This window comes from Nocardia sp. NPDC058518, from assembly GCF_042719655.1.
In the GTDB taxonomy this organism is placed as follows: domain Bacteria; phylum Actinomycetota; class Actinomycetes; order Mycobacteriales; family Mycobacteriaceae; genus Nocardia.
On record NZ_JBHXNJ010000002.1, the window covers coordinates 369725 to 427395 of the forward strand.

Below are 57671 nucleotides of genomic sequence, written 5' to 3' on the forward strand. Positions count from 1 at the left end.
CACGCTGGTCGCCCGGCACGCGGCGGTCCTCGGCTGGGCCAGGATCGGGCCGGTCTACACCCCACCGCCGTTCCGGGGCAACGGGTTCGCGAGCGCGCTGACCGCCACGGTCGCGGGCCGGATTCGCGCGGAGGGCGCCGATGCCTGCCTGTTCACCGACCTGGCCAATCCGACCTCGAACAAGATCTACCAACGCATCGGCTTCGAGCCGGTGCGCGACTTCGTGCACTACGCACTGACTGCTTAGACCAGCGGGGCGGTGTGCCACCAATCCAGCATCTGCGCCTCGTCGGCGATGAAGCCGCGGCTGTACATGAGCATGCTGTCGCGGCCCGGGTCGCCGTCGAAGCGGGTGACCATGCGCGGTGATCGCGGCTGGCTGTCGTGCAGGACGAAGTTCGTGTAGGTGCGGTCGGTGTGCGTCGTAGGGCGCACATCATTGGCGGGCAGGCCCGAGATCGCTTGCGCGGCCAGGCCCGCCGACGGGTAGAGGAAGAATTCGTAGGTGGCCTTGTTGCCGCCGCCGAAGCAATGCCACATGACCGACCAGTCGCCCATATCGGCGTCGTCGGAATCGCGGCTGGCGCTCGCGCGATCGTAGGCGAAGCAGCCCGCGTTGCCCAGACCTGAACCGGCATGGACGAGGTTGCTCGCCGAGGTGTGCGGCAGCATGCGGGGGAACTCGTCGCTGAGTTGTGCCGCGTTGGCGCCGACGATCTGCCGGTCGGTGGTCGGACGCGTCGTCGACGTCAGGCGCTGGGGTGCGGAGGTCGTCGCGTCCGCGGAAGACGGTGCGACCTCGGAGGTTTCGAGACCAGGCCGCCCCGAGGCGCCTGCGTCGCCGTCACCGCCGAACGCCTTCACGAGAATCCAGCCGAGGAACACCACGGCGGCGATGATCACCAGCCAGCCGATCGGCGAGCCCTCCCAGCGTGAGTTCCGCTTCTTGCCGAGATACTCCTCGGCGACCGAGGAGCGCCCGCTCGTCTGCCTGGAACGCCCGGCGTCGCGGGGACGCTGCGCGAGGGCATTCGGCGCGCTCGCATGGTGCGGAGACGACCCGCTCGGCCACGAAGGACTCGGCTGTGCGGGCCACGGTCGACCGCGCACTCCGGCAGGCCACTGCTGACCAGAGCTCGGCGCGGCGTTCGCTCCCCACTGCGGGCCGTACCCGGGTTGGCCGCCTGCCGCCCACGACTGATCGGGACCGGTTGTGCCCGGCCATGGCGTCTGTCCGCCCGGTGTGTTCGGGTCGGTGTGTCCGGCAACCGGGTAACCGGCGCCCGGGGTGAAGGGCGAGTTCGGCGGGTAGGTTCTGGTCGGCGCCGAGCCGTGAATCTGCTGCGGGACAGGGTGACCGGCCAATGCCCGCAAGGCTGCGGCGGCGAATTCGGCGCAGGTGGCGAAGCGTTCTTCGGGGCGCTTGGCCATGCCTCGGGCGATGACCGCGTCCAGTGCGGGGGTGATGCCCGATCGGAGGGTGCTCGCTCGGGGCGGGGGTTGCTGGAGGTGGCCCTGGATCACCGCGACGGGGTTGGTGGCATCGAAGGGGGTGGTTCCGGTGAGGAGCCGGAAAAGCGTGCAGGCCAGGGAGTACTGGTCGGCACGGCCGTCGAGGGTGATGCCGGAGAGCTGTTCGGGGGAGGCGAAAGCCAGTGTGGCCGTGAAGGTGCCGGTTTGGGTGAGCTTGGCGGCGTTGTCGTCGTGCAGACGGGCGATGCCGAAATCGGTGAGGTAGACGCGTTCGGTGCCGTCGACCGGTTCGATCAGGATGTTGGCGGGTTTCACGTCGCGATGCAGCACACCTCGGCTGTGCGCGAAGTCCAGTGCCGCCGCGGTTTCGGCGACGATGCGGACCGCGCGTGCCGGGTCGACCGGCGATGGCAGCGACGACGCGTCGGCACCGTCGATGTAGCGCATCGAGATCCACAGCTGATCGTTCTCGACACCCCGGTCGTACACGGTGACGATATTCGGGTGCTCCAGCTGCGCCACGAGATCGGCCTCGCGTTCGAACCTGGCCCTGATCTCGTTGTCGAAGAACAACTCCCGGTTGAGCAGCTTCATCGCGGTGCGGCGTGGCAGCCGCGGATGGCGCGCCAGGTACACCGAGCCCATGCCGCCGCGGCCCAGCAGTCGTTCGATCGTATATCCGGCGAAAACGCCGCCCTCGTCCTGTATCGACATCAGTTCAGCGGTGCCGAGCGCCACCAGCGCAGCACCTCGTCGGCCGTGCCGTAGCCGTCGGTGTACATCAGGAACTGGGCGCGGTCGGGGTCGCCGGTGAACTGCGTGATGATCTTGTTCCCGTTGTCGGTGTATTTGTAGTTGGTGTACTGCTTGCCGCCGTTGCTGTCGGTGGACTTGGTGTTGGTCGGCAGGCCGTCGAGCACCGACTTGGCGTCGGCGGCGGAGTCGAAGGCGTAGATCCGGTAGAACGGGTCGTCACTGTCGCCGCCGCCGAAGCAACTCCACAGATGGACCCAGGCGCCGAAATCGGGTTCGCCTTCCGCGGGCGATGGCGGATCGCTGTTGTCGGTCTCCCAGCAGGTGGCGCCGTTGTACCCGGTGGAATCGTCGACGGTGGCGGGCACGATCCGGCCGAATTCGGCGCTGATGGCCTCGGCGTTCGGGGTGATGTGCTTGGCCGCTGTCGTTGTCGTCGTGCGCTCGCCGCCGCCCGCGTCATCGCCGCTGGCCGCGATGCCGATGCCGATCAGCAGCACGATCACCAGGAGCACCGCGATGACGATGCCGATGATCAGCCCGGTGTTCGACTTCGACGGCGGTCGCTGTCCCTGCGGATACCGGTTGAAACCACTGGCCTGTGGCTGCGGCGCGGACTGGTACTGCGGGCGTGACTGGGGGGTGTAGGGATTCTGCGAAGCGCCGGTCGGCGACTGGTTCATCGGCCGCTGGGTACCCATCGGACCACCGGTCATCGGCCCCTGCGCGGTGCCCATCTGGCCGCCGGTCGTCGGCCCGTGGGTGCCCATCTGGCCACCGGTCATGGGGCCCTGGGCGGTGCCCATCTGGCCGCCGGTCATCGGGCCGTGCACGGTGCCCATCTGGCCGCCGGTCATCGGACCCTGCGTGGCAACGGGATACGGCAGACCGGTCTGCGGAATCGCGCCGCCCGTCGTGGGTCGCCCGGCGATCGGCAGCGACCCACCGGTGCCAGGTCGCGAACCGACAATCGGCAGCGCGGGCGCGCTCGGACTGTTCAGCGCCTCGATCGCGGCCTCGGCGAACTCCGAACAGGAATCGAACCGGTCATCGGGCCGCTTGGCCATCGCCTTGGCGAGCACGCCGTCCAGCGCGTAGGAGAGTCCGGGCCGCACACTGCTCAACGACGGCGGCGGTTGCTGGAGATGGCCCTGGATGACCGCGGCCGGGTTGGTCGCCGCGAACGGTCCCGAACCGGTGAACAGCCAGAACAGCGCGCAGGCAAGGGAATACTGGTCCGAACGGTGGTCCAGCGCGGCGCCGGTGAGCTGTTCGGGTGAGGCGTAGGCGAGCGTCGCGGTGAAGGTGCCGGTCTGGGTGAGATGGCCGGTGTCGTCGCGCAATCGGGCGATGCCGAAGTCGGTGAGGTAGACCCGTTCGCCACGGCCCGCGCCCGAGCGGGCGAGCAGGATATTGGCCGGTTTCACGTCGCGGTGCAGCACGCCCATGCCGTGCGCGTAGTCCAGCGCGTCGGCGGTCTCCTTCACGATCTGCAGCGCGCGGGCGGGCGGCAGCGTCTGCGGATCCACCGATGCCGCGTCGACGCCGTCGATGAACTGCATGGAGATCCACAGCTGTTCGTCGTCGTGTCCGCGGTCGTAGACGGTGACGATGTTCGGATGATCAAGGCGCGAAACGAGATCGGCCTCCCGCTCGAAGCGCGCGCGCACCTCGGCGTCGAAGAACATCTCGCGATTGAGCAACTTCAGCGCCGTCATCCGCGGCAGGCGAGGATGCTTGGCTAGATAGACCGAACCCATGCCACCACGACCGAGCTGCCGTTCGATGACGTAGCCGGCGAAGACATCTCCGTTGGCCAGCATGTCTGCTCCACTTCCCGCCGCGCGCCGGGACCCACCAGCGCACGCGCGTACAGCATAAAAGCCGCGGCCGAGGTTGCCCGCCACGGGAAAATCAACGAAACCTTATCAGTCGGCGACGACGCCGAAGGCGGCCACGATCACGGCGGACGCCGCTGCTGGGGCGGCACGATATAGCCGGGATGGTTACGGCCACCAGGCAAATCGATGGTGCCGGGGCGAGCGGTTCCGCGCCGCGGTGGCACCGGGCCACCCGTGGACGGCCGCGGCGCATGCGGGTGCGGCTGCGCGGGAGTGGTCGGCGGGGTGTGCGCGTGTGGGTACGGCTGCGCGGGGGTGGTCGGCGGTGGCGCGTTGCGGTAGGGCTGTGCCGGGGTTTGCGGCCGGGGATATCCCGGTGCCTGCGGGTACGGGTCGCGGGCGCGCAGAACCACGCCCGCCGCGGTGTACTGCTGCTGGTGATGCCACGGCCCCGGCACCGCGAACAGCGCGGCCTTGGCCGCCTGGGCGAACTCGGCACAGCTGGCGAAACGCGACTCGACTCGCTTGGCAGTGGCCCTGGCCAGCACCGCGTCGAGAGTCGCGGGCAGATCGGGGCGCAGACTGCGCAGCGGGGGAACGGGCTTGCTCAGGTGCGCCTGGATCACCGCGCCAGGACTCGGTCCGGGGAACGGCACCGAGCCCGTGAGCATCCAGAACAGCGTGCAGGCCAGCGAATACTGATCGGCGCGATGATCCAGCGGAGCGCCTGCCAGGTGCTCGGGCGCGGCATAGGCCAGGGTGGCGGTGATCGTGCCCGCCGAGGACAGCGTGGTCTCGCTGTCACGCACCGCCGCGATGCCGAAGTCGGTGAGCACCACGCGTTCCGGGCGCCCGATCGGTGGCTTGGCGAGCAGGATGTTCGCCGGTTTCACGTCGCGGTGCAGAACGCCGCTCGCGTGCGCGAAGTCCAGTGCGGTGGCGGTCTCGGCGACGATCTGTACCGCCCGGCCCGGGGTCAGCACGTTCACATCGGCGGTCGCCACATCGGTGCCCGCCACGAACTGCATGGAGATCCACAGCTGATCGTCATCGGTGCCGCGGTCGTAGACATTGACGATATTGGGGTGCTCGAGCTGGGCGACCAGATCGGCTTCGCGTTCGAAGCGGCGGCGGATCTCCTCGTCGACCGACAGCTCGCGGCTGAGCAGTTTCAGCGCGGTCAGCCGGGGCAGCCGCGGGTGCCTGGCCAGGTAGACCACGCCCATGCCACCCTGGCCGAGCACACGCCGGATCGTGTACCCGGCGAACACGTCGCCTTTGCGCAACACGCGAAGTCACCCCCTCCAGGGCAGAGCACCCGCCCGAAATTCTACCGATGTATCTCCCGAAGCCACCGCGGTGCAACATCGGCCGAAGTTGTCGGTGCCTGATATTAGGGTGGGATCATGCGCATTGGAGCACACGTTCGCGACGAGAGCGATCCGATCGGCTTCGGCGAGAAGCTCGGTGCCGAGGTTGTCCAGATGTTCGTGGTCGATCCGCAGAGCTGGGACAAACCCCAGCCGCATCCCAAGGCCGCCGAGATTCTGGCCAGTCCGATCGATGTTGTCGTGCACTCGTCCTATCAGATCAATGTGGCGAGCCTGAACAACCGGCTGCGGATGCCCTCGCGTAACGCGGTGGCACAGCAGGCGAAGGCGGCGGCCGATCTCGGTGCGTTCGGGCTGGTCGTGCACGGGGGGCACGTGCGCTCCGATGCCGAGCTCGACACCGGAATCGACAACTGGCGCAAGCTGTTCGAACGTCAGCAGGACAAGGGCGGGTTCGCGGTGCCGATCCTGATCGAGAACACCGCGGGCGGCAATCACGCGATGGCACGGCACTTCGATTCGATCGCGCGACTGTGGGACGCGGTCGGGGACTACGGTGCCGGTTTCTGTCTCGACACCTGTCACGCGTGGGCGGGCGGTGAGGAACTTGTCGGGGTGGTCGAGCGGATCAAGGCCATCACCGGTCGCATCGACCTGGTGCACCTGAACTCCTCGCGCGACGAATTCGATTCCGGCGCCGACCGGCACGCCAATTTCGCCGACGGCACCATCGACCCGCAATTGCTCGCCGAGGTCTGCCGCACCGCGGGCGCCCCGGTGATCCTGGAAACCCCGGTCGACGGCGTGGCCGACGACCTGGCCTACCTGCGGGAGAGCCTTGGCTGAGCGCCTTCCGATCATCCCGAGATAAAACCTGTCTGCGGGGGCGTTTTCGCGGTGTGCTTGCTACACAGCAAACCGATCGAGAACGAATTGAAGGTGATCCCCATGACGGTCGACACTGCTACCGACACCACCCTGACGGTGACCAAGCTCGGCGCCCACATCGGCGCGCAGATCGATGGTGTCCGTCTCGGTGGTGATCTGGACGCGGCGACCGTAGCGAGGATCCGTCGTGCGCTCAACGAGCACAAGGTGATCTTCTTCCGCGGCCAGAACCACCTCACCGAGGACGGCCAGTACGAGTTCGCGCAGCTGCTCGGCACACCGACCACCCCGCATCCGACGGTGAAGTCGGCCGGTGTGAAGAGCTTGGCCATTGATTCCGAGCGCAGCCGCGCCAACTCCTGGCACACCGATGTGACGTTCGTCGACCGGGTGCCGAAGGCATCGATCCTGCGGGCCGAGCACCTGCCCACCTATGGCGGCTCGACCACGTGGGCGTCCACGGTCGCGGCCTACAACTCGCTGCCCGCACCGCTCAAGGTGCTGGCCGAGAACCTGCGCGCGGTGCACACCAACCTCTACGACTACGCGGCAGGCGTGGACAAGGTCCGTCCGAGCCAGGTCGAGTACTCGACGGAATTCCAGTCCGATGTGTACGAGACCGAACACCCCGTCGTGCGGGTGCACCCCGAAACCGGCGAGCGTTCGCTGCTGCTCGGCCACTTCGTGAAGCAGTTCGTCGGGATCCCGGCCAGGGAGTCGGACCAGCTGTTCCGGTTGCTGCAGGATCGGGTCACCAAGCTGGAGAACACCACGCGCTGGAACTGGCTCGACGGCGACGTCGCGATCTGGGACAACCGTGCCACCCAGCACTACGCGATCGACGACTACAACGACCAGCCGCGTCGCCTCACCCGGATCACCCTCGCCGGTGACATCCCGGTAGGTGTCGACGGGCAGACCAGCACCGTCCTGAAGGGCAACGCCGAGGACTATTCGATCATCGAGGAAGTGGAACTCCTCGCCAGCTGAACTATCGGTTCGCCGCCGGGCCCGCATGTGCCCGGCGTCACCTGGGGTCGCACTGCGATACTGCAGCCATGAGTATTCGGCCGTTGGACGGTGTTCGCGTCCTGGAACTCGGTAACTATGTTGCCGCTCCTACTGCCGGACGTATTCTGGGCGATTTCGGCGCCGAGGTGATCAAGGTGGAGCGCCCGGGAACGGGCGACGAATTGCGCAACTGGCGGTTGTACGGTGGCGATACCTCGATGCTGTATCGCACCGTCAATCGCAACAAGAAGTCGATCGTGCTGGATCTGCGCACCGAGGCGGGGCGCGCGATCGTGCTCGATCTGGTGAAGCAGTGCGATGTGCTCCTCGAGAACTTCCGGCCGGGGATGCTCGAGAAGTGGGGGCTCGGGCCGGAGGCGCTCGAAGCAGCGAACCCGAAGCTGGTGATCACGCGTATCTCGGCATACGGGCAGACCGGGCCGATGGCCGCTCGGCCTGGATTCGCCGCGGTTGCGGAGGCGGTCGGTGGCCTGCGTGAGCTGGTGGGCGATCCCGATCGGCCGCCGGTGCGTACCGGGGTATCGATCGGTGATTCGATCGCGGGCATCTACGCGGCCTTCGGGACCGTGATGGCGCTGTTCCAGCGCGAACGGGTGGCGGCTCCGGTGCCGCAGGTGGAGCGGATCATCGACGTCGCGCTCAACGAGTCGATCCTGTCGGTGATGGAATCGCTGATCCCCGACCACCTCGCCTACGGCATCAATCGCGAGCGCGTCGGCGGCCGGATGGAGGGCATCGCACCGTCGAACGCCTACCCGACCAGCGACGGTTTCTCCATCATCATCGGTGGCAACGGCGACGCCATCTTCCAGCGGTATATGCAGGTCATCGGCCGCCCCGACCTGGCCGTCGACCCCGAACTCGCCGACAACAACGGCCGCTGGCGCAACCGCGAACGCCTCGACGCCTCGATCGCGGAATGGACGATCGGGCGCACCCGCGCGGAAGCGCTGAAGGTGCTCGACGACGCCGCCATCCCGTGCGGCCCGATCTACACCGCCGCCGACATCGTGGCCGACGAGCAGTACCGCGCACGCAATATGATCCAGACGTTCCCCGTCGACGTGGGCGAGGCGGAACCCAAACAGGTGGGTTTCGGTGGCATCGTCCCGGTGATCGGGGGCGCATCGCTGCCGATCCGCAATGTCGGCCCCGACCTCGGCGAGCACACCAGGGAAGTGCTCGGCGGGCTGCTCGGGATGAGTGAAGATCAGATCGACGCGCTGGAGGCACTGTGACGAGGCGAGTACACGGCAGGCGCCGCCCGCCGGTGCGCAACAAGTGGGAGCCGCGCGGTCCGGGTCATGTGCGTCCGACGGTCCACCCCACCCCGGCCAGCGTGGGCGACAAACCGTGCGGTGGCGTGATGTGCGTGCCGACGCAAGAACCCGAGCAGCGGCGATGACCGCACCGCTGTTGCGGGACGTGACGCTGCGCGACGGTCTGCAGCTCACCGGCAAGGTACTGCCCGTCGAGCGGAAGGTCGACGTGGTGCGCAGGCTGCTCGCCGCCGGTGTGCCCGCGCTCGAGATCGGTTCGATGGCGCGGCCCGATCTGGTTGCGCCGATGGCCAATTCGCTCGAGTTGATCGCGGCTCTCACCCCCGATGAGCTGGCGAAATGCTGGGTATGGGTGGCTACGCCGCGCCACGTCGAGAAGGCCGCCGCAGCCGGTGCGCGCAATTTCCAGTACTGCTTCTCGGTGTCCGACGCGCACAACAAGGCCAATATCGGCCGCGATACCGAGACCTCGGTGGCCGCGATGCCCGACGCGATCCGCCTGGCCCACGAGGCAGGTGGCGAGATCCAGCTGTGCCTGGCCACCACCTTCACCTGTCCGTTCGACGGTCCCGTCGATCCGGAGCGCGTCCTCGCCATCGCGAACGACCCGCGCGCCGACGGTGCCGCCGACATCGTCCTGGCCGACACTCTCGGCCAGGCCCACCCCGGTCAGGTGAGCGCGTTGGTCGCCGCCGTCCGCGACACCACACCGCCGCGCCGCATCGTCTTCCACGGTCACGACACCTGGGGCATGGGTGTGGCCAACACCCTCGCCGCCGTCGCCGCGGGCGCCACCATGGTCGACGGCGCGCTCGGCGGCCTCGGCGGCTGTCCTTTCGCCCCCGGTGCCAGCGGAAACACCGCCTCCGAGGATATCCTCTTCGCCACCCGACCCGACTGGTTCACCCCGGCCGCGCTGGCCGATCTGGTCGGCCTCACCGAAGGGCTCCTCGACGAGCTGGGCGAACCCAACCGCTCCCGCGCGCTGGAAGGCGCGCGCTCGGAGGCCGAGGCGTTCGAGTGGGTCGTCCACTAGGTTTGCCGGGTTCACTGAGAGGTCAGTAAGACCTGCGGTATCGGGGGGATCCCGGATGGCGCGGTTCACTCCTGCCAGCCAGACTGGACAGCATGACTTCGCACGCCATGGGGACCGAGGCCGTCGACGCGGCGGCCGCCACCGATATCGCGGCCGCCGCGCTCGATCTGGTCAAGCTGTACGGATCGGGAGATACACAGGTCAAGGCCCTGGACGGAGTGTCGGCTGACTTCGCCAAGGGTGAGTTCACCGCGATCATGGGTCCATCCGGCTCGGGCAAGTCGACGCTGATGCACTGCCTGGCCGGGCTCGACAGCGCCAGCGCGGGCGAGGTGCGCATCGGTGACACCCCGCTCACCGGCCTGTCCGACAAGCAGATGACGGCCCTGCGGCGCGACCGGATCGGGTTCGTCTTCCAGGCGTTCAACCTGGTCCCGACGCTCACCGCGCTGGAGAACATCACCCTCCCGCTCGATATCGCTGGTCGCAAGCCCGACCAGGAATGGCTCGACACCGTGGTCAAGCGTCTCGGCATCGGCGACCGCCTCGAGCACCGGCCGTCCGAGCTGTCCGGTGGCCAGCAGCAGCGCGTGGCGTGTGCGCGTGCGCTGGTGGGCAAGCCGGAGATCATCTTCGGTGACGAACCGACAGGCAACCTGGACTCGCATTCCTCGGGTGAGGTGCTCTCGATCCTGCGCGCCTCGGTCGACGAGTTCAACCAGACCGTCGTGATCGTCACCCACGACCCGCGTGCGGCCGCCTACGCCGACCGCGTCGTGTTCCTCGCCGACGGCCGCATCGTCGACGAGCTGCGTGACCCGACTCAGGATTCGATCCTCGACCGGATGAAGGCGCTGGAAACCCGATGAGCTCACCTATGCGCAAGGTCGCCTTGCGTAACCTCGCCGCGCACAAGGTGCGGTTGGCATTGACCCTGCTGTCGGTGGTCCTCGGTACCGCCTTCATCTCCGGATCTTTCGTTTTCACCGACACGTTGCAGCGCACCTTCGACGGCATCTTCGAAGGCCAGGCCCAGGGTGTGGACGTGCGCGTCGGCCCCGCGGATCGTCAATCGCTGGGGCTGCCCACGAATATCGTCGACGCCCTGGCCAAGCACGAGGGTGTCGCGCGGGTCGCTCCCGCCGTGAACGGCCCGGTCGTGCTGCTCGAGCCCGACGGAAAGAAGGCCGTCCAGACCGGTGGCGCACCGAGTTTCGGGCTGTCCTACCTGCCGCCGGACAAGTCCGTCGAGGAGCCGAACAAGTTCGTGGCCGGTGCCGCGCCCACCCAGCCGAACGAGATCGCCCTCAATACTGGTGGCGCCGAGAAGGCCGGGCTGAAGGTCGGCGACAAGACGAAGGTGCTGATTCCCTCCAAGGGCGATCCCTTCGAGGTGACACTGTCGGGCATCTACGAGATGCCCGGTGCCGAGGGCGGCGGTGTGGTCGCGGTGATGTTCACCGAGCCGCAGGGCCGCAAGCTGTTCACCGACGGCTCGCACGTGGCCTACGCCGATATCGCGGCGGCGCCCGGAGTTTCGGCCGATGACCTGCGCGACCAGCTCGCCGCCGGGCTGCCCAACTACAAGGTGCAGAACTCCGACCAGGTCCGCGAGGACATGAAGAAGGAGGTCTCCGAGGCCCTCACCTTCATCAACTACTTCCTGCTCGCCTTCGGCGCGATCGCGCTGATCGTCGGCACGTTCATCATCTACAACACCTTCTCGATGATCGTGGCCCAGCGGCTGCGCGAACTCGCGTTGCTGCGCGCGATCGGGGCGAGCCGTCAGCAGGTCGGCCGGTCGGTGGTCGGCGAGGCCCTCGTGATCGGGTTGATCGGTAGCGCGCTCGGGTTGGCCGCCGGTATCGGGTTGGCCTACGGGTTGTCGGTGCTGCTCAACGCTTTCGATATCGGACTGCCCACCGGTTCGCTGACGGTGTTGCCGCGGACCGCGATCGTGGCGCTGCTCGTCGGCCTGATCGTCACCGTGGCCAGTGCCTACGCCCCCGCTCGACGGGCCGCGAAGGTGCCGCCCGTGGAAGCGATGCGTTCCGAATTCGCCAGTGCCGGTGACTCTTTGCACGTACGCACGGCGATCGGCGCGGTCATGGCCGTTGCCGGTGGTGTGCTCGTCTACGTCGGTGCGCAGGGCACCGGCAAGGGCTCGGCGGTGACCGTCGGTGTCGGTGCGCTCGGGTTGATTCTGGCGGTGCTGCTGGCGTCGCCCGCACTGTCGCGCCCGATGGTGCTCGTGCTCGGGGTGCTCACCAGGCCGTTCGGCCCGATCGGGCAGATGGCGCGCAACAACGCCACGCGCAACCCGCGTCGCACCGCGGCGACCGCGTTCGCGCTCACGCTGGGCCTGATGCTGGTCTCGGCGATCGGCATTCTCGGCGCTTCGGCGAAAACCAGTGTCGGCGTGCTCATCGACAAGGGTGTGAAGGCCGAATACGTGCTCGCCGGTCCGCAGATGATCGGCGCGCCGATCGGCGCGGTCGACGCCGTGCGCACCGAGGTGCCCGGGGTCAGCGACGTCACCGGGATCCGGATCGTCGCGTTCAAGGTCGGCGACGACCAGATCGGCGCCACCTCACCGGACGGTCCGATCGATCCGGTGATGGACATCGACATGATCAGCGGCACGAGCACGATCCCCGCCGGTGGCGCACTCGTCGACGAGACCGAGGCGACCGCCCGCGGGTGGAAGCCCGGCGACAAGATCGCCATCACCAGCCTCGACAAGAAACCGCTCGAGCTCACCGTCGCAGGCATCTACGCCAACACACCGCTGCTCGGACCCATGGTCGTCGATCCCGGCGTCTACGAGCAGTTGATGCCGCAGAGCCTGCGCACCAATATCTTCGTGCTGGTCAAGGCCGTGCCGGGAACGGATCTCACCGCGATGCGGGCGAACCTGGAGAAGGCCACCGAACCGTTCGTGGTGGTGCAGGTCCAGGACCACGAGGAGTTCAAGGGCGCGCAGGGCAAGCAGATCAACACCCTGCTCGCCATCCTCTACGGGCTGCTCGCCTTGGCCGTGGTGATCGCGGTGCTCGGCATCATCAACACCCTGGCGCTGTCGGTGGTGGAGCGCCGGCGCGAGATCGGCATGCTGCGCGCCGTCGGCACCCAGCGTGCGCAGGTGCGGCGCACGATCTACCTGGAATCCATGCTGATCGCCATCTTCGGCGCCATCGTGGGGCTGGTGCTCGGCATCGCGCTCGGCGTCGGATTCCTGCGCACCCTGCGCGATATGGGCATCGACCAGATCACCATTCCCTGGTCGCAGCTGGTGATCGTGCTGGTCGCGTCCGGCGTGGTCGGTGTGCTGGCCGCGGTGTGGCCGGGTGTACGGGCCGCACGGACGCCCCCGTTGGCGGCTATCGCGGATCTCTAGGCGCTACAAGCACTTCGGCCCCCGGTGGAATTCTCCGCCGGGGGCCGAACTGCGTCAGGTGGTCGGCGATTACGCCGGGTAGCGGTTGAACCAGTCGTCGGTCGGCTGGCCGTAGTTGTCGGCCGGTGGGGTGAGGCCGAATTCGGTGCAGTAGTCGGCGGCAAGGCGCTCGAGGACGCGACGGGCGTCGACGGTGTCGAACCAGCGGCGGGGTAGGGCGTTGCGGCCGTAGCGGGCGCCGAGCAGGCTGCCCGCGATCGAGCCGGTGGCATCGCTGTCGCCGGAGTGGTTGACCGACAGCAGGAGTCCGGTGCGGACGATGTCGTGGGGCGCGCCGCCGAGACCCTCGGCGGCGAGGGTGGCGAAGACTGCGATCGAGAGGGCTTCGGGCCCGATCCAGCCCTGGCCGAGGGTCTCCACGTCTTCCGATGTGGGATAACGCCGTTCGCGTTCGATCCGGGCGGCCAGCCGGTGTGCGGCATTGAGAGCGGCCGAGGTTTCCTCGTGCTCGGGGTAGTTCGCGAGCTCGACGCGTGCGCGGGAGAGCGCGGTGGCGAGGTCGGCGCCGCGCGCGAGCTGATAGATCAGCGCGGACAGGGTGCCTGCGGGGAGCCAGCCGCTGGGGTGGCCGTGGGTGAGCGCGGCGGCGTCACAACCCAATTCGAAGATGGCGTCGGTAGCCGCACCGGAACGATCTGCGGCGTAACCGAATCCGCACGGGGCGGCGCGCATCACGGCGCCGCTGCCCTTGGAGCGGTTGATCGGCTGGGCGCGGGTGCCGAGCGGATTGGTCGGCGCGCGTCTTTCCGCCGCGTGGCGCAACGCGGTGTAGACCGAATTGGCCACGCCGCGTTGCTCGGTGAGTTCGGGATAGTCGCTGAGCGAGCTGTACAGCGCGAACGGCTGGTCGGGCATTTCGGCGACCTGTCCGCGTAACCACACGAGCAGGCCCTGCTGGAGCAGACCCATCGTCGCGCCGCCGATGCCCTTCGCCCTGGCTCGCACCGAGCCCCGGATCAGCGCTTCCACGGTGAACGCGGTCAGCTGGGTCTCTTCGGAGATGCGCAGCGGGTCGATGTCGGTGACGCCGGCCGGGCCGTACTCGGCCCGGATCTGTGGCAGCGAGCGGGTTTCCACGGGAGCGCCGAGCGCATCGCCGATCGCGCCGCCGAGCAGGCAGCCGTGCACGGCGTTCAGCCACAGCGGGGCAGCGGTCGCTACGGCGTCCCTGGTCCGGGGGCTCGATGACTGCGTCCGTGAAATGCCGTGTGCGGTCGGTTCCAGTGCGGGATGGGCCTTCCGGGCCGCGTCGAGCCCGCGACTGTTGAGGGAGACGAGACTTTCCGGCTCGGTCGAGGTGTGGCGAACAGCGGTCGGGTCGTGGCGCCCGGCGGTATGCGGCTGACTCGGCGACTTGTGTGGCGCGGCACCGGTACCCGGCCGCAGCGCCGAGGTAGCCCCGGATGTCGGGCGACGGAGGGCTTCGGTGAGTGCGGTGGCGAAGGCGATGCAGGTGGGGAAGCGGTGGGTGGGGTCTTTGGCCATGGCCTTGGACAGGACCGCGTCCACCGCGGTGGGGAGGGTGGCGCGGCGGGTGCTGGCCGCGGGGGGTGGGGTGTTGAGGTGGCCGAGCATGACGGTGGCGGGGTTGGGTGCGTCGAAGGGGCCGGTGCCGGTGAGTAAGCGGAATACGGTGCAGGCCAGTGAGTATTGGTCGCCGCGGCCGTCGAGAGGGGCACTGCTGAGTTGTTCGGGGGAGGCGTAGGCGATGGTGGCGGTGAACTGGCCGGTGCGGGTGAGGCCGCCGGTGTCGTCGAGGAGTTTCGCGATGCCGAAGTCGGTCAACACCACTCGTTCGTCGAAGCCCGCGCCGACACCCGCGGTGCGCGACAACAGGATGTTGGCGGGCTTCACGTCCCGGTGCAGAACGCCCTGGCGGTGGGCGTAGTCGAGGGCGCTGGCGGTCTGGGTGACGATCTGGACGATCCGCTCGCTCCCGAGCTGCTCTACCGGAACCGCCGAGGCGTCGACACCGTCCACGAACTGCATCGCGATCCACAGCTGTTCCTCGTCGATGCCACGGTCGTAGACGGTGATGATGTTCGGGTGGTCGAGCTGAGCCACGAGGTCGGCTTCGCGCTCGAACCTGGCCCGGATCTCGAAGTCGGCGAACAGGTCACGGTGCATCAACTTCAACGCGGTCAGCCGTGGCAGCCTGCGGTCCCTGGCCGCGTACACCGCGCCCATCCCGCCGCGCCCCAGCTCACGCTCGATGACGAAACCGGCGAACACCGCCCCGCGCCGCAACATCGCCTCACCCCGTTCACCGAACCCGATCGTTGGCAGCCTAGTTGGCCCGGGCTCGGAACGCTCCCGAGTCCCGCCACCGGGGCGCGATTACACCGCCGGGGCGTTGGTGTCGGCCCAGCGCGTGATGTCGCCGCGGTCCAGCGCGGTGGCGAGCAGATCCGGGAACTTGTCGGGGGTGCAGGCGAAGGCGGGAATGCCCAGCGCTGCCAGTGCCGCGGCGTTGTCGTGGTCGTAGGCGGGTGCGCCTTCGTCGGAGAGGGCGAGCAGCACGACCACCTGGACGCCGGCTTCCTTCATCGCATTGCAGCGGCGCAGCATCTCGTTGCGCACGCCACCCTCGTAGAGGTCGGAGATGAGCACGAACAGGCTGTCGGTGGGACGGGTGATCAGCGTTTGGGAGTAGGCGATGGCGCGATTGATGTCGGTGCCGCCGCCGAGCTGGGTGCCGAACAACACGTCGACGGGGTCGCTGAGCTGGTCTGTGAGGTCGACGATCTCGGTGTCGAACACGATCAGCGAGGTCTTCAGCGACCGCATGGAGGCGAGAACAGCGCCGAAGACCGAGGCGTAGACGACGCTGGCCGCCATCGAACCGGATTGGTCGATGGCAAGCACCACATCGCGCTGGATCGACTGCGACTTGCGGCCGTAGCCGACGAGCCGTTCGGGCACGATGGTGCGGTGTTCGGGCAGGTAGTTGGCGAGATTCTTGCGGATGGTCCGATTGAAATCGATGTCACGCAGTTTCGGGCGATGGGTGCGGGCGGCACGGTTGATGGCACCCGACACCGCGGCCACGGTCTTGGCGGCGATGCGTTGCTCGATCTCACGCACCACCTTCTCGACCACCATCCGCGCGGTGGCCTTGGTGGTTTCGGGCATCACCCGGTTGAGCCCGAGCAGTGTGCCGACCAGGTGCACATCGGGCTCGACCGACTCCAGCAGCTCCGGCTCCAGCAGCAACTGGGTGAGGTTCAGCCGCTCTACCGCGTCGCGCTGCATCACCTCGACCACCGTCGCGGGGAAATAGCTCCGGATGTCGCCGAGCCAGCGGGCCACCCGTGGCGCCGAACCACCCAGTCCGCCGGACCTTTTCGTCGAGCCGCCGGCCTCGCCGGTGTTGTAGAGGGCACTCAGGGCCTGGTCCATGGCCTGATCCGCGCCGGAGGACAGGCCGCCTAGGTGCTCGTCGGCGGCGGTGCCGAGCACCAGACGCCAACGGCGCGACTGAGTTTCGTCGGGATCGGTCATCGATGCTCCTGGTGATCGAGCGAGAGATCGGGGTGCGGTATCGCGAGGGTGTTGTGCACCGCCCGGCGTTCGAGGTCTGTGGAGGTGGTCACCCTGCGGCTCCGAGGATCGCGGTCGCCGCGCGGAGGGCCCGTTGCCCGCGGATCGGATCGACGGCGGTGGGGCCCGCGGGTGTGGTCGGTGCCGAGCCGGTGTCTCGGAGGGCCTGGCTGATGGCTCGGCGCTCGCCGGATTCGAAGGAGCCGAAGGTGCGGCGCAGCAGCGGGAGGGTGGCGACGAACTGGTCCTCGTTGAGGCCGCGGAGCCATTCGTCGATGCGGCGCAGCAACTCTCGGTCGTGGACCAGGAGCAGGCCGCGGCCACCGAGGAAGCCGTCGATCCAGGCGGCTTTCGCGGCGGGGGTGTTGCCGACGGACAGCGCGGCGGCGAGGCGGCGGGCGGAGTCGGCGTCGTCGATGCGTTCGGCGTCGCAGAGCAGGCGCACCGCGCGGCCGCCGATCGCGCCGTGCACGTCGTCGCGGTCGGCGATGCGTTGCAGGGTCGCCAGCCATTCGGTGCTGGCGTGCTCGTCGTCGCGGGTGCTGATGGCGGTGTGCGCGGCGTCGATCTGGGTGCGCAGGGCCTGCGCGGCATCGGTGTCGAGGCCGGTGACGGAGCCGGGCAGGCCCGCGCAGATCCGTACCAGCAGGCCGTCGGCGACGTGGGCCAGTGCCTTGGTGTCGGTGCCACGGACATCGCCGTAACGCAGCGTGCGGGTCAGGCCGGGCAGGGCGCCGAGCAGGTGGGTGACGTCGTGGTCGAGGGCGGCGGCGGCTTCGAGCCTGGTGATCAAACCTTCGGTGGCACCGCCCAAGTCGGCGAGCAGGGCCATTTCCAGCGCGTCGGCGAGGGCGGTGACGGTGACGTCGTCGCGGCTGGCGGTGTCGAGGATCTTCGTCTCCGCGGCGGTGCGCAGGGTCGTTCCCCAGACCGCTGCTTCGACGATCCGGACTTCGAATTCCGGCTCCCAGCGCAGGGTCCACGTCTCGCGGAAGGTGCCGGTGCTGCGGACCTCACCGGTGGTCGGAGTGCCCCAGTCGATGCCGAGCAGGCGCAGGCGGTGCAGCAGATGCGAGCGTTCGACATCGCGTTCCTTGCGCAGGTCGAGGTCGACTGTGCGGGCGAGCGACTCCTGCTTGAGCCGCAGGGTTTTGCTGCGCGCCCGCAGATCGGCGGCCAAGGGGACCGTGGGGGTGTCCTCGGGGACACCGCCGAGCGTCTCGCCGACGACGAGTTCATCGATCACCAGCCGCAGCATGGTCTCGTCGCCACCGCACATCACCGACCGCACAGCCTCGGTGACCTCGGACAATCCCGCCAGCGGCCTGCCGCGCAACGCCGCGAGGGTGTCGGCCAGCCGCACCGCTTCGATGATGTGCGCGCTCGACACCGGCAGATCGTGCTCGCGCAGCACCCCCGCCACTTTGGTGAGCCAGCGCGCCACCGGCCGCTCGGTCTCGGTGAACAGATGGTGGTACCAGCCGGGCGAGGTGACGCCTGCCCCGTAGCCCGATCCTGCCGCCAGCCGCGAATGCGTCCAAGGCACCCAGGTCAACGCGACTTTCGTCTTCGGTAGCCCCTTGAGCAGTCGCGTATCCGGTGCGGCCGGGCCGAGCGGTTCGACCAACGCCGGTGCGTGCCAAGCGCCACACACGACCGCCAGTCGCTTCGCGCCACCCTTGAGCACCTGCCGCATCACCTGCCGCATATGCGCCTCGCGGACCAGCGTGTGATGGTCGACGATCAGTGGCGCGATCGGGGCGTCTTGTCGATCCGCGTCCGCCGGCGACTCGAATCCGGTTGCTGTCGAGGGTTTCTCCGACAGCTCCGGAGGGTCGAGCGGCGATACGGACACCGGGTCGGGGATTTCGGTGTCGCTCGGCGTAGACACGCCGAGCCGCGGTGGAGCGGTTGGCGTGGTCCCGGTCGCGGAGTGTGGGGCGTCCTCGCGCAGGGCGGTCATCGCTTCGGTGATGGCGTCGAAAGCCGCACTGTCGGGGACAGATTCGACGACGGCGTCCCACCAGCGTTCGGCGTCGTCGTAGCCCGCGGCCGAGGCGAGCGCGGCGAGTGGGTCGGAACCGCCACCGCGAGCGTCGTCTTCGGCGGCGAGGACGTTGGCTGCGGGGAGGTCGCAGAAGCGGACGGGCACGGCGTGGTCGACGCCGTAGCGCATCGCCTGCCATTCCGGCGAGAACGCCGCGAACGGCCAGAATGCCGCGCGGGCAGGCGAATCCGGGACGTAGGCGAGCAGCGCGACCGGTGGGGTCATCGTGTCGGCGGCGACGAACCCGACGAGGGGATCGGCGTCGGCCGGTCCTTCGATGAGGATGGCGTCGGGACCGAACTCCTCGAGCGCGTGGCGCAGGGAGCGCGCCGACCCCGGACCGTGGTGGCGAATGCCGAAGACCCGCGTCACCGAGGCAGTACCGGCGACCGGTGCGACGCTTGCCTTCGCGTCTGTGCCCGGATCGTTCGGTGTGCCGGTATCGGGCGCGGATCCGGTGCCGACCTGTTGTTCAGTCATCGAAAACCCCATGTGTGCTGTGTGTTCCGTCCTCCCCGGCGGTTGGGCGTCAGCCGGCGATTTCGCGGCAGGCTCGGTAGAAATCGGCCCAGTCGGGGCGTTCCCGGACGACGGCCTCGAGGTACTCGGTCCAGACCACGGTGTCGGCCACCGGGTCCTTGATCACCGAGCCGAGGACGGCGCCCGCGATGTCGGAGGCGCGCAGGACGCCGTCGCCGAAGTGGGCGGACAGGGCCAGGCCGTTGGTGATCACCGAGATCGCCTCCGCGGTGGACAGCGTGCCCGAGGGGGATTTGAGTTTGGTGCGGCCGTCGGCGGTGATGCCGGAGCGCAGTTCGCGGAAGACCCGCACCACGCGGCGGACTTCCTCGGCGGCGGCGGGCACGGTCGGCAATTCCAGTGCGGCGCCCAGTTGTTCGACGCGTCGGCTGACGATGGCGACCTCGGAATCCTCGTCGGCGGGCAGCGGCAACACGACGGTGTTGAAACGGCGGCGCAGCGCCGAGGAGAGATCGTTCACGCCACGGTCGCGATCGTTGGCGGTGGCGATGACATTGAAACCCTTGGCCGCCTGCACTTCTCCGCCGAGTTCGGGAACCGGGAGGGTCTTCTCCGACAGGATGGTGATCAGCGCGTCCTGCACATCGGAGGGGATGCGGGTGAGTTCTTCGATGCGGGCGATGGCGCCGGTTCGCATCGCGGTCATCACCGGCGACGCGACGAGGGCGGCGTCGCTCGGCCCCTCGGCGAGCAGGCGGGCGTAGTTCCAGCCGTAGCGGATCGCTTCTTCCGCGGTGCCGGAGGTGCCCTGCACGAGCAGCGTCGACTCGCCACTGATCGCCGCCGAAAGATGCTCCGACACCCAGGTTTTCGCGGTACCTGGCACGCCGAGCAGCAACAGTGCGCGGTCGGTGGCGAGGGTCGCGACCGCGACCTCCATCAGCCTGCGCGGGCCGACATATTTGGGTGTGATCACGGTGCCGTCGTCGAGGGTGCCACCGAGGATGTAGGTGACCACCGCCCACGGCGACAGTTTCCAGGACGGTGGACGCACGCGGTCGTCCACGCGGTTCAGGGCGGCCAGTTCGTCGGCGAAGGCCTGTTCGGCGTGGGGGCGCAGCAGGGTGGTCGACGGTTCGGTGGTGGTCATCGCAGCTCCTCGAGCATGGTGGCGCGGTCGGTGAGATCGTGGGCGAGTCGGTGGAATGCCTGTTGCCAGGCGGGATCGTCGGTGGTGTCGGCGAGCGCGGTGATGCGCGTCGCGAGCTCGACAGGCAGGTGGACGCTCGCCGCGGTGAGCAGCGCCCGGTCGGTGTACACGCCCGCACTGGCATGCGGCTGACGCGCGGTGGTGCGGGCGCGCTCGCCGAGCAGACGCAGCACGTGGGTGGCGACGGGTTCCGGCCATGGGTGATCGAGGCCGGGCAGGATCGCGTGGAGTTCGTTGAGTTGGTGCGCGTCGAGATCGAGTACGTGCTCGATCCGGTCGGCGGCATCGAGCAGGGTGAACAGTTCGCGACGCCGGAGCACGGCCTGCTCGGTCGGTGTCGCGTGGGCGAACAGCGCACGGGCCCAGGTGGTGTCGTGCTGGGCGAGCGTGGCGTCGACCCAGCCGTCCACGATCGCCTTGGCATAGCGGGGCGGCAGCGACAAGGTCAGCGCGGTGGTCGCGGTGTTCTCGCCGGTGGAGTGCACGATCGTGGCCCACGCGGTGAGCGGCGTTGCGGCGATCGCCTGGTGCAGGGTCGTGATCGTCGAATCAGGGGTGTCCCAGCGCAATTTCGCTTGATCGGTCGCATCGGTGATGCCGTCGCGCCGGGCCTGCACGTCGAGCTCTGACGGCACCGTCACTTCTACGGTGCCGTCTTCAGCCACCTGAATCCACGACGCGACTAGCGTTGCCATCCGCCGCCCGAAAGCGGCGTCAGGGAGCTTGTTGAGCAGCGTGGTCGCGGTACGCCGGACATCGCCGCGCCGATCGTCGAGGGCCCGCTCGAGCAGGGCTTCGTCCGCCGAACTCAGCCCATCGGCGAGCAGCCCGAGCAGCTCCGCTTTGACCTGTCCCGACTCCTTCGGCCATGCCGCGGTCAACACGGCCAGGGCCGCGGTCGGATCGGCCTGGCGAGTACGCGCGAACCAGTCCTTCCGCTCGCCGGATGTGCCGAACAACCAGACATCGTGCGCGCCCGGCTCTGTACCGGAGCCCGAATCGGCGCCGTGATCTGTAGACGTTGTCGGCCCGGCGTTCCGGGTTGTGCTCGGGTCGGTGCCGACGTGGATGTCGGCGCTCGCGGTCGGCTCCGGCTGCCTGTTTTCGGCTGCCCCATCCGCCGACGATGTAGTGGCATCGGCAGGGAACTCGTCGACCAGTTTCACCCAGGCCGGATTGCGGGCGGCGAGCCAGCGTCCGCGGCGGCCCGCCAGCCGGAGTAGTGGCGTTCGCAGCGCAGTGTCGGAGGCGGCGGAGAGTGCCTGCACGCACAGCACATCGGGGAGCCGGAAGTCGAATGGTGCTGCCGCGGCGAACCACTCGGTGAGGAACGGGGATTTGTCCGCGAGGAGTCTGCTGAGGCGATCGGCGGCGGGGCGGGGCAGGAGAGGACGCGGATCATCCACGGCGGGTTCGGGTTTGGACGCGGTGCGCGGGAGTTGCCCGCCGCGCAGGTACAGGTCTTGCAGGGCGGCGGTGTGTAGCAGCCGAGTGGCCGGTTCGCCCGCGTGCTGCGGCACTGCGGTGGCGACCGCGGAGTCGAGGCGGACGCCGTCGGCGCTGCGGCGCGCGGTGCCGAGCAGGGCTACCGAGACGAGTTCGGCCAGCGCGGGAGTCGGGGTTGTTTCGGTGGGGAACTCGGTTTCCAGGTCGCTCACCTCGCCCGCGCTGAAGACGGAGATCGGGTCGAAGCCGTCGGCTCGCCACTCGCCGCACACCGTCACCGGGTGACCGCCCGCGACGGCGACCAGCCGCCACGGGCGCACGCCGGCGGGCAGCGGCAGCGCGGTGCCGTCGGACGCGACGAGCTGCCAACCGTGCTCGTCGAGCACCGGCACCACATCGGTGAGCAGCGCGGGCCAGGCACGCAGCCACGGATCGTCGCTCAACGCGCCCGCGTAGGCGTCCAGCGCGTCGTCGATCGTGGTGCCGCCGACAGCGGGGACGGTCGTGAAGGGTTCGGGTACGCCGTGGCGGGTGCCCCATTGCGCGCGCAGGGATGCCGCGCCGGGGTAATAGTGCAGTTCGGCGTCCACCTCGCTGCCGGGCGCGGGCACCTCGCCGGTGAAATTCGGTGTGGCGAAGGAGTGCTCGATGAGCAGGGCCCAACTTCCGCTGCTGCGACCGCGCAGCCAGGTGCGGCGGGTGTGCAGACGCTCCTCCTCGCTCACCCGCATGCCGAGCACCAGCCAGCGATCCCGCACGGCGGGCTCGCTCAGGACCGACTCGGCCGACGTCGGGTAGCCCACATGGGTGCGAACTCCGGCTTGCAGCGGCTCGGGGAGGGCATCGAGCCCGCGATGGGCCAGCACCAGCAGGTGCAGGCGGGCGTATTCGCGCAACAGCAGTTCGGGCCAGTGCTCGGTGGTGACGACCGCGGTGGGCAACCTGCGCAGGGTCTCGGCGATGCGGGGTGCCTGGGCATCGACCATCCGTGCCGCGATCGCCTCGTAGGCGGCGAACGAACGGTCGGTCTGGGCCAGGCCGGTGCGGATCTGGTCGGTCAGCCAGACCTCCAGCTCGGTGAGCCCGGCGGCGACGCGGCTGCGCCGCTGCTCGGCGGTGGCCTGCGACGGCGTGCTCGCGGCCTTGGCCTTCGGCGGTGCGGCGGCCTTCGCGGCCCGCCCCGCCAGCCACTCGGCCGCGAAATCGGCGGGGGTATCCCGGGTGGGCGCCTGGCCGCTCGACCAGGTGAGCAACAGCGACAGCGTGTGCTTACAGGGGAACTTGCGGCTCGGGCACGAACACTTGTACGCGGGCCCGTCCAGGTCGACGATCGCCTGATACGGCTTGGCGCCGCTGCCCTGACACAGCCCCCACACCGCATTACCGGCGGTGCCGGTCTCGCGCCAGCGACCGGCCAGCTTGCGTGCGGCAGCCAGCGAGCTCGCGTCGGGCGCGAGCGCGCGGACCTGGTCCTCGGTCCACGGCGTGCGTTGCTCGGTCATCGGTTTCCCCCGTTCTCTGTTCGCCGAATATCTACCGCAACCCACCGACAACTAGCGGTCCTGGCGGCCAGGCACCTGGAAAATGCTGGAGCTGTGGAAGTTTCGTGCTCCAGCCCTTGCCGTGAACCGCGATGTCTGGCATTCTGATCTGTTCGGCACCGCCCGGACCGCCCGCGCTGCTCGACGCAGCGTAACGCGGGTGTGAACACCTCATCGAGCTGCCCGCCGGGGTGGGCGAGGGGTGGACATCGAGGGCCGCCGAGGTACCGCGATGGCCATTCCACCTCCGCGGGCAGATTCGCTGGGGCCCTGCGCATCCCCTGGGCGAACATCCGGCGATCGGGTAGCGTTTCCACCAAAATCGCCGCGTTGCGCGCCGACGCGAAGGGGGATGTCGCAAGTGTGCTCGGATCGGATCGCCGAGGTGGTCGCACGCGAGCTCGCCGCCGACCCGGCAGTGGAGGAACGGGTCGCCGCATGCGTGCTCGCCGCGCTCACAGCTGTCGACGGTGACTCGGCCGCAACGGATTCCGGTGATACCGGGGTCTTCCTGCGGTCGATCACCGTGCAGGGCTTTCGTGGGATCGGGCCCGCGGCGACGCTGCGGCTGAATCCGGGGCCCGGTCTGACGCTGGTGGTCGGTCGCAACGGCAGCGGGAAGTCGAGTTTCGCCGAGGCCGCGGAGTTCGCGTTGACCGGCGGAAATCGGCGCTGGGACGGCCGCTCGACCGCGTGGCGGGAGGGCTGGCGCAACCTGCACGAACCCGATACCGCCCGGATCGATGTCGAGCTGCTCACCGCGGGCGAGCAGCCGCAACTCTCAGTCGCCACCAGCTGGGACGCGAGTGCGGAACTGGCCGACGCGCAGTGGACCGAGCAGCGCGGATCCGAACCGGCGGCCTCGGTCGACCCGCACGGACGGCGGCAACGGCTCGATCTGTACCGGCCGTTCCTGTCCTACAGCGAACTCGGCGCGCTCGTCGACGGAAAGCCGAGCGACCTGTTCGACGCGCTACATCGCCTCCTCGGCCTCGACGAGCTGGCCGCCGCGGCCGAGCAGATCAGGCTGCGCAAACTCGAACTCGAACGTGCCGTGCGGGATTCGCGTCAGTCGCGCGCCGACCTGCTGGTCGAGCTCGCCGAGGCCGATGACGAGCGTGCTCGCGAGGTAGCCGACCTGCTGCGTACCCCGGATCCCGATCTCGACGCCGTGGCAGGCGCGGTAGCCGGCTCGGTCCTCGGTATTGATGGCCCGGAGGGTCTGCGCGCGATCCTGCGGCTGACGGTGCCCGATGCACCCCGGGTCGCTGCCACGGCGGACCGGCTCGCCGAAGCGGCCCGGAATGTGTCGCGCCACGCGACGGTCGATACCGACGCCGATCTGCGAGTTCTCGAATTGCTCACGCGGGCGCGCGAACACGTCACGGCGGCGGGTTCGTGCCCCTGCCCGGTCTGCGGACGCGACGAACTCGACGCCGACTGGCTCGCTGCCGCTGATTCCGAAATAGCCCACCGCACCACAGAACTCGCGGCGTTGCGGGCGGCCACGGCGGAATTCGACACCGCTCTCGTAGCGGCCCGCACCCTCCCCATGGAGCTGCCGATCGAGCTCGGTTCGGCGGGGCAACCCGGTTCGTACGGCACGTCGGACTCGTTGCGTAAACAGCGCGAAATCGTAGGACAGCTCTGGTCGGAGTGGGCCCCGCTCGCGACAGCCGACTTCGACGATCAGCTCCCGGATCGACTGCGCACTGTTCACGCCGACCTCGCTGTGGAACTCGGTGCACTGCAAAGGGATACCCGCACCGAGCTGGATCGACTCGATGCGGTGTGGTCGCCGCTGGTCCCGCGCATCCTCGCCTGGCTCGACCCTGCCCGCGCCGTCGCCGACCACGCGAGTGAGCTGCGGATCGTGAAGAAGGCGGCCGACTGGCTCAAAGGGGCGACGGCGACGATCCGTGGGGAGCGGATGCGGCCGCTGGAGACCACGGCGCGCTGGGTGTGGAGCACCCTGCGCCAGCAGAGCAATGTGGAGCTCGGTGCGATCCGGTTGCAGGGCAGTGCGGGGACGGCGCGGCGGGTGTTGCTCGACGTCACCGTCGATGAAGTGGACGGCGCGGCACTCGGGGTGATGAGTCAGGGTGAGCTGCACGCGCTCGGACTGTCGCTGTTCCTGCCACGAGCCACGGTGGCGCACAGCCCTTTCCGTTTCGTGATGATCGACGACCCGGTGCAGGCGATGGATCCCGCGAAGGTCGACGGGCTGGCCAGGGTGCTCGCCGAGGTGGCGGCGGGGCGACAGGTGGTGGTGTTCACCCACGACGAGCGCCTCGCCGAGGCGGTGCGTCGCATGCAGCTCGATGCGACGGTGCTCGAAGTCCAGCGTCGTGAGCGTTCGATCGTCGAGGTGCGGGTGACCGGCGACCCGGTTCGCCGCTATCTCGACGACGCCCGATCCCTGCTGCGCACACCGCAGCTTCCCGCCGCCATCGCCGACGAACTCGTCGCGACCTGCTGCCGTTCGGCGATCGAGGCGGCCGGGCTGGCCAAGGCCCGCCAGGAACTGCTGGCAGGCGGTCTCGAGCACGGGGAAGTGGAACGGCGCGTGCGCAACGCGCACACCACCCGCGCCATGATCACCCTCGCCATCATGGGCGTCGGCGCCCGCGTGGACGACCTGAACAAGCACCTGAGCGCGGTCGGCGGACGCTGGCTCGTCGGCGTCCTTCGTGACGCCACCGCGGGCGCGCACGTGCCGATCGACCGTCCGATGCGTGAATTGATCAGTGACACCGAACGATTCATCACCTGGCTCCGAGCCCACGAGCCTGCCGCGGTGCGCAGGTGAGTGGGCTCGCGGGGAAAGTCGGCAGGCAGCGTCGCGACCCGACGGCCGCGCGCCGCCGTCCCGGTACGGTGGGGTCGTGAATCGTCGCGGCAGACCTGCTCGCGCGAAGTTCAGCCCGCGGCCCTCGGTGGCTCAGCGGCTGGAAGCGGCCGAGAACTTGCTGGACGGGTCGGTGTCGGATGCCGGTGGGGTGTGGTCGCGGGCGGTGGCGTGGATCCTGCGGTTGGCGCTCGAGCAGGCGGTGGACCAGTTGTGGGCGCAGGTGGCGCCGGAGTTGATGCGGTGTCCGATGCGGGCGCAGCTGCTCGCGTTGCGGGTGTACGCGGGGCCGGAGACCGCTGGTCAGATCGGTGCCTTGTGGGCGGCGCTGTCGCGTGCGGCCCATCACCTCGACTACGAGATGGCGCCGAGTGTCACCGATCTGCGGCGCTGGCGGGATCAGACCGCTGACCTCGCGCGGGCGTTGGAGCTCGCTCCCCTCGCGCAACAGCCGTTCGGGTGATCGACGCCGGCGGACCTGGGGTGCGGGAGGTGGCAGGCCGGTCCGGCAGGATGGGCGGTATGGGTGAAGTGAGACCGTGTCCGTGTCGTCGTGGCGAGCCGTTCGACGGGTGTTGCGGGCCGATTCTGGCGGGGGAGAAGGCCGCGCCGACCGCGGAGACGCTGATGCGGTCCCGGTACACCGCCTATGTGGTCGGCGATGTGGACTATCTGCTGCGCTCCTGGCATCCCAGCACTCGCCCGGCCGAGCTGGAGCTCGACCAGGATCAGCGGTGGCTGTTCCTCGAGATCGTCGGGACGCAGCGTGGCGGGCCGTTCGATGACAACGGCACGGTCGAATTCATCGCCCACTACAAGCTCGACGGCGCGCGAGACGCGATGCACGAGCTGAGTACCTTCGTGCGGGTCGACGGGGCGTGGGTCTACCTCGACGGCACGTTCCAGGCCTGAAGCAGCGATACTGCTGAGGTGCCCCGTATCGCGATCGAATACTGCACCCAATGTCGCTGGCTGCTCCGGGCGAGCTGGATGGCCCAGGAACTGCTCACCACGTTCGCCACCGAACTCGGCGAGGTGGCGCTGGTCCCCGGCCAGGGTGGCATCTTCCGCATCACCCTCGACGGCGAACAGCTCTGGGAACGCAAAGCGGACGGGGGTTTCCCCGATATCGCCGTCCTCAAGCAGCGAGTTCGCGACCGGATCGCACCCGACCGCGACCTCGGCCACGTCGACCGCCGCGACTGACGACCGGACAGCCGCGGTCTCGGCGGGGTCAGCAGCAGCCGCCACCACCGCAGCAACCGCCACCCGCCGGCCGTGGCGCAGGCGCGGGGGCCGGAGCCGAGCCGCGCCCCACCGCCGCGAAGGTGGTGAGCAGTTTGACGGTGTCATCGTGGCCGACGGGGCACGTGGCCGGGTCCGAGGACTGCGCCATCGGCCGGTTGACATCGAACGTGTCGCCGCAGGAACGACACCGGAAGCTGTAGTTCGGCATCGGCCCAGTGTAAGGGCCGATGCTTGCGATCACGGTGCGCCGAACGCTTCGTCGTGGCCGCTGCGCTCCGTACCGTGAGCGAACGGCGGTGATGGCGAGGTGGCGCATGGCGAACAGTAGCGCGGGGGCGGTATTGCGGGCGGTGCTCGACCTCGGGTCGGCACCGCGCAGCGTGGTGGCCAGACACGCCGGGGTCTCGCCTGCCACGGTCACCTGGCAGAGCCGGGCGCTGGTCGAGGCGGGATTGCTCGTCGAACTGCCGGAGTCACCGGGGCCGGGTGGCGTGGGCAGGCCGCACAGTCCGATCGCGTTGGACGCCGTCGGCAATGTGGTGATCGCGGTGCATATCGCGGCGGTGCAGATCACCGTCGCGGTGGTCGACATCGCCGGTTCGGTGCTGCACACCGAGCAGGTGTCCCATCGCACCCATGCACCCTTCGACATCCTCGACGCCGTACTGGAGCGAGTGCGCGCGGTCCGGTCGAACCTCGCCGAGCAGGTGCGGATCCACGGGCTCGGGGTGGCGATCGGCGGCCGTGTCGACACCGCCACCGGTTCGGTCGTCGAACACTCCTATCTGCGCTGGCGTGATGTGCCGGTGCGCGAATACCTGAGTGCCCGAACAGGTTTACCGGTCAGTGTGGACAGCCATACCCGCGCGACGGTGCACGCCGAACAGCTCTACGGACGTTTGCGCGGCTCGGCGAGCTCGATCGTGCTGTTCGTCGGCAATGTCATCGACGCCGCCATCGCCGTGCACGGCCGCGTCCACTACGGGCCGCACTCCGGGGCGGGCTCGATCGCCCGATTGCTCGGCACGACCAACAGATTCGCCCTCGACGCACTCGGCGACCACGCGTTGCTGGCACGTGCCGAAACTGTCGGCGGCTTCCCCCAGCTGGTGGCGGCGGCCGCGGCGGGTGGCCCCGAACGCGGGTACTTCATCGAGCGCGCCACGGTGATGGGTGAGGTCGCCGCGGCACTGATCGATCTGATCGACCCGGAAGCGTTGATACTGATCGACCGTGGCCTGATCACGGTTCCCGGCGTCCGGGAAGCCTACGACGAGGCGGTGCGCGCCCACTCGACCATCGGCGCCGACCCGGCCGAGGTGATCTTCGCGTCGACGTTCCCCGGTCAGGTGCTGGTGATGGCGGCCGCCGGGGTGGTGATGCAGGAATTGTTCAGTGATCCACTGAGCACGGTTGTCGCGCAGGCAGTTTGATTCGTGGTTATTTTAAGACAGTCGAATATTGACCGGAAGCGGCGGCACACGCGACAGTTGACACTATGAACAAAATGCAGTCCGGCGTCGCCCGGGTCACGTCGGATGTGCGGTGTTGTCGCGGTTCGAATTCCGTCGCCGATAATTATTCGATCAAATCCGGGAAATCACCTTGCGTAAAAGTATTCGGCAAATAGCACTGCTCGCCGCAGCGGCTTCGCTGCTCGCGGTCTCCTGCGCCACCGGCGACGAGGACGGCGCCGCACTGACGAGCCCGCTGCCCACCGAGGTGCCCGCCGGGGTCTCGCTCGCGGTCGCGGCCAATACCGCCAAAGTGGCGCTGACCGCCTCGGGAGAACTGAACAAGCTCGGGTTCACGGTGTCGTCGTGGCCCGCTGTGCAGGCCGGTCCCGATGTCATCCAGGCCTTCCGCGGCGGCTCGGTGGACCTGGCGACCAATGCGGGCATTCCGCCGATCCACGCGCACGCCAGCGGCCTCGACGCCAAGATCGTCGGTGTCAAGGTGCGCACGACCCCGCTGTACAAGCTGGCCACCGCCCCCGGGTCGAGCTTCACCGGCCTCGATGGGCTGCGCGGGAAGAAGATCGGCTTCTCGCCGGGTCAGGCGCAGGGCTTGGTGGTGTTGCGCACGCTGAAGGCGGCAGGCATCCGCACCGACGAGGTGCAGCTCGTGGAGCTGCCGAGCACGAAGTTCCTCACCGCCCTGCAGGCCAAGGAAATCGATGTCGCCCCGTTCGGGGAACCGACCCTGACCAAGTACCTCGACAAGTACCGCGTCGACGGCGCCACCGCGATCGACACTCCCGCCGTCGACGCGCTGACCGTCCTGTGGGCGCCGACCTCGGTGTTGCGTGACGACAGCAAAGCCGCCGCCGTCGCCGAATTCGTGAAATTCTGGGCACGCGGGGAAGTCTGGGCCTGGGAGCATCCCACGGAATGGATCGACGCGTATTACGTCAAGGATCAGACGGTCTCGGTCGAGGACGGCAAACGCATTGTCGCCACGACGGAAAAGCCGTATTTCCCGGAGAATTGGAACGAGGCGATCGCCTGGGAACAGGAGACGATCGATCTGGTGACCAAAGCCGGTTTCTTCGGTAATTCCTTCCCGGCCGCCGATCTGTTCGACCGCCGATTCGAGAAGATCGCGTTCGACGCGGTGTCGGCGCCGTATCGCACGAAGGGGCAGCAATGACCATCGCCCTGTCTCGCACCGCGATTCCGGTTTCCGCACCGTCCGGTGACGGATTCGTCGAGCGGCGCGCCCTGCGCCGGCTCGGTCTGCGCAAGGCCTTCCCCGCCGCCCGCCTGCTCGGCGTGGTCCTGCTGGTGGGGGCGTGGGCCGCGGGCTCACTGCTCGAACTGATCGACTCGCGCAAACTGTCCGCGCCGTGGACCGTCCTGGCGACCGGCTGGGAGTTGCTGGTCGACGGGCCACTGCTGGCCAACCTGGGGGTGTCGCTGCAACGGGTGCTGATCGGCATGGTCCTCGGTGTGCTCATCGGCACCACGCTCGCCGTGATCGCGGGGCTGTCCCGGTGGGGTGAATCGCTCATCGACGGCCCGGTCCAGATCAAGCGGGCCATTCCCACCCTCGGGCTGATCCCGCTGATGATCCTGTGGTTGGGCATCGGCGAGGAGTTCAAGCTCGTACTCATCACCTTGGGTGTGGTTGTGCACATGTACATCCAGACCCACGCCTCGCTCACCACGATCGACCAGAAGCTCGTGGAACTGTCGGAGGTACAGGGCGTTTCGCGTGCGGAGTTCATTCGCAGCGTCGTGCTGCCCGGATCGCTGCCCGGCTTCTTCCTCGGTCTGCGGCTGTCGGTGACCAGTGCTTGGCTGGTGCTGATCGTGGTCGAGACGGTCAACGCCATCGACGGTCTCGGCAAGATGATGTCGAACGCGCAGAACTATGGACAGGCCGATGTGATCCTGGTCGGCCTGGTCGTCTACGCCATCTTCGGTCTGGCGTCGGATTCGGCGATCCGGCTGGTGGAACGGAGGGTGCTGTCATGGCGACGCACTATCGCGGGGTGAGCGAACCCGAGGTCACCGGGGTCGAGGTGCGTTCGCTGACCCGCAAATTCGGTGACCGCACGGTGCTCGATTCTATCGACTTGACCATCGCGCCCGGCCAGTTCGTCGCCCTGCTCGGACGCAGCGGCTCGGGCAAGAGCACGCTGCTGCGGGCGCTGGCCGGACTCGACTACGACGTCGAAGGTGACGGCACGCTGCGGATACCGGCGAAAACCTCGGTGGTGTTCCAGGATTCGCGGCTGCTGCCCTGGCAGCGGGTACTGCCCAATGTGCTCTACGGGCAGCCGCGAACGCGCCGCGCCGCCGCCGAGCAGGTACTCGCCGAAGTCGGCCTCGCCGGCCGCGAACGCGCTTGGCCGAGGGAACTCTCCGGTGGTGAGCAGCAACGGGTTTCGCTGGCCCGCTCGCTGGTCGGCGAACCCGATCTGCTCCTGGCCGACGAACCCTTCGGCGCGCTCGACGCGCTCACCCGGATCAAGATGCACGCCCTGTTGCGTGACCTGATCAGCAGACATCGCCCGACCGTCTTGCTGGTCACCCACGATGTCGACGAGGCTGTCGCCCTGGCCGACCGGGTGATCGTGCTCGATGACGGACGACTCTCGCTCGACATCCCGGTCGAACTGAGCGGCGAGCGCGATCCGAGCCTGCCCGCGTTCGGGCGCATTCGTCATACCCTGCTCACCGCACTCGGCGTCGCCGAGCGTGCGGCCTGAAAGGCGCTTCTCATGTCGAAACATCTGCACCTCAACGCTTTTCTGATGTCGGTCGGCCACCACGAGGCGGCTTGGCGGCTGCCCGAGAGTGACCCGCACGCCCACACCGACATCGACTACTACGTCAAGCTCGCGCAGACCGCCGAGCGCGGCAAACTCGATTCGATCTTCTTCGCCGACAGCCCGGTGCTGATGGGTGATCCGGGTCGTCGGCCCAGCGGCAAGCTGGAGCCGACCGTGATCCTGACCGCGGTCGCCGTGCAGACCAGCCGAATCGGCCTCATCGCCACGGCCTCCACCAGCTACAACGACCCCTACAACCTCGCCCGCCGGTTCGCCTCGGTGGATTGGGCCAGTAACGGCAGGGCGGGCTGGAACATCGTCACCACCGCGGGCGCCGACGCGGCCCGCAACTTCGGTCTCGACGACACCCCCGACCACCGGCTGCGCTACGAGAAGGCCGCCGAATTCGTTGATGTGGCAACGAAACTGTGGGACAGCTGGGATGACGACGCCATCCTGGCCGACAAGGAACTCGGCATCCACACCGATGCCTCGAAGGTGCGCAAGATCCTGCACCACGGCGAGCACTTCCGGGTGGACGGCCCGCTGAACCTGCCGCGTTCCCCGCAGGGATATCCGCTGCTGGTGCAGGCCGGATCGTCGGAGGACGGCAAGGAATTCGCCGCCCGCTACGCCGAAGCCGTGTTCACCGCGCAGCAGACACTCGACGACGCCAAGGCCTTCTACACCGACCTCAAGGCGCGCGCTGTCGCCGCGGGTCGCGACCCGGAATCCATCAAGATCCTGCCCGGCATCGTCCCGATCATCGGCGACACCGAGGAGGAGGCCAAGGCGCTCGATGTCGAACTGGCCCGGCTGATCTCGCCCGAGTACGCGCGCAAGCAGCTCGCGGAGCGTTTCAAGCTGCCCATCGACGAGCTCGATCTCGACAGCGAACTGCCAGAGGACCTGCCCACCGAGGACGACATCGAAGGCGCCAAGAGCCGCTTCACGCTGATCGTGAATCTGGCCCGGCGCGAACGGCTCACGGTGCGTGAGCTGATCGCCCGGCTCGGTGGCGGTCGCGGGCACCGCACCTTCGCGGGTACCGCGCTCCAGGTGGCCGATGCCATCGAGGACTGGTTCCGTCAGGGCGCTGCCGACGGCTTCAACATCATGCCCGCGGTGCTGCCATCGGGTCTGGAACGCTTCGTCGACGAGGTGGTCCCGATCCTGCAGGCGCGCGGCCTGTTCCGCACCGAATACACCGAGACCACGCTGCGTGGCCACTACGGTCTCGCGCGACCGGCGAACCAGTTCGACGACGCGGACGTGCTCGTGGCCGCCCGATGAGATCGGACTGGATCCGCTACCTGACCCGCCGCTGTCTCGAGCACCGGCGACTGGTGGTCATCAGCTACACCGGTGCACTGGCGGCGGCGCTGCTCACCGCGGCGCTGCCGCTGGTCGTGCGGCATGTGGTCGACACACTCAGCGCCACCGCGGCCTCGGTGACGCCGTGGGTGGTGCTGTTGCTGGTGATCGGCGCGGCCAGGTTCGGGTCGTCGTACGCGCGCCGGGTGGCCTCCTCCGAACTGTCGCTGGGCGTGCAACACGACCTGCGCCGAGACCTGTTCGCCGCGCTGCTACGGCTCAACGGGCGCGAGCAGGCGCAGTTGCGCACCGGGCAGGTGGTGAGCCGGGCGATCACCGATGTCACGTTGATTCAGATGTTCCTGCAGCTCATCCCGATGATCGCGGGCAATGTGGCGCTGCTGCTCGCGGTGCTCGTGCTGATGACGGTGATGTCGCCCGCGCTCACCGTGATCGCGCTGGTAGTGCTGCCGGGGCTGTGGATCGTCACCCGGCGCAGTCAGCGTCAGCTGTTCCCCGCGAACTGGGACGCGCAGGCGCGCGCCGCCGAGGTGGCGATGCAGGTCGATGCCGCGGTGGCCGGTGTGCGCGTGGTGAAGGGCTTCGGGCAGGAACAGTACGAGCTGGACCAGCTGAGTGCGCGGGCGCGCGTGCTCTACCGCTCGCGGTTGCGGGTCGCCCGGATCACCAGCCGGTTCACTCCGGTCGTGCAGGCGGTGCCCGCGGCGGGTCAGGCGCTGATCCTGATCGTCGGCGGGTTGCTCGCACTGCGCCAATCCATCACGCTCGGAACATTTCTCGCGTTCATGACTTATCTGAGCGCGTTCGTCGGGCCGGTGCGCCAGTTCTCGATGTTGCTCACCGTGAGCCAGCAGGGCAAGGCCTCGCTGGACCGGGTGCGCGAGGTGATCGAAGCGCCCGACGATGCGGGCGCGGTGCCTGGTGCGGCGGGGATGCGAGGCACCGACGCGCGTGACGGGGTCGAAGTCGCCGAGCCGCCGTCGATCGAATTCGATTCGGTCAGTTTCGGTTTCGGCGACACCCCGATCCTGGACGGCCTCGATCTGCGCGTCGGCTCGGGTGAGACCATCGCCATCACGGGCGGGGCGGGCAGCGGCAAGACGATCCTGGTGTCGCTGCTGCCCGCGCTGCTCGAACCGGATTCGGGTGCGGTGCTTTTCGACGATGTCGACCTGCGCGAGCTGCCCGACCCGCGCGCGCGGGTGGCGATGGTCTTCGAGGACACGCACCTGATGGCCGACTCGATCCGGGCCAACGTCGCCTACGGCAGACCCGAAGCGAGCGACGAACAGGTCTGGCACGCGCTGTATCTCGCCGCCGCCGACGAGTTCGTCACCGCCCTGCCGCAGGGTATCGACACCACCATCGGCGAACGCGGACAACGACTCTCGGGCGGACAGCGCCAGCGCATCGCGCTCGCCCGCGCACTGCTCACCGAGGCGCCGGTGCTGGTGCTCGACGACGCCACCTCGGCCATCGACGCCCAGGTGGAAGAACAGATCTTCCAGCGGATCGGGGCCGAACTCCGCACGCGCACGACCATCGTCGTCGCGCACCGGATCTCGACCCTGTCGCTCGCCGATCGGGTCGCGGTCCTCGACAGCGGCCGCGTCGCCGAACTGGGCACGCTGCGTGAACTGCAGCGGTCCGGTGAGCTGTTCCGTGCCCTGTTCACCCCGCCGGAGGTTGTCGGCATCGGCGCCGATCCGCACCGCGACACCAGCCGCGTGGCCACCGAAGAGCTGTGGGTGGCACCGGAAGTCGACTCCGACGACGACCGCACGATGGAACACCTGGCCAAGGCGTTCGCGCGCAGGTCGGCGGGTGCGCCCGCGGGTCCGGGCGGGGGCATGATGGCGGGAGCGCCACCCAACGGCGATGTCGTCGCGCTGCTCGACCGGCTGCCACCGGTATCCGGGGAACCCGAGGTCGACCGGTCGTTCTCGCACACCCCCGACACCGCGTTCTCCCTGCCGCGACTGCTGCGCCCGTTCACCTGGCCGCTGCTCGCCGGGCTGGGCCTGGTCGGACTCGATGCCATCGCCCAGGTGCTGATCCCGTTCCTGGTGCGCTACGGCATCGACCACGGTGTGCTGGCCGGTGCGCGCGAGGTGGTGATCGGCGCGGCCGCACTGGCGATCATGGTCGTGGTGGTGGACTGGGCGATCAGTGTCGCCCAGGTGCGGGTCACCGGGCGGGTCGGCGAGCGGCTGCTCTACGGGCTGCGCGTCAAGACCTTCGCCCACCTGCAACGCCTCGGCCTGCAGTACTACGAGCGCGAGCTCGGCGGCCGGATCATGACCAGGATGACCACCGACGTGGACGGGCTGTCGGCGTTTCTGCAGACCGGCCTGGCCACCGCGCTCACCAGCACGGTCACCATCGCGGGTGTGGTCGCGGCGCTGCTGGTGATCGACGCCGGGCTGGCCGTGGTCGTCCTCGTGCTGCTGCCGGTGCTCGGCGTGGCGACGGTGGCATTCCGGCGCGCGTCGGTGCCCGCGTACAACCTGGCCAGGGAGCGCGTCAGCGCGGTCAACGCCTATCTGCAGGAGAACGTCGACAACATCACCGTCACCCAGGCGTTCCGCCGGGAGTCGGTGAATCAGGCGGAATTCGAACGCCGGTCGTGGGCCTACCGCAACGCGCGGCTGCGCTCACAGGTGCTGATGGCGGTGTTCTTCCCGTGCATCGAACTGATGTCGGTGATCGCCACGGCCGCGGTGCTCGCCGTCGGTGTGCACCAGGTCCGAGATGACGTGCTCACCGCGGGCACGCTCATCGCGTTCCTGCTCTACATCGAATTGCTGTTCGCCCCGATCCAGCAGCTCTCGCAGGTGTTCGACAGCTATCAGCAGGCAGTGGTCGGTGTCGACCGCATCGGCGAGCTGCTGCGCACCCCCGTCGACACACCGGAGGCCGCCGATCCACTCCCGGTGACCAGCCTCGACGGAGCGATCGAACTGCGCTCGGTGAGCTTCGGGTACTCCTCGCGGGCACGCACCGTACTCGACGGGATCGACCTGCGAATCGAGCCCGGCCAGAAGGTCGCGCTGGTGGGTGAGACCGGCGCGGGCAAGTCGACCCTGGTCAAGCTGCTCGCCAGGTACTACGACCCGACCGAGGGCGCGGTGCTCGTCGACGGTGTCGACATCCGCCGGTTCCGGCTGCGCGAGTTCCGCAAACGCCTCGGTGTCGTCCCGCAGGAGCCGTTCCTGTTCGGCGACACCGTGCGCGAGGCCATCGCCTACGGCAATCCCGAGGCCGAGCCCGCCGAGATCGAGTGGGCCGCACGCGCAGTCGGGGCACACGAGATGATCGCGGCGCTCGAACACGGCTACTACCAGCCGATCGGTGCGCACGGCCGCAGTCTGTCGGCCGGGCAGCGTCAGCTGCTCGCGCTGGCCAGGGCGCAGCTGATCGACCCCGACATCCTCATCCTCGACGAGGCCACTGCCTCGCTGGATCTGGCCACCGAGGCACGCGTGCGCGCCGCGGTGGACGTACTGACCACGGGCCGCACCACGATCGTCGTCGCGCATCGGCTCGCCACCGCCGCCGACGCCGATCTGATCGCGGTGGTCGGCGCGGGCAAGCTGGTGCAGGTCGGCGCCCACGCCGAGCTGGTCGGCGTCGACGGTCCGTATCAGCGACTGTGGGCCGCCTATGTCGGCGACGAAACTCAGCGTATTTCCAGCTAACCGGCGCGAGGTCGGCTGCCCTCGGGTGGGGGAGGTCCGGATGGCAGCCGACCTCGGACTTTCCGGGGGCAGAAAAGGGTCGGCATTCGTCGCCGAATCCGCGTCGTGACCGCCGTGTGACGCCGCGAAACGGGGGCTTCTCATGTACCGCGGAGTAACTGTTACCTGCGGAAATGGCGCGTAGGGCGCGTGTTCGGGCGGTGCGCACGTACTCTCGTAAGGAGTCACCAGGTGCTGCGACCAGCGGGAGCAAATACACAGGCACCCGTGCGGTCGAGCCGGCTAGGAGGTGTGCGATGAGCATTCAGCCCGATTTCGATCCGGACGCGCGAGCCCACGATGCCGACCCGCTGGCAGAAACCGAATACGGCAAGGTCAGTGGAACCTGGGACGGGCCGGTCGCGGTATGGCGGAGCATTCCCTATGCCGCCGCACCCGCCGGACCCGCTCGATTCGCCGAGCCGCAGCGCCCGAAGCCCTGGGACGGGGTGCGCGACTGCGTGGTCTTCGGTGATATCGCACCGCAGGCCATGGGCGCGATGGTGCCGGTGGATTCCGACCTGCAGATGGGCGAGGACTGTCTGTGGGTCAATGTCTGGTCGCCGCGGCCCGAGCCGAGCGACGACGAACCGCGCCCGGTGATGGTCTGGGTGCACGGCGGCGCCTACTGCCTCGGCACCGCCGCCCAGTCCATCTACGACGGGCGCAAGCTGGCCGAGGCGGGCGACGTGGTGGTCGTCTCGGTGAACTATCGACTCGGGGTGCTCGGGTTTCTCGATCTGTCCTCGTTCGGCGAGCAGTTCACCGCCAACCTCGGCCTGCACGATCTGCTCGCCGCGCTCGCGTGGGTGCGCGACAATATCGCCGCGTTCGGCGGCGACCCGGGCAATGTGACCCTCTTCGGTGAGTCCTCGGGCGCGGGATGCGTGACCGCACTGCTCACCTCGCCCGTCGCGGGCGGGCTGTTCCACAAGGCGATCGTCCAGAGTCCGCCCGCCACCACGGTTTTCGGGCAGGAGCGGGCCGCGGTCGTCGGACAGCGTTATCTGGAGCTGCTCGAACTCGGGCCGGGCGAGGCGAATCGGTTGCTCGAGTTGCCGATCGAACAGCTCGTCGAGATCGGTGCGGTGCTGCTGGACGAGGTGCCGATCAAGGAACCGGGCAGGCTCGCCGCGGCGCCGGTCGTCGACGGAAATCTGTTGCCGGGCTACCCGATCGACCGGTTCCAGCAAGGTCTGTCGCATCGTGTGCCGTTGCTGATCGGCACCAATCGTGATGAGGCGTCGCTGTTTCGGGTGCTGCGCTCACCGATCATGCCGGTGACGCCCGACGCGGTGAACGCGATGCTGCGCGACGTCGCCGCCTCGCATCCCGAGATGTCGCCGGAGCGGATCGCCGAGATCACCTCGGCCTACCCCGATCTCACCAAAACCCGTGGGGCACTGGCGATGTCGACCGACGCGGCCTTCCGGATGCCCGCGGCCTGGGTCGCCGAGGGACATGCCCAGCATTCGCCGACCTGGATGTACCGCTTCGACTACGCAACCCCGATGTTGAAGGCGGCCAGGGTCGGAGCCGGTCATGCCACCGAATTGCCTTATGTCTTCGGCAATTTCGGCACCTTCAATCACGACCCCACCTTCTGGCTCGGCGGGCGCAAAGCGTCGGTCGCGGTCTCGGGCCGCATGCAGCGCCGCTGGCTGGCCTTCGCCGAACACAGTGTCCCCGCCGCCATCGACGGCTCCAAACACTGGCCCCACTACCGCCCCGCCGCCCGCACCACCTTGCTCATCGACACGATCGACCGCGTCGTGGACAACCCCGACGCCGACCTGCACCTCGCCTGGGGCGACCAGGCCGTCGGCTTCAGCTGAAACAGCACAACGCCGGGCCACCGACCGAGAGTCTCGGCGGTGACCCGGCGTCGTGTGGATCAGACGTCGGTGGAGAAGCGGATGCCGCCGTCGGGGATGACCACGCCGGGCCACACGCGAGCGCCACGCAGGAGTTCGCAGCGGGCGCCGACATTGGCGCCGTCGCCGATCACACCGTCGCGAACCAGCGCGCGGGGGCCGATGCGGGCACCGAAGCCGATGATGGAGCGTTCGACGGTCGCGCCCGCCTCGACCACCGCGCCGTCGAAGATCACCGCGCCGTCCAGTCGCGCGCCCGCGCCGATCTCGGCGCCGCGCCCGACCACGGTCCCACCGATGAGCAGCGCACCCGGTGCCACACCCGCGCCGGGATGGACGAGGGACTCGCCGCGCTGGCCGGGCAGCGCGGGAGAAGGTGCGATACCGCGGACCAGGTCCGCGGAGCCGCGCACGAAGTCCTCCGGGGTGCCCATGTCGCGCCAGTAGGAGGCGTCGACGTGGCCCTGGACGCGGGCGCCCTCGGCCAGCAGCGCCGGGAAGACCTCGCGTTCCACCGAGACCGGACGGCCGGTGGGGATCTTCTCGATGTATTCGCGGCGGAACACATAGCAACCCGCGTTGATCTGATCGGTCGGCGGATCCTGGGTCTTCTCCAGGAACGCGGTGACGCGGCCGTCCTCGTCGGTCGGCACGCAGCCGAACGCGCGCGGGTCGCTGACCCGGACCAGGTGCAGGGTGACGTCGGCGTTGGTCGACTCGTGGGTGTCGAGGATCGCACCCAGGTCGGTGCCGCCGAGCACGTCGCCGTTGAACACCATCACGTTGTCCGCGCGCAGCTTGGGCAGCACATTGCGGATACCGCCGCCGGTGCCGAGCGGTTCGGTCTCGGTCACGTACTCCAGGTCCAGGCCCAGTTCGGAGCCGTCACCGAAGTGCTCTTCGAAGACCTCGGCCTTGAAGGAGGTGCCGAGCACCACGTGGGTGATCCCGGCCTCGGCGATCCTGGCCAGCAGGTGGGTCAGGAACGGCAGCCCGGCCGTCGGCAGCATGGGCTTGGGCGCCGAGAGGGTGAGCGGACGCAGCCGCGTGCCCTGTCCGCCGACGAGAATGACCGCGTCGGTGCCTGCATTGCCTGCCATCGAGTTTCCCCTGTTCACAGTGGACCGGTGCCTACTCAGGCTCCGGTTCGCGCTTGCTCACGCAGCGCCGATCGAACCGCAATCTTGGAGCGAACCGCAAGTCCGGCCCGCAACGCGCCCCGCAACGGTGCCTGCCACCAGTGCGGATGCCGGTCCGCCTGGAAGCGGTAGGCGCTGGCGTGGTGGGCGGGCAGCATCAATTCCGGATGCTTGCCCGCGGCGTGGCCCTTGGCATGGGTCACCTCGGCGTCCGGGACGAATACATTGTGCCAGCCCGCCTTGCCCATGCGGTCACCGAAGTCCACGTCCTCCATGTACATGAAGTAGCGCGAGTCGAAACCGTCGATGGTGTCGAACGCGGCGCGGCGCACCAGCAGGCACGAGCCCGACAGCCAGCCGACCACCCGCTCGGAGATCTCCTCGTTCTCCTGGCGGTAGCGCACCGACCAGGGGTTCTTCGGCCAGACCGAGCCGAGGATCGCGTGCCCGGCACCGTCGGCGAGGCCGGGGACCCGGCGTGCGGAGGGGTAGATGCTGCCGTCGGGCTCACGGACCATCGGCCCGAAAGCGCCCGCGCGCGGCCAGCGCTTCGCCGCCTCGAGCATCTTGTCGATGGAATCGACGCCCCAGCGGATGTCCGGATTGGCCAGGATCACGAATTCGATCGACGGATCGATCTCGGCGACGGCCCGGTTGATGGCACCGCCGTAGCCGATATTGCCGCCGGTGTGCAGCAGCGTCACGTGCGAGTTGGCCTCGGCGACGAGTTCGGGGACGCCGTCGGTCGAGCCGTTGTCGGCCAGGATCACCTGCGGCTTCTCGCTGGTCGCGTCGGCAAGGGTGGTGATGAAGTGCTCGAGGTGCTCACCCGGTGAATAAGTCACCGTGACCACGGCAAGGCCGGCGGGGGCTGGAGAATCGGCTGCGTCTGCTGCGTTCACGACTGCGGAGCCTAGTCGGACAACCGGCGCAGTGCGTCGGTGAGTGCGATACGCCAGGAGCGAAGCGGGGTGAGGCCTGCCGCGTTCCAGGCCGAGGGGGACAGCACCGAATACGCCGGGCGCGGTGCGGGTCTGGGGAATTCACTGGAGGCGCACGGCAGTACCCGGTTCGGGTCGGCGCCGAGGTCGGTGAAAATCGCCGCGGCGAGGTCGAACCAGGTGGCGGTGCCGGAATTGGTGGCGTGCAGCACACGGGGTGCGTCGGGGCGGGTGCTCAATTCCAGGAGCGCGGCGGCGAGGTCGGCGGCGCTGGTCGGGGAGCCGAGCTGGTCGTTCACCACGGTGACGGTGTCGCGTTCGGCTTCCAGCCTGCGCATCGTCGCGACGAAATCCCCCTCGACACCGGCGTACACCCACGCGGTGCGCACGACGTGTGCGCCCAGTTCGAGCACGGCCCGCTCACCGGTGAGCTTGGACTGCCCGTAGACCGTGGCCGGTCCGGTCGGGTCGCCGGGTTCGTACGGCGTCGTCGCGGTCCCGGGGAAGACATAGTCGGTGGACACGTGGATCAGCCGCGCGCCCGCCGCGGCGCAGGCGGCCGCGAGCACGGCCGGTCCGGTCGCATTGGCGGCGAAGGCGGCCTCGACGTCGGTTTCGGCGGCGTCCACCGAGGTGTAGGCAGCGCAGTTGATCACCACGGCGCCCGGTGTGAGGACGGCGTCGACGGCGCCCCGGTCGGTGATGTCGAGGTCGGCCCGCCCGAAGCCACGCGCATCCGGTGCCAGGCGCAGGATCTGTCGCCCCAGCAGACCACGTGCGCCGGTTACGATCAGCTGAGCGGGGGCGGGGAAATCGGCGTTCACGCGGCCAGTCTGGCACGCCGGAGCACCTGCGGTTGGGCCCGAGTGTGGTAACTGTTGGTTAGCCTGTGATGGCCGGTGTCCGCGGACGAGCCCGGGCTGACGACAAGGTGGTGTTTGCCGGGGGGAAGAGCTGACCGGGCGCGGAGTTCGTCGAGAGGATGCACGAGTGCGAGAGTCGACTAGACCGGTCAGCGCGCCTGCGGGCACCTTCGGTCCAGCGAAACTGATGGTGGCGATCTCGGCGGTGCTTGTCCTGGCACTGACCGGATTCGCCTGGCGCAGTGTCGACAACCTGATCGCCAATATCGACCGGATCGGTGGCCTCGGCCTCGGCGGTGGTCGCGACGGCGCCGTCGACATCCTGCTCGTCGGTGTCGACAGCCGCACCGACGCGCACGGCAACCCGCTCACCAAAGCCGAACGCGCCATGCTGCACGCGGGCGACGAGGTGGGCACCAATACCGACACCATCGTGCTGATCCGTGTCCCGAACGACGGCCGCTCGGCCACCGCGATCTCCATTCCGCGCGATTCCTACGTCGATGTCGGCGGCGGTCAGGGCAAAGCCAAGATCAACTCCGCCTACGGCTCGACCAAGGAGACCGAACGCGCGGAGCTGCTCGCCGAGGGCAAATCCGAAGCCGACGCCGAAAAGGCGTCGACCAAAGCGGGCAGGCAGGCCCTCATCAAAGCGGTGGCCAACCTGACCGGCATCACCGTCGACCACTACGCCGAGGTGAGCCTGCTCGGCTTCGTGCTGCTCACCGACTCGGTCGGCGGGGTCGAGGTGTGCCTGAATCAGGCGGTGGACGAACCGATGTCGGGCGCGGACTTCCCGGCGGGCCGCCAGCGTCTGGACGGCCAGGAGGCACTGAGCTTCGTGCGTCAGCGCCATGATCTCGAACGCGGTGACATCGACCGGATCGTGCGCCAGCAGGTGTTCATGGCACAGCTGGTCGGCCAGCTGCTCAATGCCAAGACTCTCGCCAATCCGGGCAAGCTCAGCGAGATCAGCGAGGCGGTCGGGCGCACCGTCGTGCTCGACGAGGACTGGGACGTACTGGCCTTTCTGCAGCAGCTCAAGGATCTGTCCGGCGGCAAGGTGGAATTCGAGACCATCCCCGTCTCCGATCTCAACAGCATGACCTCGGCGGGGGAGTCGGTGGTCAAGGTCGACCCGAAGACGGTGCAGAGTTTCGTCGCAGGCCTGGTGGGGGAGGAGAAGACCGAGGAAGAGGCCGCGCCGAAGATCGACACCTCGACGGTGACGGTGAGCGTGCTCAACGCGGGTGGCGCCACCGGGCTCGCGGGCAAGGTGTCGGCGGCTCTGACCGGCAAGGGATTCCGGGAAGGCACGATCGGCAACTACACCGGCGGCAGCGTCAGCTCGAGCCGCGTGCTGGCCGCCGATGCCGCCGACCCGAAGGCGGCGGCGGTCGCCGAGGCGCTCGGTGGCCTGACGGTGGTCGCCGATGCGACAGTGTCGGCGGATACAGTGAGCGTGGTCCTGGCGAGCGACTATTCTGGTCCGGGCTCGGCCGCGGCAGGCATGTTCGATCTCGACGCGACATCCTCGGCGACCGCGACACCGATACCGCCCGCCCCGCCGATCGACGCAGGCCAGAACGGACCGAAATGTGTGAATTGACCCATGCGTGAGCCGAATTCGACGCTGACCGACGCCCTCCTCGACCCGATTCTCGAACGCGATCCCGCCGGACCACGCGTCACCTGGTACGACGACGCCACCGGCGCCCGGATCGAACTGTCCGGGCTGACATTGGCCAACTGGGCCGCCAAGACCGCGAACCTGATCCGCGACGAATTCGCGCTCACCCCCGGCGCCAGGGTCGCGGTGCTGTTGCCCGCGCACTGGCAGACCGCCGCAGTGCTGCTGGGATGCTGGTGGGCGGGAACCGAAGTGGTGCTCACGCCCGATCCCGATGCCGACCTCGCGCTGGTCACGCCCGACCGGCTCGACGACGCCGACGGTGTCGGCGAGGTGGCGGTGCTGTCGCTGGACGCGATGGGGACACCGGTGCGTGATCTGCCGGTCGGGGTCACCGATTTCGCGACCGCGGTGCGCGTGCACGGTGATCAGTTCCTGCCCGGTGGATTCCGGGCCGCGATCGACGGCCTCTCGGTGAACGAAGTGCTGACCATGTCTCGGAAGTCCGCCGCGCTGCAAGGGTTCTCCGCCGGTGACCGGGTGCTGTCGAGTACGCCGTGGGACACGGTGGAGGAACTGATCGACGGGTTCGTCGCGGTGTTGTTCGCCGGGGCGTCGCTGGTGCAGGTCGTCAATCCCGATCCGGCCGGTGTCGACCATCGGGTCGTCACCGAGAAGGTGACCGTCCGGCGCTAGCTCCTACCCAGGTATAGGTTCGGGTCCGCCTCGGGGACGTGTCGCGTGTCACATCCCGTCCGTACTGTGGAAGCAAGACTTCGGCAGAGTGGCAGGGGTGGCGATGATTGCGCAGTACTGGGTTCGATGGTCGGCGGAGCACGGAGCGCCGCGGGCGATCCTTCGGTGGCAGGTGCGTCGCGGCGATCCGTTCGCGACGTTGCTCAGCGGTCAGCAGGGCTTGCACGATCCCTATCCGCTGATCGATGAACTGCGTGGTCGCGGCGGATTGATCAAGACGTCGGTGTCGTTCGCCACGTTCGATCACGCGCAGGTTCGAGCGATCCTGCGCGATCCCAGATTCGGCGTACGACCGGCCCTCAACGCAGATCTGCCCGCACCGTGGCGCAAGCTCGCCGCGCGGGTCACGGTGCCACCGAACCCGGTCGAGCCGCCGTCCATGCTGGTCCTCGACCCGCCTGAGCACACCCGGATGCGCAAGCCGGTGGCCTCGGCATTCACCCCGCGCGCTATCGCCCGGCTGCGTGAGCGGGTGGAGGTGGTCACCGCCGAACTGCTCGCGGCGATGCCCGCGGACGGCTCGGTCGATCTGATCACCGATTTCGCGGCCAGGGTGCCGATCGCGATCATCGCCGACATGCTCGGCTTCCCGCCCGCGGACCACGAGATGTTTCTCCGGTGGGGCGACAAGATGACGCCATTGCTCGATCTCGGCACCTCGTGGCGGTCGTATCGGGCGGCGATGGCCGCGACCGAGACGATGGACGACTACCTGGCCGACCACATCGCCACGCTGCGGCGCGCACCGGGTGAGGACATCCTGTCCACCTTGGTCAGCTCGGGCGATCTGAGTCTGCCGGAACTGCAGGCGGGCGCGAGTCTGCTGATGGGCGCCGGATTCGAGACGACGGTCAATCTGATCGGCAATGCGGTCGCCGCGCTGTCGGCCCATCCCGACCAGCTCGCCCTCGCCCAGGACGACCCCGAACGCTGGCCCGACGTGGTGGAGGAGACCCTGCGGTTCGATCCACCCGTCCAGACCACCGCACGCCAGACGCTCGAGGATGTCGACATCGATGGTGTGCGGGTGCGTGCGGACAGCACGGTCATTCTGTCGCTGGCCGGAGCCAACCGCGACCCGGCGGTCTTCCCTGACCCGCACCGCTTCGACATCGACCGCGGCAATGCCAAGGATCACCTGGCATTCAGCAGCGGTGTGCACTCCTGCCTCGGTGCGAGCTTGGCCAGAATGGAAGCGGTACACGCCCTGCGCGCGCTCTACACCCGCTACCCGAATCTGCGCTTGCGCGGCGAGCCGGTCCGCCGAAAGCTGTTCACGCTGCACGGGTTCGAGCACATGCCGGTCGATCTCGGACCGGTCGCGCGCACCTCGGCGCCCGACGATCTCGCGGGCGCCGCACGTCCGGCCTAGTCAGGTGCTCGCGCGCCAGCGGTAGCGGGTCTTCGGGCGACCGGCGCGGCCGTAATCGGCTCGGCGCTCGGCCAGTCCGTCGTCGGCGAGCTTCTCGAGATACCGCCATGCCGTGATCCGCGAAACACCGACGGCCGCAGCGGCATCGGTGGCCGTGATCCCGGATTCGGCCGAGCGAACCGCGCGCGACACCTCCTCCAGGGTGTGCTGCACAACGCCTTTCGGCGCACCGGCGCGCTGGTCGGCGGTGCGCAGCGCACCGAGCGCGCGGTCGATGTCGTACTGCGAAAGGGCCGCCTCGCCGGCTGGCAGCGCGGTGTCGAAACCGCGGTAGCGTTCGAGCTTTTCGCGGAACGCGGCGAAGGTGAACGGCTTGAGCAGATACAGAACCACACCGTGCGCCACCGCACTGCGCACCATGTTCAGCTCGCGCGCGGAGGTGATCGCGATGACATCGGGGCGTGGTTGCAGCCCGTTGAGCGCGGCGGCCACATCGAGCCCGCTGATATCGGGCAGCCCGATATCCATCAGCACCAGATGGAACGGATTGCCGTCGGCGATCGCCTCGGCTGCCACCCGCAGCGCATCGCGTCCGGTGTGCACGACGCCACCGGTGACGAAACCGTCGAGCCGTTCGAGATAGGCCCGGTGGGCCTGGGCGATCAACGGCTCGTCCTCGACGATCAGAACCCGGATCAAGGTGTCTCCCTCAGCGGAATGCGAACGATGACCGCGCTGTGTGGTGCGGCCGTGGTGGTGATGGTGCCGCGATGTCGGTCGACGAGGCGGTGCACCAGAGCGAGGCCGAGGCCCGCGTGGTCGGATTTCGTGGTGTAGCCGCGTTCGGCGGCACGCGAGAACATCTGCGCCGACATACCGGGTCCACTGTCGGACACCTGGACCCACAACGCGCCGTCACGATGACACACCGACACCTCGACGCGCTTGTCGACGGTGCCCGCCGCCGCGTCGATCGCGTTGTCGATCAGGTTGCCTGCCAGGGTCACGGTCTCGTGCGCGGACAGTGGATCGGTGGAGTCCAGCGCGGTGTCCTCGCTGATGGCCAGGCTCACCCCGCGCTCGGCGGCCTGGTCGACCTTGCCGAGCAGCAGCGCGGCCAGCGCCGCGTCGCCGACGGCGGCCAGCAATCGGTCGATCAGCACCTGCGAGAGCTGCAGCTCCGCGGTCGCGAAGGCCACCGCTTCGTCGGGGCGGCCCAGTTCGACCATGGTGACCACGGTGTGCAGCCGGTTGGCGGCCTCGTGCGCCTGGGCGCGCAGCGATTCGGCGAAGCTGCGCACCGAGTCGAGCTCGCCGAGCACCGCGCGCAGTTCGGTCTGATCGCGGATGGTGAGCACGGTGCCGATCTCGCGGCCCTCCCAGCTGACCAGGTCCTGGTTGACCAGCAGAATGCGGTCGGTGGTCACGTGCGTCTCGTCGCGCACCACGCCCCCGCTCATCTGCTGCAGCGAAATGGGCAGGTCACTGCGGTGCACGGGCCCGTCGGGCAGGTCGAGCAGGGTGCGCGCCTGATCGTTGACCACCTCAGCGGCCTCTGCCTGGGCGCCGAACACCACCAAGCCCTCGTGCACGGAGTGCAGGACCGCGTCGTGGTGTTCGTAGAGCGCGCGCAGCTCGTCGGGGGCGAGGCCGTGGGTCTGGCGCCGCAACCTGCGGCTGATCAGGAACGACGACAGCGCGGCCAGCGCGAGACCCACCGCGGCCACCCCGAGGATCAGCGGCAGCTGGGAGGCCACCTGGGTGCTGATCTTGGCTCGGGTGACACCGGCCGAGACCAGCGCCACCACCCGGCCGTTGTCGTAGACCGGGGTGACCGCGCGGATCGAGGGGCCGAGGGTGCCGGTGAAGGTCTCGGTGAGGGTCTGGCCTGCCAGCGCACCGTCGATGCTGCCGACGAACGGCTTGCCGATCAGGTCGGGGTTGGTGTGGGTGTAGCGCGTGCGATCGGGTGCCATCACGACGATGAAGTCCATGCCGGTGGCCGCTCTGATCCGCTCGGTGGTCGGCTGCAGCAGCCCGCTCGGGTAGGGCGAGTTCACCGCGGCCAGGGTCGACGGCGACCGCGACACCGTCACCGCGACATCCCTGACCTGCATTTCCGCGGCCACGTCGTGGTCGCGCCTGGCATCGAACACGGCCAGGATGGTGCCGACGGCGATCAGCAGCCCCAGCACCACCAGCTGCCATACGAAGGCCTGTCCCGCGAGCGACAGTCGTCCTCGTCGCACCTCTTGCCTCCGACCTGGATTTCTCGAACGTTATGCGCAGATATGAAACTTATGGACCAAAGTGACGGCCGTCACAATAGTTCCTCATGCTCGTCGGCATGAGTGATACCACCGCAGCGCGGAAACGCGACCATACCCATTGGCTGTACATCGCGGTGATCGTCGCGGTCGTGGCCGGCGTCGTTGTCGGCCGGGTGGCCCCGGAATTCGGTCAGTCACTGGCGCCGCTCGGCACCGTGTTCGTGAACCTGATCAAGATGATGATCGCACCTGTCATCTTCTGCACGATCGTCCTGGGCATCGGTTCGGTGCGCGCGGCCGCCACGGTCGGCAAGGTCGGTGGCCTGGCCATCGGCTATTTCCTCGCGATGTCGACGATCGCGCTCGGCATCGGGCTCGTCGTCGGCAACCTCATCGATCCGGGCGAAGGACTCGACGTCGGTACCTCGGGGGCGGGTGCGAAATACGCCGATCAGGCGCACAGTGCGGGCGGCACGTGGGACTTCATCGAGAACATCGTGCCGACCACGCTCGTGTCATCGCTGACGGCTGGCAGCGTGCTGCAGGCATTGTTCGTCGCGCTGCTGGTCGGGTTCGCCGTGCAGGCGATGGGTGATGCGGGCGCGCCGATCCTGCGCGCGGTCTCGCTGGGCCAGAAGCTGGTGTTCCGGATCCTGTCGATGATCCTGTGGCTGGCGCCGATCGGCGCGTTCGGCGCGATCGCGAATGTGGTCGGCCGCACCGGCTGGTCGGCGGTGGTGCAGCTGGCGACGCTGATGATCGCGTTCTATCTGACGTGTCTGGTGTTCGTGTTCGGTGTGCTCGGCGTGATCCTGCGGATGGTCTCGGGTGTCTCGATCCTGAAGCTGTGCCGGTATCTGTCGCGTGAGTACCTGCTGATCGTGGCGACCTCGTCGTCGGAGTCGGCGCTGCCGCGACTGATCGCGAAGATGGAACACGCGGGTGTGGAGCGCACCACCGTGGGTGTTGTCGTGCCGACCGGGTATTCGTTCAATCTCGACGGCACCGCCATCTACCTGACGATGGCCTCGATCTTCATCGCCGACGCCATGGGCAAGCCGCTCGCGCTCGGCGAACAGATCGGTCTGCTGCTGTTCATGATCATCGCGTCCAAGGGTGCCGCGGGCGTCACCGGCGCCGGGCTCGCCACCCTCGCGGGCGGACTGCAGAGTCATCGCCCCGACCTGCTCGACGGTGTCGGCCTGATCGTCGGTATCGACCGCTTCATGTCCGAAGCCCGTGCGCTGACCAACTTCTCGGGCAACGCGGTGGCCACGCTGCTCATCGGAACCTGGACCAAGACCGTCGACGCCGACCGGACCCGCCGCGTACTCGACCGGGAATTGCCCTTCGACGAGGAGACGATGGTCGACGACCACGAGGTCGATGCGCCCGTCGACATCACGAAACCTGTTCCGGCACAGGTGGTCGACGTGCACTGAGATAGCCGAAAGGCCCCGCGACGAGAAATCGCGGGGCCTTTCGGTGGCTTCAGATCCTCAGCCGTGGCGGCAGGGAATTCATCGGCGGTGGCTCATGCCGCGACGAGTGGGCGCTCGGTCGAGCTCACGCGGCGCTCACGGATCAGCAGCACACCGGCCAGCGCGACCAGCACCGCGGTGAAGCCGTGGACACCGAGCGCGGTGGCCGTGGAGCCCTGCCAGCTCAGGACGGTGGTCATGTCGCCGAACGGGGTGAGCGAGGTGGCCAGCATGACGACGCCGAGCGCGAAGCGCTGCTTGGTGGCGAGCAGGGAGAGGATCACCAAGCCGCTGACGATGTCACGGACGCCCTTGAGGTTCAGGAACGCCACCGCGTCGCCCTCGGGCACAGCGGGCAGGCCGAAGCCGGCGGCCGTCGCCTCCGGGGCGATCAGGTAGTTGATGCCGACGTAGATGATGAACAGCCCGCCGAGCAGGGAGAGGGCGGTGGCGATGCGTGAGGTGGTCATGTTGTGCTCCTGAATCTTCACTGTGCTCTGAAATCTAGCGGCGCTAGGTGTTGAGAGAACCATAACCCACCCCCGCTATCTTGTCTAGCGCTGCTAGAATTTCAAGCATGAGTACACAACAGCGCAAGGAACGCGACCGCGCCGAACGGCATCAGCGGATCATCGACGCCGCACGGGAGATGGCCGAAGCGGACGGCTGGGACGCGGTCACCATCCGAAAACTGGCCGACCGCATCGAATACAGCCAGCCCGTGCTCTACAGCCACTTCGCGAACAAGGCGGCGATCGTCGGCGCCGTTGCCCTGCAGGGCTGTGTCGAGTTCGCCGAGAAACTGAAGGTGGCCAGGGAGGCGGCGACCACTCATGCCGAGGTGGTCGCCAATGTCGCCCGCGCCTACCTCGACTTCGCCACCGACAACCCGGCCCGCTACGACGCCATCTTCGAGCAGAAGACCGACCTCGAGTTCGGCCTCGACGCGCCGCAACCCCTGCGCGACGCCTTCGCCGGTCTGGAAGCGATGTTCACCCCGTACGCCGAAGGTGACGACCTCGGCGCCCGCACCGAAGTCGCCTGGGCTTCCCTGCACGGCCTCGCGACCCTCGAGCGCAGCGCGCGGCTGCGCCCCGAACTCCGCGAACGGCGCATCGCCTTGCTGGTCGACGGGGCTGTTCAGGATTGAGCGCTGGCGCGCTCGAGGCGGGGCCGCCCTTCGTAGAGACACACCGCAACGCTCGGCGCTGCGGATGCTCGGCACGGTGAGTGAAAACTCATCGGCGCGCGGGTCGGCTCCGCGTAGGTTGGAACAGGTAGGCATGCGAAGGGACGGCAATGGCCGAAGTCATAGTGGTCGGGTCGGGGCCGAACGGTCTGGCCGCGGCGGTGATCGCCGCTCGCGCCGGGCTGTCGGTGCGGGTCCTCGAGGCGCAGGAGCAAGCAGGCGGCGGATCGCGCACCGCCGAGCTGACCCTGCCCGGATTCCATCACGACATCTGTGCCGGTGCGCATCCGATGGCGTTGGCGTCACCCTTCTTTCGCGCCTTCGATCTCGAGGCGCACGGCGTCGAACTGCTCGCCCCGACCGTTTCCTACGCACACCCCCTCGATGGTGGGATCGCCGGATTGGCTTGGCGCAACCTCGAATCCACGGTCACCGACCTCGGGCGCGACGGCCGGGCGTGGCGAGACCTGTTCGCGCCGCTGGTCGAGCACTGGCCCGAGGTGGTCGAGCTGGCCATGTCGGATCTGCGGCACCCACCGCTGCGCGTCGGCACGGGCATCAAGTTCGCGGCCAGACTGCTCGAACAGGCATCCCCGTTGTCCGACAACCGTTTCAGCGGTGACGTCGCGCCCGCGATGTTCAGCGGTGTGGCCGCCCACGCCATCACCTCACCGCGCGCCTTCCCCGCGGTGGGCGCCTCCCTGCTGCTCGGCACCCTCGCGCACGCGGGCGGCTGGGTGATTCCCCGCGGTGGCAGTCAGGCGATCCCGAACGCGATGATCGCCGAGATCGAAAGCCTCGGTGGGGAGGTGCTCACCGGGCACCGGGTCGACGATTTCGCCGAACTCGCCACCGCGCGCGCGGTGCTGTTCGACACCTCGCCCGCCGAACTCCTTCGCATCGCCGGTGACCGGCTGCCGTCGCGATATCGCAACAGCCTCGGGCGTTTTCGGTACGGCAACGCCGCCTGCAAGGTCGACTTCGCACTGTCGGGTCCGGTGCCGTGGGCCGCGCCGGGCGCTGACCTGGCGGGCACCCTGCACCTGGTCGGCACCAGGGCACAGGCCATGCACGCCGAACATCAGGTCGCCACAGGAAGATTCGCCGATCGACCGTTCGTCCTGGCCATTCAGCCCGGCGTGGTCGACCCCACCAGGGCGCCCGAGGGGCAGCAGACGTTCTACACCTATGCGCACGTTCCCAACGGAACCGATCGCGATATCAGCGACCAGGTGATCGACCAGGTCGAACGCTTCGCGCCTGGTTTCCGCGACCTGATCCTCGCGAAACACGTGCGACCGGCGGCGTTCATGCCCGCGCACAACGCCAACTACGTCGGCGGCGACATCTCGGCGGGCGCGATGACCACACGCCAGACCCTGTTCCGGCCACTTGCCCGCTGGAACCCCTACTCCACCCCGATTCCGGGCACCTACCTGTGCTCGTCGTCGACCCCACCGGGGCCCGGCGTCCACGGGATGCCGGGACTGCACGCGGCACAACACCTGCTGCGCAACCGTTTCGGCATCGTCACCGACCCGCTCGACCTGTTGCGCGGCGAGGCACCGGCCTACCGGTAGCCGCTCAGCTCGGCTTCATCGGTGCGTCGTGGACCTTGCCGGGCTCGAACAGATCGGGCTCGAGATAGATCGTGCACGCGTTCGGCACGGCGGCGTGAATGCGCAGGTCCGCGGCCTTGATCACCTCGGACACCTGCGTGATATCCAGGCCGGCGTGCAGCGCGATCTCGGCGTTGATCAGCAGGTCCTGCGGCCCGAGGTACTGGGTCTGCATCCGGATGACTCGCTCGACCCGCGGATCGGCCAGCAGCGCCGACCGGATCGCGGTGTCGTCCTTGGCCGTCGCGCCCTCACCGATCAGCAGACTCTTGGTCTCCACGATCAGGATCACGGCGTTCACACCGAGCAGGATGCCGATGAGTAGTGTGCCGATGCCGTCCCACACCGCGTTGCCGGTGAGCACCGACAGACTCACGCCCATGAGGGCGAACAGCAGTCCGATGATCGCGCCCGCGTCCTCCAGCAGCACCACGGGCAGTTCAGGATTGCGGGTGTGGCGGATGAAATGCCACCACGATTGCTTACCCTTCAGCGGCGCCGACTGTCTGCGCGCCGTGCGGAAGCTGCCGCTCTCCAACACCAACGACACACCGAGGATCCCGATCGCGACCCAGTGCGATTCGATCTCTTCCGGGAACCGGATCTTGTGGATCGCCTCGTTGATCGCGAACAGCGAGCCCATCACGAACAGCACGAGCGCGACGACGAACGAATAGAAGTACCGATTGCGCGAGTACCCGAACGGGTGCAGTGTGTCCGGCGCCTGCTCGGCTCGATTGCGCCCGACCAGCAGCAGCGCCTCGTTGCCGGTATCGGCCACCGAGTGCACCGCCTCGGCCAGCATCGACGACGAACCGGTGATGAACGCGCCGATGAACTTCGCGACCATGATGCCCGCGTTCGCCCCGAGCGCGGCGATGATCGCGATCTTGCTGTCTCCACCTTGCTCGGCCATATCGGGAGGCTACCGCTGGGCGCCCGCGCACCCTCCTGACCTCAGCCCGTGTCGGCGGTCTCGACGTTCTCGGCGCGGAGTTGAGCGCCGAGAACCGCGGCGCCAGCCGCTAGTTGACTCTGTAGAGATCTGGCTCGAGGTAGATCAGGCGGGCGGTCGGGACCGCGGCGCGGACACGGGTTTCGGCCGCGTCGATGGCTTCGGCGATTCCGGCGATGTCGAGGTCCGCCGCGATGGCGACCTTGGCGGCGACCAGCATTTCCTCCGGGCCGATGTACTGGGTCTTGAGGTGGATCACCGAGGTGATCTTGGTGCCGTCGACCAGGTTCTCGTGGATGGCGCGACCCTGTTCGGGGGTGGCGCCTTCACCGATGAGCAGGCTCTTCATCTCCACGATCAGCACGATCGCGATGATGCCGAGCAGGACGCCGATGGACAGGGTGCCGATGGCGTCGTAGATCGGGTCGTCGGTGATCATGGTCATCCCCACCGCGCCGAGGGCGAGGATCAGACCGATCAGTGCGCCGGTGTCCTCGAGCAGCACTACCGGCAGCTCGGGGCTGCGCGAGTTGCGGATGAACCGCCACCAGCTCGCATTGCCCTTGAGCGGCCGGGATTCGCGCACGGCGGTGAGGAAGCTGAAGGTCTCGAGGCCGATCGCGATCACGAGGATGACGACCGCGACGATCGGCTGACTCAGCTCCTCTGGGTGCTGGATCTTGTGGATGCCTTCGTAGATCGCGTACACCGAGCCGAGGGTGAACAGCACCAGCGCCACGACGAACGAGTAGAAGTAGCGGTTACGGCCGTACCCGAACTGGTGCAGCTCGTCGGCGTCCTTGGCGGCGGCCTTCTGCCCGAACAGCAGCAGGCCCTGATTCGAGGTGTCGGCGACCGAGTGCACGCCTTCGGCCATCATCGATGCCGACCCCGTGATGAACGCGCCGACGAACTTCGCCACCGCGATCCCCGCGTTGGCCACCAACGCCGCGACGATCGCCTTTTTGCCACCACCAGCCGACATGCCGGCCCGCCCTTCTGTTCACTGAACACGACTCGCCACAGCCTAGTAGGACACAGCCGCGATGCGGTCATTTGTCTCGCGCGCAGTGCCGCGGTGACGGCGGCGGTTTCGCCTCGGGCGCAGCTCAGTTGCCGTCGCCGACGCAGGCGCTGAACAGCTGGGCGGGCCCGCGCAGCGCGCGCGCTTTGATGTCGGTGTCGGCGGCGGAGATCCAGGCCGCGCCGCCACGTTCGACGACGAGGGTGCGTCCGTTCTCGGAGAGCTCGACCGTGCCCGCGGTGCACAGCACGATGCCAGGCCCGGCGTCGGCGAGCACGACCGGCTCGTCCTCGGCGGCGAGGTCGAAACGGCACAGTGCGAATTCCGGTGCGGGCGTGCGATATCGGATACCGCCGTCGTCGCCGGGTTCGGGTTCGATCACCGGCAGGTCGATCGGTTCGAAGTCGAGCACCCGCAGGAGTTCGGGCACGTCGACGTGTTTGGGGGTGAGCCCGCCACGCAACACGTTGTCGGAGTTGGCCATGATCTCCACGCCGACCCCACGCAGGTAGGCGTGCAGATTGCCGGCCGCGAGGAACAGCGCCTGGCCCGGTTCGAGCGTGAGCCGATTGAGCAGGAGCGCGGCGAGGACACCCGCGTCGCCGGGGTAGACCTCGGCCAGTTCGAGCGCGGTCCGCACCTCGGCGGTGAACGCACGTGCGCCCTTGCCGGACAGGTACTGCACACAGCCCTCCAGCACCGTGGGCAGCAGCTTCGACAGCGCGGCGGGCGGCAGCGTGATCCAGGTGGTGAACAGGGTCCGCAGACCGGCCGAATCGGGCTGGGCGGCAAGCAGTTCGGCGTAGATATTGAGGCCGGGCACGTCGAGCGCGCGCAACAACTCGACGGTGCGATGCGGGTCGCGGAACCCGGCCAGTGCCTCGAAACGCTCCAGTGCGACAACGAGTTCGGGCTTGTGGCTGTCGTCGCGGTAGTTGCGCAGCGGCGAATCCAGCGCGACCCCGGTGCGGTTCTCCCGCTCGAATCCGGCGCGCGCCTGCGCCGAACTCGGGTGGGCCTGCAGCGACAGCGGTTCCTCGGCGGCGAGGATTTTCAGCAGGAACGGCAGCCGGGTGCCGAAAGTGTCGGCCACCGCGCCCAATTCGCCCGCCGGGTCGGCGGTGAGTACCTCGAGCAGTGAGCGTTTGCCCGAGTCGGTCTTCACGTGCGCGGGATCGGCCGGGTGCGCGCCGAACCAGAGTTCGGCTTCGGGATGGGCCGATGGCACCGGCCTTCCGCACAGCTGAGCGAGCGCGGTGCGCGACCCCCATGCGTAGGAACGCAGCGCACCAACGAGTTCCTGCACTAGTAGCGTCCCCCGTCGTATCGATCCGGTTCGGGCGCGGCGACACCGCGCGCACCGGTCAGCCGAAGATAGGCCGCGGCCATGTCCAGCCGCAGCGCGAGCACGGCCAGCTGCTCGAGTTCGCTGCCGTGACCGCCCCCTGCGGCGGACTCGGCAGCGGTTCGTTCGATCGGGGCACCCGGGTCGGCGAGCTGGGATTGCAGCACATCGACATCGGCATGGACCAGATCGGCGTCGACCAGTCCCGCGCCCGCGCCTTCGAAGACCGCGAGCTTGCGCCGGGCGGCGGCCTGATCGGGGTGCACGCTCAAGGCGAGCACCCGCACCCGGTCGACCGGGGCGGGTCCGTCGAGCTCCTCGTCGTGGAACAGCGGGTCGAAACCGGGCGCGGTGCCACCGGTGGTCGCGGCCAGGCGGCCGACCGCGGCGACGGCGTCGGCGAGATCGGCGGCCGAAGCCAGCTTGCCCGCCGATTGCAGCAGCACCTCGGCGCCGTGACCGGCCAGTTCGACCGCGGCGGGCGAGTCGCCCGCGAGGACGATACCCACACCGTGCATGCGCGCGGCGAGCGTCTTGGCCGGGTTGTGGAAGACCTCGTTGGTCGGGCCGTCGCGCAGTGCCTCGGCGTCGAGCATGTCGGCCAGCGCGGTGAGATCGGGAGTGGCCGGGCCGCTGCGCTGGGCGTCGACACCACGTAACACCGCGATCCCGACGGCGAGGAAACGTAGCAGCCGATTGTGGTCGAGCACGGGCACCCGCGGTTCGAGCACGATCGCGCGACCGGCGGCGACCGCACGCAACGGACCCTCGTTGGGCGCGGCGATCACCACTTCGGCGCTGCGGCGCAGCGCACGGTCGACGGCGTCGATGAGCCGCGGATCGCCCGCGTCGTCGCCGGCTACAAGGACCACGTCCAGCGGGCCGACCCACGGTGGCAGCGAGGTGACGGGCACGATCGGCAGCCCCGCCCGGTCACCGAGCGTGGCGACCAGCAGCCCCGCCGCGCGCGCGGCGCGACCAGAGCCGGCGACCAGCACCAGGCTGCGCGGGCGCAGGCCGGAGAGGCGTTCGATGAGCGAGGTTTCGGCGACCGCGGCGGCCGTGGCACGCACCTGGGCGCCGCCTGATGCCGCCGAGCGCAGGGCGCCGCCGGTGTCGGCCGCCGCCAGCGACTCGGCATCGTCGAGGTCGAATACCGGTGTTCCAGCGATCATCGCCGAATCCACCTCCCCTCATCGCGCTGTGTCGTCTGTGACTCCACTATTCCAGCCGTGCACCGGCAATGCTCGTAATCTGCCGTCGCCGAATACCGGGCATGTGATTCCACTGCTACTGGTTTCATCTTCCCAGTCAGGCGCGGACGATGCTCAGGATCTCGGTCACGAGTGCGTTTACTTCGTCCTGCGATCCGGCCTCGACATTGAGTCGAAGTAGCGGTTCGGTATTCGAGGCGCGCAGGTTGAACCAGGCATGGCCGCCCAGGTCGACCGTGACGCCGTCCATCCGGTCCACCGACTCGGTGCGATCGGCGAACGCGGCGAGCACGGCGGCGGTGCGGTCGGCGGCGTCGGCGACGGTGGAGTTGATCTCGCCCGAGGCGGCGTACACGTCGTAGGCGGCCATCAGGTCCGAGACCGGACGCGGGCCCTCGCCGAGCGCGGCCAGCACGTGCAGCGCGGCCAGCATGCCCGAGTCGGCACCCCAGAAATCGCGGAAGTAGTAGTGCGCCGAGTGCTCGCCACCGAACACCGCGCCGGTCGAAGCCATCTCCTGCTTGATGAACGAGTGCCCGACCCTGGTGCGCACCGGCTTGCCACCGAGCTCCTCGACGAGCTCGGGCACCGCGCGCGAGGTGATCAGGTTGTGGATCACCGTGGCGCCCGGCTCCTTGGCCAGCTCACGCTGCGCCACGATGGCCGTGATCGCCGAGGGGGAGACCGGCTCGCCGCGCTCGTCGACGACGAAGCAGCGGTCGGCATCGCCGTCGAAGGCGAGGCCGATGTCGGCGCCGCTGGAACGGACGAGCGCCTGCAGGTCGACGAGGTTCTTCGGGTCGAGCGGGTTGGCCTCGTGATTGGGGAACGAGCCGTCGAGCTCGAAGTACAGCGGCACGATCGTCACGGGGGCGAGGGTGCCCAGCACGGCGGGCACGGTGTGGCCGCCCATGCCGTTGCCCGCGTCGACCGCGATGGTGAGCGGGCGGATCTCGTCGAGGTTCACCAGCTCGCGCAGGTAGGTCGCGTAGTCGGCGAGCAGATCGGTCGTGGTCGCGGTGCCCGGCATGCCGTCGTAGGCGGGCACGCCCGCGATGACCTCGGCGGCGATGGTCGCCAGCCCGGTGTCCTGGCCGACGGGCAGCGCGTTCGCCCGGCACAGCTTGATGCCGTTGTACTTGGCCGGATTGTGGCTGGCGGTGAACATGGCGCCGGGACAGCCGAGCTTGCCGGAGGCGA

Annotated in this window: 44 protein-coding genes (2 of these 44 running past the window's edge); 24 read left to right on the top strand and 20 right to left on the bottom strand. The window is 68.7% G+C overall.

The features are described from left to right. Positions 1-247, top strand: partial view of a GNAT family N-acetyltransferase gene (locus tag ACFWPX_RS06450; RefSeq protein ID WP_378926488.1) — the final stretch only. 581 nt of this gene lie to the left of the window's left edge; 247 of the gene's 828 nt are visible here — the last part of the coding sequence; the start codon falls outside the window, past its left edge; its stop codon occupies positions 245-247. On the opposite strand, the gene ACFWPX_RS06455 is transcribed toward ACFWPX_RS06450, so the two are convergent. The 3 genes from ACFWPX_RS06455 to ACFWPX_RS06465 all read right to left on the bottom strand — a co-directional run bounded on the left by ACFWPX_RS06455 (position 244) and on the right by ACFWPX_RS06465 (position 5356). After that, positions 244-2211 carry a serine/threonine-protein kinase gene (locus ACFWPX_RS06455; protein WP_378926490.1) on the bottom strand — a complete coding sequence of 656 codons (1968 nt, stop codon included), beginning with the start codon at positions 2209-2211 and terminating at the stop codon, positions 244-246. The genes ACFWPX_RS06450 and ACFWPX_RS06455 overlap by 4 nt on opposite strands. Next, a complete protein-coding gene (locus ACFWPX_RS06460; RefSeq protein WP_378926492.1) occupies positions 2187-4049 on the bottom strand; it encodes a protein kinase in 1863 nt (620 codons plus the stop codon). The genes ACFWPX_RS06455 and ACFWPX_RS06460 overlap by 25 nt, the downstream gene beginning before the upstream one ends. Positions 4050-4186: 137 nt before the next feature. Then, positions 4187-5356 carry a serine/threonine-protein kinase gene (locus ACFWPX_RS06465; RefSeq protein WP_378926493.1) on the bottom strand — a complete coding sequence of 390 codons (1170 nt, stop codon included), beginning with the start codon at positions 5354-5356 and terminating at the stop codon, positions 4187-4189. Positions 5357-5473: 117 nt separating this feature from the next. Here ACFWPX_RS06465 and ACFWPX_RS06470 point away from each other — a divergent pair, with 117 nt between their 5' ends. From ACFWPX_RS06470 to ACFWPX_RS06495, 6 genes are all read left to right on the top strand, one after another. Next, the gene (locus ACFWPX_RS06470; protein WP_378916909.1) at positions 5474-6244 is read left to right on the top strand and encodes a deoxyribonuclease IV; all 771 of its coding nucleotides are present in this window, start codon (positions 5474-5476) and stop codon (positions 6242-6244) included. Between the two features lie 102 nt (positions 6245-6346). Then, positions 6347-7276 carry a TauD/TfdA dioxygenase family protein gene (locus tag ACFWPX_RS06475; RefSeq protein ID WP_378926494.1) on the top strand — a complete coding sequence of 310 codons (930 nt, stop codon included), beginning with the start codon at positions 6347-6349 and terminating at the stop codon, positions 7274-7276. Between the two features lie 68 nt (positions 7277-7344). Then, a complete protein-coding gene (locus ACFWPX_RS06480; protein ID WP_378926495.1) occupies positions 7345-8556 on the top strand; it encodes a CaiB/BaiF CoA transferase family protein in 1212 nt (403 codons plus the stop codon). A 163-nt stretch (positions 8557-8719) separates the two neighbouring features. Then, positions 8720-9634: a hydroxymethylglutaryl-CoA lyase gene (locus tag ACFWPX_RS06485; RefSeq protein ID WP_378926496.1), complete on the top strand. Its 915-nt coding sequence runs from the start codon at positions 8720-8722 to the stop codon at positions 9632-9634. 92 nt (positions 9635-9726) lie between these two features. Next, positions 9727-10503 (top strand): ABC transporter ATP-binding protein, encoded by a 777-nt coding sequence (locus ACFWPX_RS06490; protein ID WP_378916897.1) that lies wholly within the window; start codon positions 9727-9729, stop codon positions 10501-10503. Continuing rightward, positions 10500-13031: an ABC transporter permease gene (locus ACFWPX_RS06495; protein WP_378926499.1), complete on the top strand. Its 2532-nt coding sequence runs from the start codon at positions 10500-10502 to the stop codon at positions 13029-13031. Before ACFWPX_RS06490 ends, ACFWPX_RS06495 begins: the two co-directional genes overlap by 4 nt. Before the next feature lie 69 nt (positions 13032-13100). Here the strand turns inward: ACFWPX_RS06495 and ACFWPX_RS06500 are convergent, their stop codons facing one another. The 5 genes from ACFWPX_RS06500 to ACFWPX_RS06520 all read right to left on the bottom strand — a co-directional run bounded on the left by ACFWPX_RS06500 (position 13101) and on the right by ACFWPX_RS06520 (position 23316). After that, positions 13101-15341 (bottom strand): ADP-ribosylglycohydrolase family protein, encoded by a 2241-nt coding sequence (locus tag ACFWPX_RS06500; protein ID WP_378926500.1) that lies wholly within the window; start codon positions 15339-15341, stop codon positions 13101-13103. Positions 15342-15428: 87 nt separating this feature from the next. Next, complete coding sequence (locus tag ACFWPX_RS06505) at positions 15429-16592, bottom strand: VWA domain-containing protein (RefSeq protein WP_378926501.1); 1164 nt, start codon at positions 16590-16592, stop codon at positions 15429-15431. 88 nt (positions 16593-16680) lie between these two features. Next, complete coding sequence (locus tag ACFWPX_RS06510) at positions 16681-19158, bottom strand: DUF5682 family protein (RefSeq protein WP_378926503.1); 2478 nt, start codon at positions 19156-19158, stop codon at positions 16681-16683. Between the two features lie 49 nt (positions 19159-19207). Further along, the gene (locus tag ACFWPX_RS06515) at positions 19208-20308 is read right to left on the bottom strand and encodes an AAA family ATPase (RefSeq protein ID WP_378916884.1); all 1101 of its coding nucleotides are present in this window, start codon (positions 20306-20308) and stop codon (positions 19208-19210) included. Then, positions 20305-23316: a DUF5691 domain-containing protein gene (locus tag ACFWPX_RS06520; protein WP_378926505.1), complete on the bottom strand. Its 3012-nt coding sequence runs from the start codon at positions 23314-23316 to the stop codon at positions 20305-20307. The genes ACFWPX_RS06515 and ACFWPX_RS06520 overlap by 4 nt, the downstream gene beginning before the upstream one ends. Before the next feature lie 391 nt (positions 23317-23707). On the opposite strand from ACFWPX_RS06520, the gene ACFWPX_RS06525 reads away from it, so the two are divergent. The 4 genes from ACFWPX_RS06525 (at position 23708) to ACFWPX_RS06540 (ending at position 27409) form a co-directional block, all read left to right on the top strand. Continuing rightward, positions 23708-26164, top strand: coding sequence for an AAA family ATPase (locus tag ACFWPX_RS06525; protein ID WP_378926506.1), 2457 nt, complete (start codon positions 23708-23710; stop codon positions 26162-26164). A gap of 76 nt (positions 26165-26240) precedes the next feature. Further along, entirely contained in the window at positions 26241-26666 is a 426-nt protein-coding gene (locus ACFWPX_RS06530; RefSeq protein WP_378916876.1) for a hypothetical protein, read from the top strand. Between the two features lie 50 nt (positions 26667-26716). Then, positions 26717-27115: a YchJ family protein gene (locus tag ACFWPX_RS06535; protein WP_378917019.1), complete on the top strand. Its 399-nt coding sequence runs from the start codon at positions 26717-26719 to the stop codon at positions 27113-27115. An 18-nt stretch (positions 27116-27133) separates the two neighbouring features. Continuing rightward, positions 27134-27409: a SelT/SelW/SelH family protein gene (locus ACFWPX_RS06540; RefSeq protein ID WP_132369677.1), complete on the top strand. Its 276-nt coding sequence runs from the start codon at positions 27134-27136 to the stop codon at positions 27407-27409. 28 nt (positions 27410-27437) lie between these two features. On the opposite strand, the gene ACFWPX_RS06545 is transcribed toward ACFWPX_RS06540, so the two are convergent. Next, complete coding sequence (locus ACFWPX_RS06545) at positions 27438-27659, bottom strand: zinc ribbon domain-containing protein (protein ID WP_378916873.1); 222 nt, start codon at positions 27657-27659, stop codon at positions 27438-27440. Between the two features lie 106 nt (positions 27660-27765). Here ACFWPX_RS06545 and ACFWPX_RS06550 point away from each other — a divergent pair, with 106 nt between their 5' ends. The 7 genes from ACFWPX_RS06550 (at position 27766) to ACFWPX_RS06580 (ending at position 38634) form a co-directional block, all read left to right on the top strand. Then, a complete protein-coding gene (locus tag ACFWPX_RS06550; protein ID WP_378926507.1) occupies positions 27766-28884 on the top strand; it encodes an ROK family protein in 1119 nt (372 codons plus the stop codon). A 172-nt stretch (positions 28885-29056) separates the two neighbouring features. Then, positions 29057-30100 carry an ABC transporter substrate-binding protein gene (locus ACFWPX_RS06555; protein WP_378916867.1) on the top strand — a complete coding sequence of 348 codons (1044 nt, stop codon included), beginning with the start codon at positions 29057-29059 and terminating at the stop codon, positions 30098-30100. Then, positions 30097-30948, top strand: a complete 852-nt coding sequence (locus ACFWPX_RS06560) for an ABC transporter permease (protein WP_378916865.1) — start codon at positions 30097-30099, stop codon at positions 30946-30948. The genes ACFWPX_RS06555 and ACFWPX_RS06560 overlap by 4 nt, the downstream gene beginning before the upstream one ends. Continuing rightward, positions 30924-31664: an ABC transporter ATP-binding protein gene (locus tag ACFWPX_RS06565; protein WP_378926509.1), complete on the top strand. Its 741-nt coding sequence runs from the start codon at positions 30924-30926 to the stop codon at positions 31662-31664. The genes ACFWPX_RS06560 and ACFWPX_RS06565 overlap by 25 nt, the downstream gene beginning before the upstream one ends. A 12-nt stretch (positions 31665-31676) precedes the next feature. Continuing rightward, a complete protein-coding gene (locus ACFWPX_RS06570) occupies positions 31677-33020 on the top strand; it encodes an LLM class flavin-dependent oxidoreductase (RefSeq protein ID WP_378926511.1) in 1344 nt (447 codons plus the stop codon). After that, positions 33017-36760, top strand: coding sequence for an ABC transporter ATP-binding protein (locus ACFWPX_RS06575; protein ID WP_378926512.1), 3744 nt, complete (start codon positions 33017-33019; stop codon positions 36758-36760). The genes ACFWPX_RS06570 and ACFWPX_RS06575 overlap by 4 nt, the downstream gene beginning before the upstream one ends. A gap of 296 nt (positions 36761-37056) precedes the next feature. Further along, positions 37057-38634, top strand: a complete 1578-nt coding sequence (locus ACFWPX_RS06580; protein WP_378916854.1) for a carboxylesterase/lipase family protein — start codon at positions 37057-37059, stop codon at positions 38632-38634. A 59-nt stretch (positions 38635-38693) separates the two neighbouring features. On the opposite strand, the gene ACFWPX_RS06585 is transcribed toward ACFWPX_RS06580, so the two are convergent. Genes ACFWPX_RS06585 through rfbD form a run of 3 tightly spaced genes read right to left on the bottom strand, consistent with a single transcriptional unit; the run spans position 38694 to position 41577 of the window. Next, positions 38694-39773 carry a sugar phosphate nucleotidyltransferase gene (locus ACFWPX_RS06585; RefSeq protein WP_378916851.1) on the bottom strand — a complete coding sequence of 360 codons (1080 nt, stop codon included), beginning with the start codon at positions 39771-39773 and terminating at the stop codon, positions 38694-38696. Between the two features lie 35 nt (positions 39774-39808). Beyond that, positions 39809-40714: a glycosyltransferase family 2 protein gene (locus tag ACFWPX_RS06590; protein WP_378916848.1), complete on the bottom strand. Its 906-nt coding sequence runs from the start codon at positions 40712-40714 to the stop codon at positions 39809-39811. Positions 40715-40725: 11 nt separating this feature from the next. Next, on the bottom strand, positions 40726-41577 hold the full coding sequence (gene rfbD / locus ACFWPX_RS06595; protein ID WP_378926513.1) for a dTDP-4-dehydrorhamnose reductase: 852 nt from the start codon (positions 41575-41577) through the stop codon (positions 40726-40728). Positions 41578-41803: 226 nt separating this feature from the next. Between rfbD and ACFWPX_RS06600 the strand changes: the two genes are divergently transcribed. From ACFWPX_RS06600 to ACFWPX_RS06610, 3 genes are all read left to right on the top strand, one after another. Further along, positions 41804-43225: an LCP family protein gene (locus ACFWPX_RS06600; RefSeq protein WP_378926573.1), complete on the top strand. Its 1422-nt coding sequence runs from the start codon at positions 41804-41806 to the stop codon at positions 43223-43225. A gap of 3 nt (positions 43226-43228) precedes the next feature. Next, complete coding sequence (locus tag ACFWPX_RS06605; protein ID WP_378916844.1) at positions 43229-43942, top strand: TIGR03089 family protein; 714 nt, start codon at positions 43229-43231, stop codon at positions 43940-43942. Positions 43943-44045: 103 nt separating this feature from the next. Then, entirely contained in the window at positions 44046-45374 is a 1329-nt protein-coding gene (locus tag ACFWPX_RS06610) for a cytochrome P450 (RefSeq protein ID WP_378926574.1), read from the top strand. Here the strand turns inward: ACFWPX_RS06610 and ACFWPX_RS06615 are convergent, their stop codons facing one another. Both ACFWPX_RS06615 and ACFWPX_RS06620 read right to left on the bottom strand, forming a co-directional pair. Further along, positions 45375-46073: a response regulator gene (locus ACFWPX_RS06615; protein ID WP_378916842.1), complete on the bottom strand. Its 699-nt coding sequence runs from the start codon at positions 46071-46073 to the stop codon at positions 45375-45377. Then, positions 46070-47623, bottom strand: a complete 1554-nt coding sequence (locus ACFWPX_RS06620; RefSeq protein WP_378916839.1) for an ATP-binding protein — start codon at positions 47621-47623, stop codon at positions 46070-46072. The genes ACFWPX_RS06615 and ACFWPX_RS06620 overlap by 4 nt, the downstream gene beginning before the upstream one ends. A 98-nt stretch (positions 47624-47721) precedes the next feature. Here ACFWPX_RS06620 and ACFWPX_RS06625 point away from each other — a divergent pair, with 98 nt between their 5' ends. Further along, positions 47722-49086, top strand: a complete 1365-nt coding sequence (locus ACFWPX_RS06625) for a cation:dicarboxylate symporter family transporter (RefSeq protein WP_378916837.1) — start codon at positions 47722-47724, stop codon at positions 49084-49086. Between the two features lie 92 nt (positions 49087-49178). Here the strand turns inward: ACFWPX_RS06625 and ACFWPX_RS06630 are convergent, their stop codons facing one another. After that, a complete protein-coding gene (locus tag ACFWPX_RS06630; protein WP_378916835.1) occupies positions 49179-49595 on the bottom strand; it encodes a DUF4267 domain-containing protein in 417 nt (138 codons plus the stop codon). 107 nt (positions 49596-49702) lie between these two features. On the opposite strand from ACFWPX_RS06630, the gene ACFWPX_RS06635 reads away from it, so the two are divergent. Together ACFWPX_RS06635 and ACFWPX_RS06640 are read left to right on the top strand one after the other, a co-directional pair. Next, positions 49703-50275: a TetR/AcrR family transcriptional regulator gene (locus ACFWPX_RS06635; RefSeq protein ID WP_378916832.1), complete on the top strand. Its 573-nt coding sequence runs from the start codon at positions 49703-49705 to the stop codon at positions 50273-50275. A 149-nt stretch (positions 50276-50424) separates the two neighbouring features. Further along, on the top strand, positions 50425-51894 hold the full coding sequence (locus tag ACFWPX_RS06640; RefSeq protein ID WP_378926514.1) for a phytoene desaturase family protein: 1470 nt from the start codon (positions 50425-50427) through the stop codon (positions 51892-51894). A 4-nt stretch (positions 51895-51898) separates the two neighbouring features. Here the strand turns inward: ACFWPX_RS06640 and ACFWPX_RS06645 are convergent, their stop codons facing one another. The 5 genes from ACFWPX_RS06645 to ACFWPX_RS06665 form a co-directional block, all read right to left on the bottom strand. Continuing rightward, entirely contained in the window at positions 51899-52849 is a 951-nt protein-coding gene (locus ACFWPX_RS06645; protein WP_378926515.1) for a cation diffusion facilitator family transporter, read from the bottom strand. Positions 52850-52958: 109 nt separating this feature from the next. Then, entirely contained in the window at positions 52959-53873 is a 915-nt protein-coding gene (locus ACFWPX_RS06650) for a cation diffusion facilitator family transporter (protein WP_378926516.1), read from the bottom strand. A 124-nt stretch (positions 53874-53997) separates the two neighbouring features. Then, positions 53998-55218 carry a mannose-6-phosphate isomerase, class I gene (manA, locus tag ACFWPX_RS06655; RefSeq protein WP_378916822.1) on the bottom strand — a complete coding sequence of 407 codons (1221 nt, stop codon included), beginning with the start codon at positions 55216-55218 and terminating at the stop codon, positions 53998-54000. Next, positions 55218-56432, bottom strand: a complete 1215-nt coding sequence (locus ACFWPX_RS06660; RefSeq protein ID WP_378916820.1) for a tobH protein — start codon at positions 56430-56432, stop codon at positions 55218-55220. Before ACFWPX_RS06660 ends, manA begins: the two co-directional genes overlap by 1 nt. A 136-nt stretch (positions 56433-56568) precedes the next feature. Then, positions 56569-57671, bottom strand: the 3' portion of a protein-coding gene (locus ACFWPX_RS06665; RefSeq protein WP_378926517.1) for a phosphomannomutase/phosphoglucomutase. Its footprint extends 277 nt past the window's final position; only the last 1103 of its 1380 coding nucleotides appear in the window; its start codon lies off the right edge, out of view — the gene reads right to left on this strand; its stop codon occupies positions 56569-56571.

Bases quoted from the DNA above. Each gene is read 5' to 3' on its own strand.
- ACFWPX_RS06460 (WP_378926492.1), bottom strand. From the start codon at position 4,049: ATGCTGGCCAACGGAGATGTCTTCGCCGGCTACGTCATCGAACGGCAG.
- ACFWPX_RS06470 (WP_378916909.1), top strand. From the start codon at position 5,474: ATGCGCATTGGAGCACACGTTCGCGACGAGAGCGATCCGATCGGCTTC.
- ACFWPX_RS06475 (WP_378926494.1), top strand. From the start codon at position 6,347: ATGACGGTCGACACTGCTACCGACACCACCCTGACGGTGACCAAGCTC.
- ACFWPX_RS06480 (WP_378926495.1), top strand. From the start codon at position 7,345: ATGAGTATTCGGCCGTTGGACGGTGTTCGCGTCCTGGAACTCGGTAAC.
- ACFWPX_RS06485 (WP_378926496.1), top strand. From the start codon at position 8,720: ATGACCGCACCGCTGTTGCGGGACGTGACGCTGCGCGACGGTCTGCAG.
- ACFWPX_RS06490 (WP_378916897.1), top strand. From the start codon at position 9,727: ATGACTTCGCACGCCATGGGGACCGAGGCCGTCGACGCGGCGGCCGCC.
- ACFWPX_RS06495 (WP_378926499.1), top strand. From the start codon at position 10,500: ATGAGCTCACCTATGCGCAAGGTCGCCTTGCGTAACCTCGCCGCGCAC.
- ACFWPX_RS06500 (WP_378926500.1), bottom strand. From the start codon at position 15,341: ATGTTGCGGCGCGGGGCGGTGTTCGCCGGTTTCGTCATCGAGCGTGAG.
- ACFWPX_RS06505 (WP_378926501.1), bottom strand. From the start codon at position 16,592: ATGACCGATCCCGACGAAACTCAGTCGCGCCGTTGGCGTCTGGTGCTC.
- ACFWPX_RS06510 (WP_378926503.1), bottom strand. From the start codon at position 19,158: ATGACTGAACAACAGGTCGGCACCGGATCCGCGCCCGATACCGGCACA.
- ACFWPX_RS06515 (WP_378916884.1), bottom strand. From the start codon at position 20,308: ATGACCACCACCGAACCGTCGACCACCCTGCTGCGCCCCCACGCCGAA.
- ACFWPX_RS06520 (WP_378926505.1), bottom strand. From the start codon at position 23,316: ATGACCGAGCAACGCACGCCGTGGACCGAGGACCAGGTCCGCGCGCTC.
- ACFWPX_RS06525 (WP_378926506.1), top strand. From the start codon at position 23,708: ATGTCGCAAGTGTGCTCGGATCGGATCGCCGAGGTGGTCGCACGCGAG.
- ACFWPX_RS06535 (WP_378917019.1), top strand. From the start codon at position 26,717: ATGGGCGGTATGGGTGAAGTGAGACCGTGTCCGTGTCGTCGTGGCGAG.
- ACFWPX_RS06545 (WP_378916873.1), bottom strand. From the start codon at position 27,659: ATGCCGAACTACAGCTTCCGGTGTCGTTCCTGCGGCGACACGTTCGAT.
- ACFWPX_RS06550 (WP_378926507.1), top strand. From the start codon at position 27,766: ATGGCGAACAGTAGCGCGGGGGCGGTATTGCGGGCGGTGCTCGACCTC.
- ACFWPX_RS06560 (WP_378916865.1), top strand. From the start codon at position 30,097: ATGACCATCGCCCTGTCTCGCACCGCGATTCCGGTTTCCGCACCGTCC.
- ACFWPX_RS06565 (WP_378926509.1), top strand. From the start codon at position 30,924: ATGGCGACGCACTATCGCGGGGTGAGCGAACCCGAGGTCACCGGGGTC.
- ACFWPX_RS06570 (WP_378926511.1), top strand. From the start codon at position 31,677: ATGTCGAAACATCTGCACCTCAACGCTTTTCTGATGTCGGTCGGCCAC.
- ACFWPX_RS06575 (WP_378926512.1), top strand. From the start codon at position 33,017: ATGAGATCGGACTGGATCCGCTACCTGACCCGCCGCTGTCTCGAGCAC.
- ACFWPX_RS06580 (WP_378916854.1), top strand. From the start codon at position 37,057: ATGAGCATTCAGCCCGATTTCGATCCGGACGCGCGAGCCCACGATGCC.
- ACFWPX_RS06585 (WP_378916851.1), bottom strand. From the start codon at position 39,773: ATGGCAGGCAATGCAGGCACCGACGCGGTCATTCTCGTCGGCGGACAG.
- ACFWPX_RS06600 (WP_378926573.1), top strand. From the start codon at position 41,804: ATGGTGGCGATCTCGGCGGTGCTTGTCCTGGCACTGACCGGATTCGCC.
- ACFWPX_RS06605 (WP_378916844.1), top strand. From the start codon at position 43,229: ATGCGTGAGCCGAATTCGACGCTGACCGACGCCCTCCTCGACCCGATT.
- ACFWPX_RS06610 (WP_378926574.1), top strand. From the start codon at position 44,046: ATGATTGCGCAGTACTGGGTTCGATGGTCGGCGGAGCACGGAGCGCCG.
- ACFWPX_RS06625 (WP_378916837.1), top strand. From the start codon at position 47,722: ATGAGTGATACCACCGCAGCGCGGAAACGCGACCATACCCATTGGCTG.
- ACFWPX_RS06630 (WP_378916835.1), bottom strand. From the start codon at position 49,595: ATGACCACCTCACGCATCGCCACCGCCCTCTCCCTGCTCGGCGGGCTG.
- ACFWPX_RS06635 (WP_378916832.1), top strand. From the start codon at position 49,703: ATGAGTACACAACAGCGCAAGGAACGCGACCGCGCCGAACGGCATCAG.
- ACFWPX_RS06640 (WP_378926514.1), top strand. From the start codon at position 50,425: ATGGCCGAAGTCATAGTGGTCGGGTCGGGGCCGAACGGTCTGGCCGCG.
- ACFWPX_RS06645 (WP_378926515.1), bottom strand. From the start codon at position 52,849: ATGGCCGAGCAAGGTGGAGACAGCAAGATCGCGATCATCGCCGCGCTC.
- ACFWPX_RS06650 (WP_378926516.1), bottom strand. From the start codon at position 53,873: ATGTCGGCTGGTGGTGGCAAAAAGGCGATCGTCGCGGCGTTGGTGGCC.
- ACFWPX_RS06660 (WP_378916820.1), bottom strand. From the start codon at position 56,432: ATGATCGCTGGAACACCGGTATTCGACCTCGACGATGCCGAGTCGCTG.